Origin of the sequence: Enterobacter sp. NFIX59, assembly GCF_900113755.1 — a bacterium.
Taxonomy (GTDB): domain Bacteria; phylum Pseudomonadota; class Gammaproteobacteria; order Enterobacterales; family Enterobacteriaceae; genus Enterobacter; species Enterobacter pseudoroggenkampii.
Genome location: NZ_FOQN01000001.1, coordinates 1,621,408 through 1,678,334 on the forward strand (window position 1 = coordinate 1,621,408; position 56,927 = coordinate 1,678,334).

General features: G+C 55.4%; 57 protein-coding genes and 1 other RNA gene (2 of these 58 only partly in view). 22 read left to right on the top strand and 36 right to left on the bottom strand.

Features of this window, described 5'->3' with window-relative positions:
* The 3 genes from BM007_RS07905 to BM007_RS07915 all read right to left on the bottom strand — a co-directional run.
* A protein-coding gene (locus tag BM007_RS07905) for a beta-galactosidase (RefSeq protein ID WP_090418010.1) crosses the window boundary here: on the bottom strand, positions 1-1,053 show its start. 2,037 nt of this gene lie to the left of the window's left edge; 1,053 of the gene's 3,090 nt are visible here — the first part of the coding sequence; the start codon lies at positions 1,051-1,053; its stop codon lies beyond the left edge, outside the window.
* A 102-nt stretch (positions 1,054-1,155) separates the two neighbouring features.
* Complete coding sequence (locus tag BM007_RS07910) at positions 1,156-2,226, bottom strand: LacI family DNA-binding transcriptional regulator (protein WP_090418013.1); 1,071 nt, start codon at positions 2,224-2,226, stop codon at positions 1,156-1,158.
* A 78-nt stretch (positions 2,227-2,304) separates the two neighbouring features.
* Positions 2,305-2,916 carry a membrane protein YczE gene (locus BM007_RS07915; RefSeq protein ID WP_024906836.1) on the bottom strand — a complete coding sequence of 204 codons (612 nt, stop codon included), beginning with the start codon at positions 2,914-2,916 and terminating at the stop codon, positions 2,305-2,307.
* An 86-nt stretch (positions 2,917-3,002) separates the two neighbouring features.
* Between BM007_RS07915 and BM007_RS07920 the strand changes: the two genes are divergently transcribed.
* Complete coding sequence (locus BM007_RS07920; RefSeq protein WP_090418016.1) at positions 3,003-4,424, top strand: MocR-like transcription factor YczR; 1,422 nt, start codon at positions 3,003-3,005, stop codon at positions 4,422-4,424.
* Between the two features lie 83 nt (positions 4,425-4,507).
* Here the strand turns inward: BM007_RS07920 and BM007_RS07925 are convergent, their stop codons facing one another.
* The 3 genes from BM007_RS07925 to ffs form a co-directional block, all read right to left on the bottom strand.
* Complete coding sequence (locus tag BM007_RS07925; protein WP_008503298.1) at positions 4,508-4,723, bottom strand: hypothetical protein; 216 nt, start codon at positions 4,721-4,723, stop codon at positions 4,508-4,510.
* Positions 4,720-4,971 (bottom strand): hypothetical protein, encoded by a 252-nt coding sequence (locus tag BM007_RS07930; RefSeq protein ID WP_023310587.1) that lies wholly within the window; start codon positions 4,969-4,971, stop codon positions 4,720-4,722. The genes BM007_RS07925 and BM007_RS07930 overlap by 4 nt, the downstream gene beginning before the upstream one ends.
* Positions 4,972-5,231: 260 nt before the next feature.
* An RNA gene (gene ffs, locus BM007_RS07935) (signal recognition particle sRNA small type) lies at positions 5,232-5,328 on the bottom strand.
* 170 nt (positions 5,329-5,498) lie between these two features.
* On the opposite strand from ffs, the gene BM007_RS07940 reads away from it, so the two are divergent.
* Entirely contained in the window at positions 5,499-5,810 is a 312-nt protein-coding gene (locus BM007_RS07940) for an MGMT family protein (protein ID WP_024906834.1), read from the top strand.
* Between the two features lie 30 nt (positions 5,811-5,840).
* Here BM007_RS07940 and BM007_RS07945 read toward each other — a convergent pair whose 3' ends face one another.
* On the bottom strand, positions 5,841-6,368 hold the full coding sequence (locus tag BM007_RS07945) for a YbaY family lipoprotein (protein ID WP_024906833.1): 528 nt from the start codon (positions 6,366-6,368) through the stop codon (positions 5,841-5,843).
* 200 nt (positions 6,369-6,568) lie between these two features.
* On the opposite strand from BM007_RS07945, the gene tesB reads away from it, so the two are divergent.
* Positions 6,569-7,429 (top strand): acyl-CoA thioesterase II, encoded by an 861-nt coding sequence (gene tesB / locus BM007_RS07950; RefSeq protein ID WP_023293157.1) that lies wholly within the window; start codon positions 6,569-6,571, stop codon positions 7,427-7,429.
* Positions 7,430-7,620: 191 nt separating this feature from the next.
* On the opposite strand, the gene amtB is transcribed toward tesB, so the two are convergent.
* The 5 genes from amtB to BM007_RS07975 all read right to left on the bottom strand — a co-directional run bounded on the left by amtB (position 7,621) and on the right by BM007_RS07975 (position 13,540).
* Entirely contained in the window at positions 7,621-8,910 is a 1,290-nt protein-coding gene (gene amtB / locus BM007_RS07955; protein WP_024906831.1) for an ammonium transporter AmtB, read from the bottom strand.
* Positions 8,911-8,945: 35 nt separating this feature from the next.
* Positions 8,946-9,284, bottom strand: a complete 339-nt coding sequence (glnK, locus tag BM007_RS07960; RefSeq protein WP_008503304.1) for a P-II family nitrogen regulator — start codon at positions 9,282-9,284, stop codon at positions 8,946-8,948.
* Positions 9,285-9,504: 220 nt separating this feature from the next.
* Positions 9,505-11,286 carry a SmdB family multidrug efflux ABC transporter permease/ATP-binding protein gene (locus tag BM007_RS07965; protein ID WP_090418019.1) on the bottom strand — a complete coding sequence of 594 codons (1,782 nt, stop codon included), beginning with the start codon at positions 11,284-11,286 and terminating at the stop codon, positions 9,505-9,507.
* Positions 11,279-13,051 (bottom strand): SmdA family multidrug ABC transporter permease/ATP-binding protein, encoded by a 1,773-nt coding sequence (locus BM007_RS07970; protein WP_090418022.1) that lies wholly within the window; start codon positions 13,049-13,051, stop codon positions 11,279-11,281. The genes BM007_RS07965 and BM007_RS07970 overlap by 8 nt, the downstream gene beginning before the upstream one ends.
* A 30-nt stretch (positions 13,052-13,081) precedes the next feature.
* Entirely contained in the window at positions 13,082-13,540 is a 459-nt protein-coding gene (locus BM007_RS07975; protein WP_023310581.1) for an Lrp/AsnC family transcriptional regulator, read from the bottom strand.
* Between the two features lie 115 nt (positions 13,541-13,655).
* On the opposite strand from BM007_RS07975, the gene BM007_RS07980 reads away from it, so the two are divergent.
* Positions 13,656-14,702 carry a PLP-dependent cysteine synthase family protein gene (locus tag BM007_RS07980; RefSeq protein ID WP_048989744.1) on the top strand — a complete coding sequence of 349 codons (1,047 nt, stop codon included), beginning with the start codon at positions 13,656-13,658 and terminating at the stop codon, positions 14,700-14,702.
* Positions 14,703-14,743: 41 nt separating this feature from the next.
* Here BM007_RS07980 and cof read toward each other — a convergent pair whose 3' ends face one another.
* Entirely contained in the window at positions 14,744-15,562 is an 819-nt protein-coding gene (gene cof, locus BM007_RS07985) for an HMP-PP phosphatase (protein WP_032661517.1), read from the bottom strand.
* A gap of 101 nt (positions 15,563-15,663) precedes the next feature.
* Between cof and BM007_RS07990 the strand changes: the two genes are divergently transcribed.
* Positions 15,664-17,364: an SgrR family transcriptional regulator gene (locus BM007_RS07990; RefSeq protein ID WP_090418025.1), complete on the top strand. Its 1,701-nt coding sequence runs from the start codon at positions 15,664-15,666 to the stop codon at positions 17,362-17,364.
* A gap of 66 nt (positions 17,365-17,430) precedes the next feature.
* Positions 17,431-18,126, top strand: a complete 696-nt coding sequence (queC, locus tag BM007_RS07995) for a 7-cyano-7-deazaguanine synthase QueC (protein WP_032646166.1) — start codon at positions 17,431-17,433, stop codon at positions 18,124-18,126.
* Between the two features lie 61 nt (positions 18,127-18,187).
* Here the strand turns inward: queC and BM007_RS08000 are convergent, their stop codons facing one another.
* The 9 genes from BM007_RS08000 to bolA form a co-directional block, all read right to left on the bottom strand.
* Complete coding sequence (locus tag BM007_RS08000) at positions 18,188-18,586, bottom strand: YbgC/FadM family acyl-CoA thioesterase (protein ID WP_090418028.1); 399 nt, start codon at positions 18,584-18,586, stop codon at positions 18,188-18,190.
* 99 nt (positions 18,587-18,685) lie between these two features.
* A complete protein-coding gene (locus tag BM007_RS08005) occupies positions 18,686-19,066 on the bottom strand; it encodes a helix-hairpin-helix domain-containing protein (protein ID WP_061715872.1) in 381 nt (126 codons plus the stop codon).
* 148 nt (positions 19,067-19,214) lie between these two features.
* The gene (ppiD, locus tag BM007_RS08010) at positions 19,215-21,086 is read right to left on the bottom strand and encodes a peptidylprolyl isomerase (RefSeq protein WP_090418031.1); all 1,872 of its coding nucleotides are present in this window, start codon (positions 21,084-21,086) and stop codon (positions 19,215-19,217) included.
* Positions 21,087-21,298: 212 nt separating this feature from the next.
* A complete protein-coding gene (gene hupB, locus BM007_RS08015) occupies positions 21,299-21,571 on the bottom strand; it encodes a nucleoid-associated protein HU-beta (protein ID WP_002444653.1) in 273 nt (90 codons plus the stop codon).
* 210 nt (positions 21,572-21,781) lie between these two features.
* Positions 21,782-24,136 (bottom strand): endopeptidase La, encoded by a 2,355-nt coding sequence (gene lon / locus BM007_RS08020; protein WP_023334706.1) that lies wholly within the window; start codon positions 24,134-24,136, stop codon positions 21,782-21,784.
* A gap of 182 nt (positions 24,137-24,318) precedes the next feature.
* Positions 24,319-25,593, bottom strand: coding sequence for an ATP-dependent protease ATP-binding subunit ClpX (gene clpX, locus BM007_RS08025; RefSeq protein ID WP_024906819.1), 1,275 nt, complete (start codon positions 25,591-25,593; stop codon positions 24,319-24,321).
* A 126-nt stretch (positions 25,594-25,719) separates the two neighbouring features.
* Positions 25,720-26,343, bottom strand: a complete 624-nt coding sequence (gene clpP / locus BM007_RS08030; protein ID WP_010428105.1) for an ATP-dependent Clp endopeptidase proteolytic subunit ClpP — start codon at positions 26,341-26,343, stop codon at positions 25,720-25,722.
* A gap of 259 nt (positions 26,344-26,602) precedes the next feature.
* The gene (tig, locus tag BM007_RS08035; RefSeq protein ID WP_024906818.1) at positions 26,603-27,901 is read right to left on the bottom strand and encodes a trigger factor; all 1,299 of its coding nucleotides are present in this window, start codon (positions 27,899-27,901) and stop codon (positions 26,603-26,605) included.
* 330 nt (positions 27,902-28,231) lie between these two features.
* Positions 28,232-28,549 (bottom strand): transcriptional regulator BolA, encoded by a 318-nt coding sequence (gene bolA, locus BM007_RS08045; RefSeq protein WP_021241655.1) that lies wholly within the window; start codon positions 28,547-28,549, stop codon positions 28,232-28,234.
* 305 nt (positions 28,550-28,854) lie between these two features.
* Here bolA and BM007_RS08050 point away from each other — a divergent pair, with 305 nt between their 5' ends.
* The 8 genes from BM007_RS08050 (at position 28,855) to BM007_RS08085 (ending at position 37,728) form a co-directional block, all read left to right on the top strand.
* Complete coding sequence (locus BM007_RS08050; RefSeq protein ID WP_023310568.1) at positions 28,855-29,433, top strand: lipoprotein; 579 nt, start codon at positions 28,855-28,857, stop codon at positions 29,431-29,433.
* Between the two features lie 46 nt (positions 29,434-29,479).
* Positions 29,480-30,955: a muropeptide MFS transporter AmpG gene (gene ampG / locus BM007_RS08055; protein ID WP_032646163.1), complete on the top strand. Its 1,476-nt coding sequence runs from the start codon at positions 29,480-29,482 to the stop codon at positions 30,953-30,955.
* Positions 30,956-31,432: 477 nt separating this feature from the next.
* Positions 31,433-32,380 (top strand): cytochrome o ubiquinol oxidase subunit II, encoded by a 948-nt coding sequence (gene cyoA, locus BM007_RS08060; RefSeq protein WP_014882770.1) that lies wholly within the window; start codon positions 31,433-31,435, stop codon positions 32,378-32,380.
* A 16-nt stretch (positions 32,381-32,396) separates the two neighbouring features.
* Positions 32,397-34,388 (top strand): cytochrome o ubiquinol oxidase subunit I, encoded by a 1,992-nt coding sequence (cyoB, locus tag BM007_RS08065; protein WP_014168864.1) that lies wholly within the window; start codon positions 32,397-32,399, stop codon positions 34,386-34,388.
* Positions 34,378-34,992 carry a cytochrome o ubiquinol oxidase subunit III gene (locus tag BM007_RS08070; RefSeq protein WP_023334703.1) on the top strand — a complete coding sequence of 205 codons (615 nt, stop codon included), beginning with the start codon at positions 34,378-34,380 and terminating at the stop codon, positions 34,990-34,992. The genes cyoB and BM007_RS08070 overlap by 11 nt, the downstream gene beginning before the upstream one ends.
* Complete coding sequence (locus BM007_RS08075; protein WP_006176899.1) at positions 34,992-35,318, top strand: cytochrome o ubiquinol oxidase subunit IV; 327 nt, start codon at positions 34,992-34,994, stop codon at positions 35,316-35,318. Before BM007_RS08070 ends, BM007_RS08075 begins: the two co-directional genes overlap by 1 nt.
* A gap of 11 nt (positions 35,319-35,329) precedes the next feature.
* Positions 35,330-36,217 carry a heme o synthase gene (cyoE, locus tag BM007_RS08080; protein ID WP_013095848.1) on the top strand — a complete coding sequence of 296 codons (888 nt, stop codon included), beginning with the start codon at positions 35,330-35,332 and terminating at the stop codon, positions 36,215-36,217.
* A gap of 149 nt (positions 36,218-36,366) precedes the next feature.
* Complete coding sequence (locus BM007_RS08085) at positions 36,367-37,728, top strand: MFS transporter (protein ID WP_090418034.1); 1,362 nt, start codon at positions 36,367-36,369, stop codon at positions 37,726-37,728.
* Positions 37,729-37,759: 31 nt separating this feature from the next.
* On the opposite strand, the gene BM007_RS08090 is transcribed toward BM007_RS08085, so the two are convergent.
* Entirely contained in the window at positions 37,760-38,251 is a 492-nt protein-coding gene (locus BM007_RS08090) for a YajQ family cyclic di-GMP-binding protein (RefSeq protein ID WP_023334701.1), read from the bottom strand.
* Between the two features lie 121 nt (positions 38,252-38,372).
* Here BM007_RS08090 and panE point away from each other — a divergent pair, with 121 nt between their 5' ends.
* A complete protein-coding gene (gene panE / locus BM007_RS08095; RefSeq protein WP_090418037.1) occupies positions 38,373-39,284 on the top strand; it encodes a 2-dehydropantoate 2-reductase in 912 nt (303 codons plus the stop codon).
* Complete coding sequence (yajL, locus tag BM007_RS08100) at positions 39,247-39,837, top strand: protein deglycase YajL (protein ID WP_090418039.1); 591 nt, start codon at positions 39,247-39,249, stop codon at positions 39,835-39,837. The genes panE and yajL overlap by 38 nt, the downstream gene beginning before the upstream one ends.
* A gap of 69 nt (positions 39,838-39,906) precedes the next feature.
* Here the strand turns inward: yajL and thiI are convergent, their stop codons facing one another.
* Positions 39,907-41,355, bottom strand: coding sequence for a tRNA uracil 4-sulfurtransferase ThiI (thiI, locus tag BM007_RS08105; RefSeq protein ID WP_024906813.1), 1,449 nt, complete (start codon positions 41,353-41,355; stop codon positions 39,907-39,909).
* A gap of 191 nt (positions 41,356-41,546) precedes the next feature.
* On the opposite strand from thiI, the gene xseB reads away from it, so the two are divergent.
* The 4 genes from xseB (at position 41,547) to BM007_RS08125 (ending at position 45,615) form a co-directional block, all read left to right on the top strand.
* Positions 41,547-41,789: an exodeoxyribonuclease VII small subunit gene (gene xseB / locus BM007_RS08110; RefSeq protein ID WP_008503331.1), complete on the top strand. Its 243-nt coding sequence runs from the start codon at positions 41,547-41,549 to the stop codon at positions 41,787-41,789.
* The gene (ispA, locus tag BM007_RS08115; protein ID WP_008503332.1) at positions 41,790-42,689 is read left to right on the top strand and encodes a (2E,6E)-farnesyl diphosphate synthase; all 900 of its coding nucleotides are present in this window, start codon (positions 41,790-41,792) and stop codon (positions 42,687-42,689) included.
* Positions 42,690-42,713: 24 nt separating this feature from the next.
* Positions 42,714-44,576 (top strand): 1-deoxy-D-xylulose-5-phosphate synthase, encoded by a 1,863-nt coding sequence (dxs, locus tag BM007_RS08120; RefSeq protein ID WP_024906812.1) that lies wholly within the window; start codon positions 42,714-42,716, stop codon positions 44,574-44,576.
* 64 nt (positions 44,577-44,640) lie between these two features.
* Positions 44,641-45,615 carry an aldo/keto reductase gene (locus BM007_RS08125; RefSeq protein WP_048992550.1) on the top strand — a complete coding sequence of 325 codons (975 nt, stop codon included), beginning with the start codon at positions 44,641-44,643 and terminating at the stop codon, positions 45,613-45,615.
* A 54-nt stretch (positions 45,616-45,669) separates the two neighbouring features.
* On the opposite strand, the gene thiL is transcribed toward BM007_RS08125, so the two are convergent.
* From thiL to nrdR, 5 genes are all read right to left on the bottom strand, one after another.
* Positions 45,670-46,641 carry a thiamine-phosphate kinase gene (thiL, locus tag BM007_RS08130; protein WP_024906810.1) on the bottom strand — a complete coding sequence of 324 codons (972 nt, stop codon included), beginning with the start codon at positions 46,639-46,641 and terminating at the stop codon, positions 45,670-45,672.
* Positions 46,642-46,718: 77 nt separating this feature from the next.
* A complete protein-coding gene (gene nusB, locus BM007_RS08135; RefSeq protein ID WP_024906809.1) occupies positions 46,719-47,138 on the bottom strand; it encodes a transcription antitermination factor NusB in 420 nt (139 codons plus the stop codon).
* 21 nt (positions 47,139-47,159) lie between these two features.
* Positions 47,160-47,630: a 6,7-dimethyl-8-ribityllumazine synthase gene (ribE, locus tag BM007_RS08140; protein WP_006176874.1), complete on the bottom strand. Its 471-nt coding sequence runs from the start codon at positions 47,628-47,630 to the stop codon at positions 47,160-47,162.
* Positions 47,631-47,717: 87 nt separating this feature from the next.
* Positions 47,718-48,821, bottom strand: coding sequence for a bifunctional diaminohydroxyphosphoribosylaminopyrimidine deaminase/5-amino-6-(5-phosphoribosylamino)uracil reductase RibD (gene ribD / locus BM007_RS08145; RefSeq protein WP_090418042.1), 1,104 nt, complete (start codon positions 48,819-48,821; stop codon positions 47,718-47,720).
* Between the two features lie 4 nt (positions 48,822-48,825).
* Positions 48,826-49,275: a transcriptional regulator NrdR gene (gene nrdR / locus BM007_RS08150; RefSeq protein ID WP_008503337.1), complete on the bottom strand. Its 450-nt coding sequence runs from the start codon at positions 49,273-49,275 to the stop codon at positions 48,826-48,828.
* Between the two features lie 152 nt (positions 49,276-49,427).
* Between nrdR and BM007_RS08155 the strand changes: the two genes are divergently transcribed.
* Entirely contained in the window at positions 49,428-49,967 is a 540-nt protein-coding gene (locus BM007_RS08155) for a SadB/YajI family lipoprotein (RefSeq protein ID WP_024906807.1), read from the top strand.
* A gap of 267 nt (positions 49,968-50,234) precedes the next feature.
* Positions 50,235-51,098 (top strand): nucleoside-specific channel-forming protein Tsx, encoded by an 864-nt coding sequence (locus BM007_RS08160; RefSeq protein WP_024906806.1) that lies wholly within the window; start codon positions 50,235-50,237, stop codon positions 51,096-51,098.
* 88 nt (positions 51,099-51,186) lie between these two features.
* On the opposite strand, the gene BM007_RS08165 is transcribed toward BM007_RS08160, so the two are convergent.
* The 7 genes from BM007_RS08165 to queA form a co-directional block, all read right to left on the bottom strand.
* Positions 51,187-51,867, bottom strand: a complete 681-nt coding sequence (locus BM007_RS08165; RefSeq protein WP_048992545.1) for a helix-turn-helix transcriptional regulator — start codon at positions 51,865-51,867, stop codon at positions 51,187-51,189.
* 14 nt (positions 51,868-51,881) lie between these two features.
* A complete protein-coding gene (locus BM007_RS08170) occupies positions 51,882-52,247 on the bottom strand; it encodes a VOC family protein (RefSeq protein ID WP_032646150.1) in 366 nt (121 codons plus the stop codon).
* A 142-nt stretch (positions 52,248-52,389) separates the two neighbouring features.
* Positions 52,390-53,361 (bottom strand): protein translocase subunit SecF, encoded by a 972-nt coding sequence (gene secF, locus BM007_RS08175; RefSeq protein ID WP_024906803.1) that lies wholly within the window; start codon positions 53,359-53,361, stop codon positions 52,390-52,392.
* A 10-nt stretch (positions 53,362-53,371) separates the two neighbouring features.
* Positions 53,372-55,219: a protein translocase subunit SecD gene (secD, locus tag BM007_RS08180; RefSeq protein WP_090418045.1), complete on the bottom strand. Its 1,848-nt coding sequence runs from the start codon at positions 55,217-55,219 to the stop codon at positions 53,372-53,374.
* Between the two features lie 27 nt (positions 55,220-55,246).
* Positions 55,247-55,579 (bottom strand): preprotein translocase subunit YajC, encoded by a 333-nt coding sequence (yajC, locus tag BM007_RS08185; protein ID WP_003859109.1) that lies wholly within the window; start codon positions 55,577-55,579, stop codon positions 55,247-55,249.
* Between the two features lie 22 nt (positions 55,580-55,601).
* Complete coding sequence (gene tgt / locus BM007_RS08190; protein WP_003859110.1) at positions 55,602-56,729, bottom strand: tRNA guanosine(34) transglycosylase Tgt; 1,128 nt, start codon at positions 56,727-56,729, stop codon at positions 55,602-55,604.
* Positions 56,730-56,782: 53 nt separating this feature from the next.
* Positions 56,783-56,927, bottom strand: the 3' end of a protein-coding gene (gene queA / locus BM007_RS08195) for a tRNA preQ1(34) S-adenosylmethionine ribosyltransferase-isomerase QueA (protein WP_032646148.1). The gene runs 926 nt beyond the window's last position; the window shows 145 of its 1,071 coding nt (coding positions 927-1,071); its start codon lies off the right edge, out of view; it ends in the stop codon at positions 56,783-56,785.

Sequence of the window (56,927 nt, forward strand, 5' to 3'; positions counted from 1 at the left end):
CAGCGGTTTTCCGTTGAGCTTCAGCAGGCCGTTGCTGATTTCAACGCGGCGGAAGCCGACATCGCAGGCTTCCGTCTCCAGCACGTTGCCCTGCGCATCCAAAAGTGCGATCGTCAGGCGATAAAGCTCCGGGGTCTCCCCACTCCATAACGCGGGGGCTGTAACCGGGATCGCCGCCGTTAACCGCTCGGCCCAGTTGCCGCGTTCATCCACAATGGCAGAGCCTGACCGTTGGGTGGTGCCGCCACAGCGTTCACCGTTGCGCCATAGCGTTATCGCCACGTCGCACTCCGCGTAGTCAGCGTCTGTTAGCGCGACCTCGACTTTCAGCGTCGCGCGGTCCAGCTCCGCATTCAGATCGGTGACCACATGATAATCCGCAATGTGCGTCTCCGGCTTATGCAGCAGGGAGACATCGCGGAAAATGCCGCTCATGCGCCACATGTCCTGATCTTCCAGATAGCTGCCGTCGCACCAGCGCAAGACCATGACCGCCAGGCGGTTCTGCCCGAGGCGTAATGCCGCCGAGAGGTCAAATTCGGCGGGCAATCGACTGTCCTGGGAATAGCCTATCCACTGCCCGTTGCACCACAGATGGAACGCCGAGTTCACGCCATCAAAAATAATTCGGGTTTGCCCGCTCTGCAGCCAGGCATCATCCACATCGAATGTGAGCGAGTAACAACCGGTCGGGTTTTCCTGCGGCACAAAAGGCGGGTTGACGGGGATCGGGTAGGTGACATTGGTATAGATGGGCGTGTCGAACCCCTGCATCTGCCAGTTAGACGGCACGGGCATCGCAATGGCATCCGCGCAATCTTCTGTTACCCATGCCTGAGGAACCTGCTCCGGCGCTGAAAAATAGCTAAACCGCCAGATCCCGTTGAGGGAGCGCCTGCTGAGGGAACCAGCGTCATCTCTGGCGGAAGATTCATTACGCCAGCTGTGCAACGGTGCGTGTGCGGCCAGACGGTTCCACTGGGTAACGCCGGGGTTTTCCCAGTCCCGACGGGCCAGGATGTCGCTGAGGGTCAGCGAAGGTGTATGAGACATATCAACCTCTTTGCGAAGCGCTCACAATTTTGGTTAACATGCCCTGGCACTCTACGACGGTAAAGCGCCCAATCGCAGGGTAGCGAGTCCGATCACAAAGTTTTATTTGCGGGCAAGCTGCTCGGCCAGGAGTGCCAGACTTCTGAGCTGCTGCGCCAGATCCTCGCGTTCGGCCTGCTGCGTCGCGCGGCGCGCGGTGGAATGACGGGTAACCAGCGTTACCGGCAGTTGAACCTGCCAGCACGTCTCGCCTTCGGTGGGGGCCAGCAGCCACTCCACGCTGCGCTCGCCCGCCTCGCGAAACGCCTGGCGAATGGTCGTCAGCGGCGGAGAAAACCAGGCGCTGTCAGCCGTATCGTCGAACCCAACCACCGATATCTGGCCCGGATCCGCTACCCCTTTTTCCGCGCAGGCGCGCATCACCCCGAGCGCCATTTGATCGTTCGCCACCAGAATGGCATCCGGCAATGCGCTACCTGACAGCAGCACATGCCCTTTCTCATAACAGCTGGCCGCGCTCCAGTCACCGCAGGCCACCGCAGCGGCTTCAAGCCCCGCCCGGGCCAGAGCCGCTTTCCATCCTGCCAGACGCGCCCGAGCAGAGACCGAGCTCTCCGGCCCGCTCAGCAGCGCAATGCGCTGATGCCCCAGAGAAAGCAGATGCTCAACGCCCAGATGCGCGCCCTGCCCGGCGTTAAACACGAGGCTGTTTACCTGTGCTGAAGGCGAGACATCAAGGAACAGCACCGGAACAGGCGACGCCAGCGCCCTGAGCGCTTCGGCGTCAGGATCGTCAAGCGGCACATTTACCAGCAGCGCCTCCACCCGCTGTGCCAGCAGCGCCTGAAGCGCGGCCTGACACTGCTGCGGCTGCTCCACCATGGAAATAAGGACACTCGCCCCCTGTTCCGCCGCCCGGGATTTTACCGCCGACACGATTTGCGAGGGCGCATGCAGGGCCAGATCGGTGGTGATGAGTCCCAGCGTGCGGGTGCGTTTACCCGCCAGCTGCTGTGCCCGCAGGTTAGGTACGTAGTGCAGCTCCGCCATCGCCTGCTGCACCTTTTCCCGCGTGCGGGCAGAGACATGCTCCGCGTCGTTAATGACGCGAGAGACGGTCTGATAAGAAACCCCCGCAAGGAGGGCGACATCATAGAGAGTGATCGCTTTCATGCATTGTGGCATCGCGTGAGTCGTGGCCCATTATTGTGGCACAGCGACGCCGTTAAAACATGTGAGCGCTTCGCAAAATTAGACAACCCGCTCCGGCTGGGGTATTTCCTCAATGCGCGGCTTCTGGCGGAACCAGGGCAGACAGAGTTGAATAAGCGGGCCAATGGTCAGGGCATACAGTACGGTTCCCACCCCAAACGTGCCGCCAAGCACGCACCCAATCAGCAGGACGGACACTTCAATTGAGGTGCGCACGCTGCGAATGGACCACCCCAGACGGGCATGAATGCCGGTCATCAGACCGTCGCGTGGGCCAGGGCCAAAACCTGCGCCAATGTACATGCTGGTCGCAATCGCGTTCATTACGATACCCGACACCAGGAAAGCGATGCGAACAGGTAACGAATCCAGTTCCGGAATAAGTGCCATGCTGGCGTCCGCCGCCAGACCGATACAAATCACGTTGCTGATGGTGCCCAGGCCCGGCATCTGGCGCAGGGGGATCCATAGCAGCAGCACCGCAGCGCCGGTCACAATGATCACCGTCCCGATCGTCATCCCCAGCTGCATCCCCACCCCAAGGTGAAAAACATCCCAGGGATCGACACCCAAATCGGAACGAATAAACATTGCGGTGGAAAGGCCATACAGTCCTAAACCGACATAGAGTTGTAGCAGACGACGTACCATTTTTATCTTCTCCAGTGAACCAGGCTTTCATCCTGACCTAAAATGGCACTATGATTAATGTCCAGTTTTCAAATAGTGGACTGCATATGTCATCACGTCGCTTCGGAAACCAGTCTCTGGTACGCCTTTTAGGCCACTGGCAGCAAGCCTCATCCCGTACCCCGCTCTGGCGACAGCTGGCCGACGCGCTGCGTCTGTTAATCCTTGATGGACGTCTGGCGCTGAATACACGGCTACCGGGCGAGCGTGAGCTGGCCTCCGCGCTGGACGTGAGCCGGACCACCATCAGCAGCGCCCTCGCCCACCTGCGAGAAGAGGGTTATCTTGAAAGCCGCCACGGCAGCGGGTCACGCGTGCTCCTCCCGGATACGCGCGCCGTTCCCACCCTTTCAGCGGCAAGTGCCGCACTGGATCTTTCCACTGCTGCCCTCAATGCCGGGCCGGAGATCCATCAGGCTTATGCCCATGCGCTCACGGCCATTACGCAGCACCTCTCGCTGACGGGCTACGATCAGCTTGGGCTGCCGACGCTGCGGGAGGCCATCGCTGCGCGCTATACCGCGCGGGGTCTTCCTACCCGGGCAGACGAAGTGATGGTTGTCAATGGCGCCGTCAGCGGCTTCGCGCTGGTGTTGCGGATGATGACCGGGCCGGGGGATCGCGTCGTGGTCGATCACCCCACCTATCCGCTGGCGATTGCCGCCATTCAGGGTGCGCAGTGTCGGCCCGTGGGGGTGTCGCTACCGGAAACCGGCTGGGATACGGATGGCTTCGCGGCAACGCTTGCCCAGACGGCGCCTCGCCTGGCGTATCTGATGCCAGATTTTCATAACCCCACCGGGCGCTGTATGGATATCGCGACCCGTCGGGCCATCACGGATATTGCTGCCCAAACCCGCACGGCGCTGGTGGTGGATGAAACAATGGTGGATCTCTGGTTTGACGCGCCTCCCCCGCCACCGCTGGCCGCTTTTAATCCACAGGCCACCGTCATCACCTTAGGTTCTGCCGGAAAAAGTTTCTGGGGAGGGCTGCGTCTTGGCTGGATCCGCGCCTCCTCGCGCACGATCGCCACGCTTGCCCAGACGCGGGATACTCTGGATTTAGGCTCGCCGCTGCTGGAACAGCTGGCGATGCTGTGGCTCATTAACAACAGCGAGACCTTTCTGCCCGCGCGCCGGAAGATGCTGGCGGAACGACGCGATCGATGCGGTGAACTGTTGCGCGAACATTTCCCGGACTGGAAATTCCATGAAGCGGAAGGCGGGCTCTCTTACTGGATTGAGCTGCCGGGCATGCTGGCGACACAGCTTGCCGCGCGGGCTGAAATTCTGGGGATCAATCTGGGAACCGGTACTCGGTTTGGTTTATCTGGCGCATTTGACCGCTATTTACGGATGCCCTTCTCGCTCGAATCGACAGAGCTTGAACAGGCGTTGCTGAGGATCAAACCGCTATGGCTCGCCCTGAATAAAAACGTGCCATCGTTAAAACGCAGCGTGATCTAATATTAAAATTTTTGAAGCAGATCATAAAAAATAAAAACTGCTGACTGTCACGGATACAGTCAGCAGTTTTCACCAGTCAGGAGTTAATGCTGAGCAGGAATAGGAAAACCTTTCAGTGAAATAACGAAGTTTTCACCGTCTTTCTTTATTTTTGCGCCGGTATCACACCAGTCAGACGCAATACGAAAGAACTCATCACTTCCGACATTCCAGCCAAGACGTACATGCTTCACGTAGCCTGAACGCAACAGATCGCAGGCCTCTTTGTAGTCACTGGCAGTTGACAGTTGTTGTTTCATTTTCTCTTCTTCAGAAGTTTGCGTAGAGCTTTGATTTCTTTAGGAGTAAAAGGAGAAACACTCTCTTCTTCCGTGTGCTGATTATCAATATCCTCTTCCGATACTCCCGCCTCTTCTACTGCTTCGAACGCTAGCAGCAGCAGTTTCTCTGTCGTCACGCTTAAATTCTCGTTATTCACTTCCGCATAGTGGCGAAGCCTTTCTTTCAGCGCATCATCAATCTTAACGTTTAATACCGCTGTAGCCATGTTTGTCACTTCCCTTCGGAATAAGTACTTTATTTAATACACGAAGTTAACAATGTTATCCAGATATATATTTTTTGAGTTATGGAAGAAAATAACCGTCCAATTATAAAATGACAGTCTATTATTACAGGTTTATGACAATAATATTTCAGTGGGATGAAATATATATTACACGATATAGGCATAATATTATTGCGGGATAGCGGTTTAAAGGGAGAGGTGAAGCAGGAAGATCTTATGAGGGCAGAAATGGGTGGGGGCCCTGCCAGCTACATCCCGGCACACACGTCGTCTGCCCTGGCTGCTTCCTTCCGGACCTGACCTGGTGAACAGAGTAGCGTTGCGGGAGAACCAACAGAGCCCCCATTGAGAGCGTTGATAACCAACGCGCTGGCGCATTATCCCCGTGCGAGGGCCCAATTGCAAGCCGCCAGGAACCGGATGCTGGTTTCTTGCGCAAACAGACGCAGCAATCATGAAGATCCTGGTTTACCATAGCTTTCCAGAAACTCCCCACAGGTGAAGGTATGGACGAACACGACTCCTTTCCACAGCGCGTATGGCAAATCGTTGCCTCAATTCCGGAAGGCTATGTCACCACCTATGGTGATGTCGCACGCCTGGCCGGTTCACCGCGCGCGGCGCGACAGGTTGGAGGCGTCCTGAAACGGCTGCCGGAAGGCAGTACGTTGCCCTGGCATCGGGTAGTGAATCGTCATGGCGTCATATCACTCACCGGGCCGGATCTCCAGCGTCAGCGTCAGGCGTTACTTTCAGAGGGGGTGCAGGTGTCAGGGTCGGGTCAGATCGATTTGCAGAAATTTCGCTGGGAATATTGACCCCTCTCCCGAAGGAGAGGGGGATACACATTACATCTGAGTCGGTGGGGTTGGCAGGGACGGCTGATTGGTCTGCGGCGCGACCGGCACTTCGGTCTGCTGCACAGGCACCAGGTTCAGGTCGATTTTGGTCCCACCGTTGTTAATCGCTTCCTGGACCGTATCGGTAATGAAGACCAGCTTACCGTTAATGGTTACCGCTGCGCTCAGCAGGATACGGGCATTAGGCTGCACGTCCGACGGGTTATACGGCAACACGAAGCTAAACGGCGCCTGCTTGCCTTCAGTACGAACGGCACGCTGAGCCACGACTTTCGACGGTGCGTCGGCCAGGGAAGCATCAGACAGCGTCACGGTTAATACCGCATCCGGCGGCAGCGCAACTCTCTGTTTAATCCAGATGGTACCGGAAACGTTAGGCTGCTGAATGGATTGCTGCGAAAGGGTATTAATCCCGTTCGGGTCTGCTGCTGGCACTGGCACCTGGGCGCTCTTACCGGCACAGGCGGACAACGCCACCGCAATAGCTACACCACTTAGCATGGGCACGAGTTTCATTGAAGTCTCCTTATCAATGCACCAGCGGGATCGATCCCATCCGATGTCGTTTCAATCACATAACGTATTTAAGTGTGGCACAACTCACTGATTAATGCCTGAAATCATCCTGATATTCAGATTATTCTACCCATCGGACCACTTTCATTTCTGCGTTATACTCAGCCTATCTTTCGCTACGGCGTTTATTGAGGACAACTATGAGTCAGGCACTGAACAATCTGCTGACATTACTGAATCTGGAAAAAATTGAGGAAGGACTCTTTCGCGGACAGAGCGAAGATTTAGGTTTACGCCAGGTCTTCGGGGGGCAAGTCGTTGGACAAGCGCTGTACGCTGCAAAGGAGACTGTCCCGGCAGACCGTCTGGTGCATTCATTCCACAGCTACTTCTTACGCCCTGGCGATAGCGCGAAACCCATCGTGTATGACGTTGAAGTTCTACGAGACGGTAACAGCTTCAGCGCGCGCCGCGTCGCGGCCATTCAGAACGGTAAGCCAATCTTTTACATGACCGCCTCCTTCCAGGCGCCAGAGCCGGGTTATGAGCATCAGAAAGTCATGCCCCCTGCCCCCTCACCGGACGATCTCAAATCGGAGACGGATATCGCTCGCGCATTGGCGCATCTGCTGCCGCCGCAGGTCAAAGAGAAGTTTCTCTGCGATAAGCCGCTTGAGATCCGCCCCGTCGAATTCCACAACCCAATGAAGGGCCACACCGCCGAGCCAAAGCGTCAGGTGTGGATCCGTGCCAACGGCACCGTGCCGGAAGATTTCCGCGTCCATCAGTATCTGCTGGGCTATGCGTCTGACTTCAACTTCCTGCCGGTGGCGCTGCAGCCGCACGGCGTCGGCTTCCTCGAAAAAGGGATGCAGGTCGCGACGATCGATCACTCGATGTGGTTCCACCGTCCCTTCAACATGAATGAGTGGCTGCTCTACAGCGTGGAGAGTACGTCGGCATCCAGCGCCCGCGGGTTTGTGCGTGGGGAGTTTTATACCCAGGACGGCGTGCTGGTCGCTTCAACGGTGCAGGAAGGGGTAATGCGTAATCGCGGGTGATTATGTGCGGCCTGATGCCCTCACCCTGACCCTCTCCCACGGGGAGAGGGAATACACACTAAAAACGGCAACCTGAGGTTGCCGTTTTGCTTTTACCTTGTGCGGCCTGATGCCCTCACCCTGGCCCTCTCCCACGGGGAGAGGGAACAAACACTAAAAACGGCAACCTCAGGTTGCCGTTTTGCTGTTTATTACGCGTTATACGCATTCTCGCCGTGGCTGTTGACGTCCAGACCTTCGCGTTCCTGCTCTTCAGGGACACGCAGACCGACGGTCATGTCCGCCAGTTTGTAGCCAATGAAAGCGACAACGGCAGACCACACCACGGTGATAGCAATACTTTCCAGCTGCACCAGCACCTGATGAACCATGGTGACGCCTTCTGCATAGCCCACACCACCGAGCGATTTCGCCGCGAAGATACCGGTCATGATACAGCCGACAATCCCGCACACGCCGTGAACGCCAAATACATCGCAAGGGTCATCCACGCGCAGCAGACGTTTCAGTGCGGTCACGCCCCACAGACCCGCCAGACCGGACACCAGGCCGACCAGTAGCGCACCGCCCACACCGACATAACCACATGCTGGGGTGATGCCAACCAGACCGGCGATGGCACCCGAACAGGCGCCCAGCAGAGAAGGTTTACCGCGTACCGCCCACTCGCCAAATACCCAGGAGAGGATTGCACCCGCCGTGGCCACAACGGTGTTCACGAAGGCCAGCGCGGCGATTTCGTTGGCGGCACTGGCTGAGCCGGCGTTGAAGCCAAACCAGCCAAAGTAGAGGATAGCCGTACCGGTAAAGACCATCGGCAGGTTGTGCGGTTTAAACGCTTCTTTACCGAAGCCCACGCGTTTGCCAATCAGGTAGGCACCCACCAGACCCGCTACCGCGGCGTTGATGTGAACAACGGTACCGCCCGCGAAGTCCAGCGCACCGTGCGTTGCCAGCAGACCGCCACCCCAGACCATGTGCGCAATCGGCACATAGGAGAGCGTCAGCCAGACCACCACGAAGATCAGAACGGCAGAGAAACGAATACGCTCGGCGAGCGCGCCCACAATCAGTCCGACGGTAATACAGGCGAAGGAGCCCTGGAACGCCACGTGAATATACTGATAGAAGCTGCCCATCAGCGCGGTCAGCTCAATATTTTTCAGCATCACCCAGTCGAAGTTACCAAAGAACGCGTTGCCCGTGCCGAACGCCAGCGAGTAACCGTAAACCACCCACAGCACGCAGACCAGTGCGAACGTCACGGCAACCTGCGTCAGCATGGAGAGAACGTTTTTGCCACGGATCAGGCCGCCGTAGAACAGCGCAATGCCCGGAATAGACATGAACAGCACCAGCGCGGTGCTGATCATCATAAAGGCGTTATCGGCTTTGTCGACCACCGCAGGGGTAGCAGCCAGCGCCAGGCCCGGCAGCAGTGCCAGCGAACCCAGACCCGTTTTAAGTGTTGCTATCTTCATTTTCTCGATCCCTATCACTGTGTGCCAGGCGTTAATTACAGAGCCGCTTCGTCAGATTCGCCGGTACGAATGCGAATGACGCGCTGCAGTTCGGCAACGAAAATTTTGCCGTCGCCAATTTTGCCGGTATAGGCCGCTTTGCTAATGACATCAATGACTTCGTCAAGCTGATCGTCAGCAATCGCGACATCAATTTTTACTTTTGGCAGAAAGTTAACGCTGTATTCCGCCCCGCGATAAAGCTCGGCATGACCCTTCTGACGACCAAAGCCTTTCACTTCGGTGACAGTCAGTCCCTGAATACCCATTGAAGACAATGCTTCGCGCACGTCTTCGAGTTTGAATGGTTTGATTACAACCGTAACCAGCTTCATAGATCCCCTCCAGTCAGAATTCGGTAATGGCCGCAGCTTACGCAGAAGGTATTGCAAGGGGTGTGCCAGAAATGAAAACGAAGGGGAACAACGGTGTGATGAGCGTTACACGGTTCTGTTAAACGCCCGGGTGAAAAAAAACGCACCATGCCGGTGCAGGGTGCGTTTCAGTTTTGCACCAACAGGAATGACTGTTAGCGCGCCGCCTCATTTTAGTGCATCAGGCGCTAAGCGACTCTTCATCACGCACGCTGGCGGCCAGCTCTTCGCCCGCCAGCTGCAGCTGGTACATCTGCCAGTAGCGCCCTTTTGCTTCCAGCAGCTCGCGGTGCGTACCGCGCTCAACGGCCTGTCCGCGATGCAGCACCATAATGGTATCCGCATCGACGACGGTGGAAAGGCGGTGGGCAATCACCACCAGCGTCGTATGATCGCTTACCGCGGCCAGCGCCTGCTGGATAGCCTGCTCGGTGCCGGAGTCAATACTGGCCGTCGCTTCATCCAGAATCAGTATCTGCGGCGTTTCAATCAGCACCCGCGCCAGTGCCAGAAGCTGCTTTTGCCCGACAGAGAGATTGTTCCCCTGCTCGCCCAGCTTCGTGTTGATCCCGTCGCTGAACCCGCGCGCCAGCTCTGCCAGCTGCACTTTTTCCAGCACGTCCCAGACCTGCTCCTGGGTGTAGTCTCGCCCCAGGGTCACGTTGGCGTAGAAGGTATCGGCCAGAACGACCGGATCCTGCTGCACCATCGCAACGCCTTTGCGTAACACGGTGTGGCTGAGAGACGCAAGCGGGCGTCCGTCGAGGCGGATTTCACCTTGCGTGACCGGGTAATAGCCCATCAACAGACTGGCAAGCGTGCTCTTACCACTGCCGGTATGCCCCACCAGCGCCACAAAACCGCGCGACGGAACGTCAAGCGTGATGTCCTGCAACACCAGGCGGTCTTCGCGATAGGCAAACGAGACGTTATCAAAGGTGATAGCCCCGCTTTGCAGAGGTCGCTCATCATTGCCGTAGGCCTGACGCGGCCTGTCCATCAGCTCAAAGACGCGCTCACCGGCGACGACCGCCTGTTGCAGCATCGATTGCTGCGTAGTGAGCTCGATCAGCGGCTCGTTGAGGCGTCCCAGATAGCTAATAAAAGCGTACAGCACACCCACTTCAATCGTACCGTTTGAGCTCAGGCCAAAGAGCATCAGCAACCCACACAGCACCAGCGCCGAGAAAAGGCTCAGCAGCGGTCGCAGCAGGAAACCGTCCAGGCGCAGCGTCTGCATACGCGCCATATAGTGCGAACGGCTGGCTTCGCCCATGCGTTCGCCAAAGCGCGCCTGCTGGCGGAACTGCTGGATGACGCTCATGCCGTTGATCACTTCGTTGAAGCCATCATTGATGTCGGCCAGGTAAGCGCGCACCCGACGCACAATCGGCGTGCTGTAGCGCTGGTAAATCACCATAACAATCAGCACCGCCGGGAAGATGGTGATCGCCACCAGCGCCATGCGCCAGTCGAGGCTGAACATCGCCACCAGCATCGCGCCAATCAGCGCCGCGCTGCGTAATACCGTCGCAACCACGGTGACGTACAGATCGCGGATCACCTCGGTATCGTTGGTCACGCGCGATATCACCTGCCCGACTGGCTGGATATCAAACTCGCTGAGCGGCTGGCGAAGCGCCGCGTCCATCACGTCCGTACGCAGCTGCTGTACAACGCCCACGGCTGCACGGTTAAACAGCAGCGACTGAGCATAGTGCAACCCTGCCGCCGTCAGCTGTAAGCCGACGTAGGCCACGCCTAAACCCGCCACCAGACCCAGCGGTAGATAGCTTTTGGCGACCATGTTGTCGATAAAATAGCTGATGAGCAGCGGACCACTCACCTCGGCAATTGCTGCAATCCAGAGCAAAAGCACGGCCACCGAGAGCGGTTTACGCCACGGTGAGCCGTAGGCCAGCAGACGTTTAAGCGTCGGCCACATCGTTCCGAGCTTACGCATTGGCGGCCTCCTCATCCTGCTCCGGCGCATCGTCCAGCGCCGCTTCAAGCTGTTGATAGCGGTACATATCGCGATACCAGCCCGGCTGCTCGGCCAGCGTTTCATGTTGCCCGCGCTGGGCAATGTGCCCGTGTTGTAAGACCAGAATTTCGCTGGCTTCGGTGAGCGCTGACAAACGGTGGGCGCTGATAATCACCGTGCGTCCGTCGCCCCACTGGCGCAGGTTATGCAGGATCTCGTGCTCGGTACGGCCATCCACGGCAGAAAGCGCATCATCCAGGATCAGGATTTCCGCATTCAGCAGCAGCGCCCGGGCAATGGAGATACGCTGTTTTTGCCCGCCGGACAGCATGACGCCGCGTTCCCCGACTTCGGTGTCGTAGCCCTGCGGCAGACGCAAAATATCCTCATGTACACTGGCCAAACGTGCCACATGCTCGATCTCTTCCTGCGTTGCTGCCGGGCACCCAAGCGCGATGTTGTTCGCCACGGTGTCAGAAAAAAGAAACGGCGTCTGGCTGACAACCGCCAGACGGCCACGCCATTCATCAAGCAATAGCCTGGTCAGGGGAATATCGTGGAAGCGGATATCACCCTCGGTGACGTCAAAGTGGCGCTGGAGCAGCGACAGCACGGTACTTTTGCCGGATCCCGTCGGGCCGCAGATGCCCAGCATCTGGCCCGGCTGTAGGGTAAAGCTGACGTTCTCCAGTACCGGATTCTCCGTATGCGGATAGATAAACTGCCGGACGTCGACGGTCATGACGCCGCGCCCTTCCGGTACCGCGTCGCTGCCGTCAACGACCACAGGCGCTTCGGCCAGCATGGCACGAATGCGGCTATAGGCGGCGCTGCCGCGCTCCACGATGTTAAACATCCAGGCCAGCGCCAGCATCGGCCAGATCATGAGCCCCAGATACATCGCAAAGCTGGTTAATTGCCCCAGGGTCAACGTGCCCTGCACCACCATCCAGCTGCCGCCGCCAATCGCCAAAAGGTTCGCCATGCCAATCGCGATATAGATCGTCGGGTCGAAGCGGGCGTCAATACGCGCAACGCGCATGTTTTTCGCTCCCGTGTCCGCCGCATCGGCCGCAAACAGCGCAGATTGCCGGTCTTCCAGGCCAAACGCTTTGATCATGCGAATGCTGGTCATGCTCTCCTGGGTGCGATCGTTCAGAGACGAAAACGCCGCCTGCGCCAGCTTAAAGCGCTCGTGCAGCTGTTCACCATAGCGATTGATCGCCAGCGCCATGATCGGCATCGGCAGAAGAGCGAGCAGGGTCAACTGCCAGCTGATCTGCGTGGACATCACGATCAGCACCGCACAGCCCATCACCAGCGAGTCCACCAGCGTCAATACCCCTTCCCCGGCAGCAAAGACCACGCGATCGACGTCGTTAGTGGCGCGGGCGATGAGATCCCCGGTACGGTGGCGCAGATAAAATTCAGGATGCTGTCGGCTCAGCTGGCGGTAAAAATCTTCACGCAGCTCAACGGCCAGCTGATAGGACGCACCAAACAGCAGCACGCGCCAGACGTAGCGTAGCAGATAAACGATGACCGCCGTCAGCACCAGCGTGCCGACCCACATCAACACCCGTGCGGTGGTGTAATGCTGTTCGGTGACGCCATCCACGACGTACCCCACCACTTTCGGCGGGATCAGCTGCAGGATAGCAATGATAATAAGCAGGGCTACTGCACCGAGGTAGCGTTGCCACTCCCGACGAAAGTACCAGCTTAATTGGGCAAATAATCGCACGCGGTTTGTTCCTGAAGGTATTTTACGAAGTTATTCAATAGGTAATGCTGTGGTGTATTTAATCTGTTCCATGGCGAAACTTGAGGTGACGTCCGACAAACCGGGTACGCTGTTCACCAGCCGCTTGTAGAAATCATCATAGCGCTTCATGTCGGCCACCTGGACGCGCATCAGGTAATCGTACTCGCCGGCCATGCGCCAGAAACCGAGCACCTCGGGCATCTCAGACACCTGAGTAACGAAGCGGCAATACCACTCGCTGCTGTGATGCTGGGTTTTAATCAACACAAATGCCGTCAGCCCAAGCCCCAGCTTTTCGGGATCTAATAACGCGACGCGCCCCAGAAGAATGCCGTCATCTTCCAGCTTCTTAAGACGCTTCCAGCACGGGGTGGTGGTCAGATTAACGGCATCTGCCAGCGCCTGCAAAGAGAGGGTACAGTCATTTTGCAGCAATGAAAGGAGCTTGCGGTCAATTTTATCTAGCATACCCACCTCACAGAGAAAATTTTTCTCCCTTCATTCTATTTTAAAGGCCAGATAGCAACAATTTTTTCTGTGCTTTTCGCTATGCTAGGCACAAAATGACAAACGGATAACGACGATGAATAGCACCTGGGTTAAACATGCGATCAGCGAAATCAATGCCGACTATCAGCGCTCGGCGGATACGCACCTGATTCGCCTTTCCCTGCCGGGATTTGACGGCATTCAGCTCTATCTGAAAGACGAAAGCACCCATCCTACCGGTAGCCTGAAGCATCGCCTGGCGCGCTCGCTGTTTTTATACGGTTTGTGTAACGGCTGGATCAAAGAAGGCACCACCATTATTGAATCCTCTTCAGGTTCAACGGCGGTATCCGAAGCCTATTTTGCCCGCCTGCTGGGCCTGCCGTTTATCGCGGTGATGCCGTCATGCACCGCAAAACGCAAAATCGAGCAGATCGAATTTTACGGCGGTCGCTGCCACTTTGTGGAAAGCGCCTGCGAAATCTACGCCGCCTCCGAAATGCTGGCCCGCGAGCTGAACGGCCACTATATGGACCAGTTCACCTTCGCCGAGCGCGCAACGGACTGGCGCGGCAATAACAACATTGCCGACAGTATCTTCCGCCAGATGACCCACGAACCGCATCCGGTTCCGTCGTATATTGTCATGAGCGCCGGTACCGGCGGCACCTCAGCCACGATCGGACGCTACATCCGCTGTCAGGGCTACGATACCCAGCTGATGGTGGTTGACCCGCAGAACTCCGTGTTCCTCGACTACTGGCAAAATCGCGATGCCGGTCTGCGCAGCCCGGTGGGCAGTAAAATTGAAGGGATTGGCCGCCCGCGCGTGGAGCCCTCTTTCATCCCCGACGTGGTGGACGAGATGATGCGCGTGCCGGATGCCGCCAGCGTGGCAACGGCGCACTGGCTGGAAACGCAGCTGGGCCGCAAGGTGGGTGCCTCCACGGGCACAAATATGTGGGGCGCGCTGCAGCTTGCCGCACGTATGCGCGAAGAGGGTCGCACCGGTTCCATCGTCACGCTGCTGTGTGACAGCGGCGAGCGTTATCTTGAGACCTACTACAACGCGGAGTGGGTGCAGGCCAACATTGGCGACATCACGCCGTGGAAAGCGCAGATTGCGCAGCTTGTGAAATAAAAAAAAGCCAGACCGAAGTCTGGCTTGCTGGAAGGGTCTCACTATTCGGGGGAATATGGGAGGTTGTTGTTGTCCAGCCAATGCGTCAAAAAATGGGACACCGCTTCATTACGGCAGTGGCCGATAACCGGCAGATGAGGAAGTTCTGCTTTCAGCTGCGCCATCGCATTCCCCATGATCAGACCGCGACCTACGCTGCCCAGCATTTCGCGGTCGTTCATGGCGTCACCGAACGCCATACACTCCTGCAGCGTTAAGCCCAGGTGGTCGCTCAGAACCGCCAGAGCGGAACCTTTGTTACAGCCCACCGGCAGCACTTCCAGGCAATCCACCGCTGAGAAGGTCAGGTGCGCCCGGTCGCCCAGCGCCTCATTCAGTTGAATCCGTAAGCGGCACAGATCGTCGTGATCGCCGCAGAAGCAGATCTTAGTTACCGCATGGGCGGGGATCCGACGCAGATCGATAAGCTGGTATTTAAAGCCGCTGTAAACATGCGCGTGCAATAATTCAGGGATTTCACTTCCGGTAAACCAGCCCCGATCGTTAAAGACGTGGATGCTGGCCTGCGTGTCCCAGGTGCTGTGCAGCACGATGTCCGCCACTTCCGGGTTGAGATCCTGTCGGTGCAGCACGTCGCCTTCTACGGAGTGAATTCGCGTCCCGTTGCCGGTGATCAGAAAGGCGTCGAGGGAAAACGCCCCCAGCAGGTGGCGCATTTCCAGCACATGACGCCCGGTGGCAAACGTCAGGGTGACATTACGCTCGTGCAGGCGCTTCAGCGTGTTCAGGGTTTTTTCCCCTAAACGGTGATCCGGCATTAACAACGTACCGTCCATATCAAATGCAGCGAGCCGAGCCATGATTACTCCCGAAATGTGATGCGGTTAACTTGTGCATCAGTATCGTGTGAGATATACGGAAGTAATAGTGAATAGATGATAATTATTGTTCCGGGTTTCTTATGCGCCAGCTCAATCGACTCAACCAGTATCACCGCCTGTGGCAGCCTTCCCAGGGTGCAACGCAACAGGTCACCATCAGCGAGCTGGCCGCCCGCTGTTTTTGTAGCGAACGGCATGTCCGAACGCTGCTGCGTCAGGCCCAGGAGGCGGGCTGGCTGAGCTGGCGAGCGCAGTCTGGCCGCGGTAAGCGGGGTGAGCTTACGTTCCATGTCACGCCGGAGTCACTGCGCAATGCGATGATGGAGGAGGCGCTGAAGAGCGGGCAGCAGCATAACGCGCTGGAACTGGCCCAACTTGCCCCCGCAGAATTACGATCGTTGCTGCATCCGTTTTTAGGCGGGCAGTGGCAAAACGACACGCCGACGCTGCGCATCCCCTATTACCGCTCACTGGATCCGCTTCAGCCGGGTTTTTTACCCGGTCGGGCGGAGCAGCATCTTGCGGGACAGGTATTCTCCGGACTGGCGCGATTTCACGGCGACAGCAGTGAACCCACGGGCGATCTCGCTCATCACTGGGAGGTGTCGACGGACGGTTTGCGCTGGCATTTTTATATACGTTCCACCTTACACTGGCATAACGGCGATAAGGTCGAAACCGGACAGCTTCAGCAAAGCCTGAATGCACTTTTTGCCTTACCCGCCCTGCGTAAACTGTTCCAGAGCGTCCTGCGCATTGACGTCACCCATCCCCAGTGTCTGACATTCACACTGCACCAGCCGGATTACTGGCTGGCACACCGCCTCGCCACCTACTGTAGCCGGCTTGCACATCCCGAACAGCCCCTGACGGGCTGCGGCCCCTTCAGACTCAGCGTGTATGAGCCGGATCTGGTTCGTCTGGAAAGCCACGACCAGTACCATCTCAGCCACCCGCTGCTTAAGGCTATCGAATACTGGATCACACCGTCGCTGTTTGACTATGGGCTGGGTACCAGCTGTCGCCATCCGGTGCAGATCGCCATTGGCGAGCCGGATGAGCTGGAAAGCCTGCGCCTGGTGACGAACAGCACCAGTCTGGGCTTTTGTTATCTCACCCTGAAGCAAAGCCCGCGTCTGAGTGAAATGCAGGCACGACGGCTCATTAACATCATTCATCTCTCATCGCTTCTGCACACGCTTCCGCTCAACGAAGGGCTGATTACCCCAACAGAGGAGTTACTGCCAGGATGGGCAATCCCTCAGTGGTCGGATTTAACTCATGTCTCTCTGCCGACTAAGTTAACCCTGATTTACCATTTACCGGTTGAGTTGCACACGATGGCGCGTCAGCTAAAACAGTATCTTGCGCAGCAGGGCTGCGAGCTAACGGTTATCTTTCACGACGCAAAAACCTGGGACGGATGCCAGCAACTGGCGGACGCGGACCTCATGATGGGTGACAGGCTGATTGGTGAAGCGCCGGAATATACGCTTGAACAGTGGCTGCGCTGTGATGCCCTATGGCCACATGTGCTTAGCGCACCGCAATATGCTCATCTGCAGGCCACCCTGGATGCGGTACAGACCCAGGCCGACGAGCAGGCCAGACATGCCGGGCTCAGGGCCATTTTCTCCCGGCTCATGGAAAAGGCGGTGATCACCCCACTGTTCAATTATCAATACCAGATCAGCGCCCCGCCGGGAGTTAACGGCATACGCCTCAATACCCGCGGCTGGTTTGATTTTACCGAAGCCTGGCTGCCCGCCCCTAAATCGTGAAGAAGCTGGTCGCCGTCGTGGTCTGACGGTAACATAACGTTTTTACCGTAACAGTCGAGATGATTTATGAAACGTGCCGTCGTCGTGTTCAGCGGAGGACAAGACTCTACTACCTGCCTGGTTCAGGCTCTTCATCAGTACGATGAAGTTCACTGTGTGACTTTCGATTATGGTCAGCGTCATCGCGCTGAAATCGACGTTGCCCGTGAACTTGCCCTGAAACTGGGCGCACGCGCGCACAAGGTGCTGGACGTTACGCTGTTAAATGAACTGGCCGTAAGCAGCCTCACCCGGGACAGTATTCCCGTCCCGGACTACGAACCCGATGCCAGCGGCATTCCGAATACCTTCGTTCCGGGTCGTAATATCCTCTTCCTGACCCTGACGGCGATCTACGCCTACCAGGTAAAAGCCGAAGCGGTGATCACGGGCGTGTGCGAGACCGACTTCTCCGGCTACCCGGACTGTCGTGATGAGTTCGTGAAAGCGTTAAACCACGCCGTCAATCTGGGGATGGCGAAAGAGACGCGCTTTGAAACCCCACTCATGTGGCTGGATAAAGCAGAAACCTGGGCGCTGGCGGACTACTGGGGCAAGCTGGACCTTGTTCGCAGCGAAACGCTTACCTGCTATAACGGTATCAAAGGCGACGGTTGCGGCCAGTGCGCGGCCTGTAATCTTCGCGCTAACGGGCTGAACCACTATCTTGCCGATAAAGTCGGTGTGATGGCCGCGATGCAGAAAAAGACCGGGCTAAAATAGGGCTATTTGACCGTGCTGTCGCAAAACGGGTGTCGACAGCACGAGTATGCCTTAATATGTCTTATACGATCATCAACTCCAGCTTTTCCCGCAGTTCCCCTTCAATCGGCAGCGCCTTCTGGGTTTTCAGATCGATACAGACAAAAGTAATCAGCGCATCAGCCACCACCTGCCCTTCAGGATCGAGCGTCACCACCTGGCTTAGCACCCCGCTTTTGCCGTTGATCTGCTGCACCTGGCTGGTCACCGTGAGCACATCGCCCAGCACGGCCGGACGCCGGTAGTTGATATTGATATTGACGACCACAAACGCGATGTTGTGCGCGGTCAGCCACTGAAAACTTTCGCTATTTTCCAGCCCGTCCCAGCGCGCTTCTTCAAGAAACTCAAGATAGCGAGCGTTGTTCACATGCTGGTAAACGTCGAGATGAAAACCGCGTACTTTGATTTTTGTCTGCATAGCGCAATTGCCTTTACTGTTATTGTAGGATGAGAGGTCATAACTGGTATGACCTCTTTATCCTGGCAAAATTTTGCCGCAGTGCAAGAAATTGCGTAATTACAGCGTCAGGTGTGAGAGGTTGCGCTCAACCAGTGCGCCCCCCATGCCCGGAACCTGTTTGAGATCGTCGACCGTTTTGAAAGGACCATACTCTTCGCGGTAGCTGACGATGGCCTGCGCTTTTTTCAATCCGACGCCATTCATCACGCGGGCCAGATCTTCCGCCGAGGCCGAATTGATACTCACCCGCGTACCGTCATCATCCGCATTTTTACCGGCGTCAGTCGCTTTGGTTTGTCCTTGCACCGGCGCGGCTGCGTCGGACTTGCTCTGCGTAGCCTGTGGTTTGGCGGCGGGCGTCGCCGCCAGCGCGCCCGCGCTCATCCCGGTGGTGGCAATAGCCAGCGTAATTAACAGTGCTTTGATTCCACATTTCATGCTGTTATCTCCTTGTTTGTTGACAGCCACGTCACGATAGCCGCCAGATAAACCCGTCACAAACAGCAGATTGCAGAAATGGAAAAGGCCGCGAAAGCGGCCTTTAGTTATTGCAGAGCGTTACGAAAATCTGCGAGCAGACACGTAATTACTGCTGCTGAGTCATCACATCACCCAGCTTGATTTTGGCTTCTTTACGCAGGTTGCTCATCATGGCTTCGAAGGCAATCTGAGCATTGTTCTGGGTAATCCCCTGAACCATCGCTTTCTTCTGCGCGTCTGGCAGGGTGCCGGCTTTCACTTCATCCAGCGCCAGCAGAACGACGTTACCCTGCGCATCGGTGGTGGTACCGAAGCTTGGCTTGTCCTTCGCAGGCAGAGTCAGAGCAAACGCGGCCTGGCTGATTGGGTCCTGGCCGGTACGGCTCAGCGTTTTCGCTTCACCGAAGCTCAGGCCAGCCGCTTTCAGCGCGTCTTCTTTACCCGCTTTCAAATCAGACAGAATCTTTTCAGCATCCAGTTTCGCCTGCTGTTCCGCTTTGTTGTGCTTAACCTGGGCAACGACCTGATCCTTCACGTCCGCCAGCGGTTTGACCGCTTCTGGCTTATGCTCGCTGACGCGCAACACAAACGCACGATCGCCGTCGACGGTAATGATGTCAGAGTTACTGCCCGGCGTGCCGTTCTCGCCCACCAGACCACCATTGAAGATGGCATCGGAAACCGGTTTAAAGTTCAGCTCTTCCGGCAGGTTGTCACGCCCAAACCAGCCCGTCTCAACCGCCTTCACACCCGCCGCCTGCTCAGCACCCGCCAGAGATTCGTTGTCGTTGCTGGCAGCATCGCTCACCTTCTGCTGCAGCGCGTAGTAGGCATCCAGCGCTTTTTCCTGTTTCACTTTCGCCGCGATATCGTCGCGAACCTCAGCCAGAGGCTTGGTTTTCGCCGCGGTGATGTCGTCCAGACGCACGACCAGGAAACCAACGGAAGACTTAATGACGCCAGAAAGTTGACCTTTCTCTTTCAGACCGGCATTTTTCAGCTCATCCGGTGTGGTCGCGTCTTCCAGCCATCCCATATCACCGCCGGTTTTCGCAGAGATAATGTCGGTGGATTTCGCTTTCGCAACGGTCGCGAAATCAGCGCCTTTATTCAGCTCTTCCAGTACCGCTTTGGCATCAGCCTCGGTCTTCGTCTGAATCACGCTGTAGCGGTTACGCTGCGGCTGAGTGAACTGATCCTGATGCTGGTCGTAGTAAGACTGGATTTCCGCATCAGACGCGGTTTCCTGCAGCGCGGCAGCATCCAGCTTGATGTAGCTCACACGGAACTGCTCTGGAGAAACAAAGGAATTCTTGTTCTGCTCGTAGTAAGCGTTAACGTCAGCGTCGCTCACCTGCTGTTTCGCCGCCAGGGCGTTCACATCAATAGTCGCTTCGCGTACAACGCGCTGCTGCGCCACCAGCGCGGCCAGTTCGTCCGTTTCACCTTTGAGCATGAAATCGGTGCCCACAACGGCATTGATGAGCTGCTGGGTGGTCAGCTGATTACGCAGAGCCTGCGCGTACTGATCTGCCGTCATGCCCATCTGGTTGACGATGCTGTTATAACGCGCGTTGTCGAATTTACCGTTAGACTGGAAAGCCTGGGTGGAGAAGATGGCTTTTTTCACCTGCTCATCGCTGATGCCAAGGCCCAGTTTTTTAGCATACTGATCCAGAAGCGCTTCGTCGATAAGACGGTTCAGTGTCTGCTGGCGCAGGGTCTTCATGTACCCTTCGTTCGCCGCCAGTTCAGAGAATTGGTCGCCCAGCTGTTGCTGCATACGGTTACGTTCACCGGCAAAAGCATTCTCGAACTGACCACGGCTGATCTCCTGGCCATTCACTTTTGCGGCATAGTTTGCGCCACCGCCAATAAGGTAACTGCTCACGCCGGTCAATATGAACGACACGATAATGATACCGAAAATAATCTTGAGCACGAGACTGTTAGCAGCCGTGCGTAAGCTGTCCATCATGGTGTAACAACACTCCGCTGTAGGTGACTGGTTACCTGACGCTGACGGAAAATCCTGCCCGTCGCGCGTGAAGGTGTATTGTGACAAGAAAACGGGGCGATTGTCAGCCCACAACTCGCATAAACTCGCACAAATCAGGTCTGGACAAACAAAAAAGGCACATCAAATGATGCGCCCTTGTACTTTCCGGCTTCCCTGAAACGGGAAAGCAATCAGTTTACTGCGTCTTTCAGCGCTTTACCTGCACGGAAACCCGGCACTTTAGCAGCAGCAATGGTGATCTCTTTACCGGTCTGAGGGTTGCGGCCAGTACGGGCAGCACGCTCTTTAACAGCAAAAGTACCGAAGCCTACCAGTGCAACGTCGTCCCCAGCCTGCAGAGATTCAGTAACAGAAGCAATTAATGCATCTAAGGCACGTCCAGCTGCAGCTTTAGAAATATCAGCACCAGCAGCAATTTTGTCAATCAGTTGAGATTTATTCACTGTTCTCTTCCTCTCTTTATAATTTATATCGCGCCTGAATCCTTCACAACGCGACCGCGCAGCAGTTATATCAGGCCTGCCATGACCTTACAACACCCGTTGTTGATGGCTGACCTAATCAGCAATCTAAATTAGCTATACAAAAAAAGGCTGGCAAGTGCGAAATGACTTACCAGCCTTGTTTTTATTGACGCTCTTTGCGCGAGGTCACTATTTTGCGGTTACAACCTGCATTCCGGAGGGTTCATTCTGCAGTGCGAGACTGAGAACTTCCTCAATTCGCTTAACAGGATGAATCTGCAGATCGGCAATCACGTTGTCCGGAATCTCTTCCAGATCGCGTTTATTTTCGTAAGGGATCAATACGGTTTTGATCCCACCGCGGTGCGCCGCCAGCAGTTTTTCTTTTAAACCACCAATCGGCAGAACCTGACCACGCAGCGTGATTTCACCGGTCATTGCCACATCAGCACGCACCGGGTTCCCTGTCAGACAGGAAACCAGAGCGGTACACATGGCAATACCCGCGCTTGGACCATCTTTCGGCGTCGCCCCTTCAGGTACGTGCACGTGGATGTCGCGTTTTTCGTAGAAATCAGGGTTGATACCCAGTTTCTCCGCACGTGCGCGCACCACGGTCAGCGCCGCCTGGATGGACTCCTGCATCACTTCACCCAGCGAGCCGGTGTAGGTCAGTTTGCCTTTACCTGGCACACAGGCGGTTTCGATGGTCAGCAGATCGCCACCCACTTCCGTCCATGCCAGGCCAGTCACCTGACCAACGCGGTTTTCGTTGTCCGCGCGACCGTAGTCGAAGCGCTGGACGCCCAGGTACGCATGCAGATTATCGCCGTTAATCACAATGTGTTTCAGGCTCTTATCCAGCAGCAGCTGTTTCACCGCCTTACGGCACAGTTTAGAGATTTCACGCTCAAGGCTACGCACGCCCGCTTCACGGGTGTAGTAGCGAATGATGCCGATAATCGCGCTGTCCTCGACGGTCAGCTCGTTGGCTTTCAGCGCGTTACGCTCGATCTGTTTCGGCAGCAGGTGCTGCTTAGCAATGTTCAGCTTCTCATCTTCGGTATAACCGGAGAGACGGATCACTTCCATACGGTCCAGCAGCGGGGCCGGAATGTTCATGGAGTTGGAGGTCGCCACGAACATCACATCGCTCAGGTCGTAGTCCACTTCCAGGTAGTGATCGCTGAACGCCACGTTCTGTTCTGGATCAAGCACTTCCAGCAGTGCAGACGCAGGGTCGCCACGCATGTCCGACGACATCTTATCGATCTCATCGAGCAGGAACAGCGGGTTTTTAACCCCCACTTTCGCCATCTTCTGGATCAGTTTACCCGGCATAGAACCGATGTAGGTACGGCGGTGACCGCGGATTTCCGCCTCATCGCGTACGCCACCCAGCGCCATACGGATATACTTACGTCCGGTCGCTTTGGCGATGGACTGACCCAGAGAGGTTTTGCCCACCCCCGGCGGCCCGACCAGGCACAGAATTGGGCCTTTGATTTTGTTTACACGGCTCTGTACCGCGAGGTACTCAAGAATGCGGTCTTTCACGCGTTCCAAGCCGTAGTGGTCAGTATCCAGGATTTCCTGCGCCTGACGCAGGTCTTTTTTGACCTTGCTGCGGGCGTTCCACGGAACCTGCACCATCCACTCAATATAGCCGCGTACAACGGTCGCTTCAGCCGACATTGGAGACATCATTTTCAGCTTCTGCAGTTCTGCTTCGGCTTTCTCTTTCGCCTCTTTCGGCATCTTCGCCGCGTCGATCTTACGCTTCAGCGCTTCGTTTTCGTCCGGCGCGTCGTCCATCTCGCCCAGCTCTTTCTGAATGGCCTTCATTTGCTCATTCAGATAGTACTCACGCTGGGATTTCTCCATCTGCTTTTTCACGCGGTTGCGAATGCGCTTCTCAACCTGCAGCAGATCGATTTCGGACTCCATCATCGCCATCAGGTATTCCAGACGTTCGTTAACGTCGGACATTTCCAGCACGGACTGTTTGTCAGCCAGCTTCAGCGGCATATGGGCAGCGATGGTGTCCGCCAGACGTGCAGGATCGTCGATGCTGTTCAGCGACGTCAGCACTTCTGGTGGGATTTTCTTGTTCAGCTTGATATAGCCTTCAAACTGGCTAATCGCGGTGCGCACCAGCACTTCCTGCTCGCGCTCATCAAGCTCAGGCGAATCAAGGTACTCTGCCTTCGCAGAGAAGTGCTCGCCGTCGTCTGACAGAGTGGTAATACGCGCACGCTGCAGCCCTTCTACCAGCACCTTCACGGTGCCGTCAGGCAGCTTCAGCATCTGCAAAATGGAGGCCACGGTCCCGACGGTGAAAAGATCGTTTACACCCGGCTCATCCGTTGATGCTTCTTTCTGCGCCACCAGCATGATTTTTTTATCATGATCCATAGCGGCTTCGAGGCAACGGATAGATTTTTCCCGCCCTACAAATAAGGGTATGACCATGTGCGGATAAACCACCACATCGCGCAACGGCAATACGGGGATTTCAATGCGTTCAGAACGCTCAGGATTCATAGAGCTCTCTCTTAGTTAGTGTCCGCCAGGTAAGCTGGTCATGTCACTGTGCTTCACATAACCATTAACATGTATCCAGTATATGGGGATGTTTGCCACACATTCAACGCTATGAATACGGAAAAAGTAAAGGGGAGATAAAATCCCCCCTTTTTGATTAACTGCTTGTATGATTTGGTGAATTATTCGCCAGATGCCTGCTGTGCTTCCGGTTTGCCGTAAATCAGCAGCGGCTTGGTTTGACCGCTGATGACGGACTCGTCAATCACCACTTTCTCCACGTCTTCCATCGATGGCAGATCGTACATGGTGTCGAGCAGTGCCGCTTCAACGATAGAACGCAGGCCACGGGCACCGGTTTTACGGATCATCGCTTTCTTGGCAATGGCATCCAGCGCTTCGTCGCGGAATTCCAGGTCAACGCCTTCCAGATTGAACAGCGCCTGATACTGCTTGGTCAGCGCATTTTTTGGCTCTTTCAGGATCTGGATCAGCGCGTCTTCACTCAGCTCATTCAGCGTTGCCACAACCGGCAGACGGCCGATGAATTCAGGGATCAGACCGAATTTGATCAGATCTTCTGGTTCAACCTGAGACAGCAGTTCACCTTCGTTTGGTTTTTCGGACGTCGATTTCACCGTTGCGCCAAAACCAATGCCGGAGCCGGTTTCAACACGGTGGGAGATGACTTTATCCAGACCAGCAAACGCACCGCCACAGATGAACAGGATCTTGGAGGTATCAACCTGCAGGAACTCCTGCTGAGGATGTTTACGACCCCCCTGTGGCGGAACAGCGGCAACCGTACCTTCGATCAGCTTCAGCAGTGCCTGCTGTACGCCTTCACCCGATACGTCACGGGTAATGGACGGGTTGTCGGATTTACGGGAGATCTTGTCGATCTCATCGATGTAAACAATCCCGCGCTGGGCTTTCTGTACGTCGTAATCGCATTTCTGCAGCAGTTTCTGGATGATGTTTTCAACATCCTCACCCACATAACCGGCCTCGGTCAGGGTGGTGGCATCCGCCATGGTGAACGGAACATCAAGCAGACGCGCCAGGGTTTCAGCCAGCAGCGTTTTACCGGAACCGGTTGGGCCGATCAGCAGAATGTTACTTTTACCCAGTTCTACGCCATTGCTGGTGTCGCCGTTACGCAGACGTTTGTAGTGGTTATAGACCGCTACCGCCAGCACTTTCTTGGCCTGCTCCTGCCCGATGACGTAGTCGTCAAGGTGATGACGAATTTCATGCGGCGTTGGCAGCGCGCTGCGCTCACGGTGCGGTGCGACTTCTTTAATCTCTTCGCGAATGATGTCGTTACATAAATCGACACATTCGTCGCAGATATACACGGACGGCCCGGCAATCAGTTTACGCACTTCATGCTGGCTTTTGCCGCAAAAAGAGCAGTACAGCAGTTTGCCCGAACCATCTTTGCGTTTATCTGTCATGAGTCCAAACCTCTTTTTAAGTTCTTTGTGCCGCACATGACGACGCAAATGCCAATCTAAGACGCAAGCTGCAATAAGCAGCGTGCCGCCCTACCTTAGTATAGCGGCACACTCGCGTCGCGGGCATCAATTACGATGGGTCAACACGGAGTCGACTAAGCCGTACTCAACTGCCTCTGGTGCAGAGAGGAAGCGATCGCGCTCGGTATCGCGCTCGATCTGCTCGAGTGGTTGACCCGTATGCTGCGCCATAAGTTCATTCATGCGCGCTTTTACTTTCAGAATTTCGCGGGCGTGGATTTCGATATCCGTCGCCTGCCCCTGGTAACCGCCCAGCGGCTGGTGAATCATCACGCGGGAATTTGGCAAGCAGAAACGCTTACCTTTCGCCCCTGCTGTTAACAGGAACGCGCCCATAGATGCAGCCTGACCCATACAGATAGTGCTGACATCTGGCTTGATGAATTGCATGGTGTCATAAATGGACATCCCCGCTGTAATCACGCCCCCCGGGGAGTTGATGTACAGGTAAATGTCTTTTTCCGGGTTTTCCGCTTCCAGAAACAGCATCTGCGCCACGATCAGGTTAGCCATGTGGTCTTCCACCTGGCCGGTCAGAAAGATAACGCGTTCCTTGAGCAGACGGGAATAGATATCAAAAGATCGCTCACCACGTGAGGTCTGTTCAATAACCATTGGCACCAGAGCCATATGGGGTGCAAAGTTATCTCGTTCGCCACTGTATGACATTTCCGTCTCCTGGATCTAAATTGAAAACACCTGCTGTACTGATTGTAACCTTATGGACGGATTATCAGCCAGTCTCATTCATCGTGATTACGTACTTATGGGGTTCACAGTGCCCTATTTCAAGCATAACAACCTTTTGTTGTTACGCTAACACTGAAAGGGCGTTTTAGCACTCTTCCTGGGCTATTGGTGTGATAAAAAAAACCCGTCACCAAAAGGCAACGGGTTTTTGTTCAAACTTTAAACCGTTGGGGCGAAATTACGCCTGCTGGTTCATCAGTTCGTTGAAAGAGGTCGCTTTTTCGGACACTTTCGCTTTCGCCAGTACCGCTTCAACAGCCTGCTCTTCCAGGGCGACGTTGCGCATGTTGTCCATCAGCTCTTTGTTCTTACCGTAGAACTCGATCACTTCTGATGGATCTTCGTATGCAGAAGCCATCTCTTCGATCAGGCCTTTCACACGCTCTTCGTCAGCTTTCAGCTCGTGGGTACGAATCACTTCACCCAGCAGCAGGCCAACAACTACGCGGCGTTTCGCTTGCTCTTCGAACAGCTCGCGTGGCAGTTCCATCGCTTGCTGCTGGTTGCCACCGAAACGCTGTGCAGCCTGACGGCGCAGAACGTCGATTTCGCTGTCGATCAGGGCAGCTGGAACGTCGATGTCGTTGGCTTTCACCAGACCTTCGATCGCCTGAGATTTCACACGGTTACGCACCGCGCCGTTCAGTTCGCGTTCCATGTTCTTACGCACTTCGGTACGCAGACCCGCTACGGAACCATCTTCCACGCCGAAACGCTTGATGAATTCTTCAGTCAGTTCTGGCAGTTCGCGCTCTTCAACTTTCTTCAGGTTGATAGCGAACTTCGCTGCTTTCCCTTTCAGGTTTTCAGCGTGGTATTCTTCCGGGAAGGTCACGTCGATGGTGAACTCTTCGCCAGCCTTGTGGCCTTTGATACCGTCTTCGAAGCCTGGGATCATACGACCCTGGCCCATTGCCAGTACGAAGTCAGACGCTTTACCGCCTTCGAACTCTTCGCCGTCTACAGAACCGGTGAAGTCGATGGTGACACGGTCTTCAGCATCAACAGCGCCTTCTTTCTCTTTCCAGTTCGCCTGCTGCTTGCGCAGGGTATCCAGCATGCCGTCAACGTCTTCGTCAGTCACGGAAACAACTGGTTTTTCAACTTCGATAGATTCCAGACCTTTCAGCTCAACTTCCGGGTACACTTCGAACTCTACGGAGTAGGTGAAGTCTTCGCCCAGTTTGTATTCGCCTGGAACGTAGTTCGGCGCGCCGGCCGGATTGATTTTTTCTTTGATGATCGCATCAATAAAGTTACGGCTCATCAGTTCACCCAGCACATCCTGACGCACGGAAGCGCCATAACGCTGAGCAACAACATTCATTGGTACTTTGCCCTTGCGGAAGCCGTCAATACGTACTTTTTTTGCTACGTTGACCAGCTCGCTTTTCACAGCAGTTTCGATGCTGTCAGCAGCGATAGTAATCGTTACACGGCGGCCAAGGCCTTGAGTGGTTTCAACTGAAACTTGCATCTTGTTACCTCAAAAAAATCACAGTGCTCGGTCAACTCTGAATCTGTCTGTTATACCGGGATGCTCTCTTAGTGCAGATTCACATTCCCTGTCGCCAGAATCATCCCGAAGACATTCAATAAGACGCGGCATTATAGCGGCATCACTTAGGTGAGTCGAGAACGGTTGGGGCATGTTGCTGCGGCTTTTTTCACACTTTAAGGCTATTTTTAGCCTTAAAATCGCACCATCCGCTCAAAACTCAGACAAAACAAAACGGCCCGGAGGCCGTTTTGAGGAAATCTGTAAGCAACATACTGGAAAAGCTCCAGCCGTTGCAAATCCGATTTATCAGGCGATTGTGCCTGCTCCGCGACAGGGCGGTGATGCAAAAACCGTATCCTGCAAGCCTTCCCATTCCTTAATGGTGTAGGTATGCAGTGCCAGCGCATGTACGGTCGTGGAGAGTTCTTCCGTCAAGGTGCTGTAGATCAAGCGATGCCGATTCAGGAAACGTTCTCCCGTGAAGCGATCGCTAACCAGAACCACTTTGAAGTGGCTTTCAGAACCTGCCGGCACGTTATGACGATAGCTTTCGTCGACGACTTCGAGGAACACAGGGTTGAACGCCGCCCTTAATTTATCTTCTATATGCTCACGTATCATCATGAAATTACTCCTCCGACAACGCCAGGATGTCACCCATCCCTTTAAATGTTAGCCGCTTTTACCGTTTCCATTACACCTTGACAACAAATATTTAGCTTTCGTCTGATTTTCTCATTCAAACGAATGAAGTTCACTGTGAGACTCATACGTTTTGTCATACACGGATTGGGAAAAACGGTGAACTGGTCAGTTTTCGGACAAGGCGATGAATTTACATGCGTTGACCACTTCCCCTCGCCGTTGGCGATGTTATGATGGCGGCAATTTTTCTCTTTATATGCTTACGATTCGTTGAGAACCCGAAAATGTTAAAAAAACTCTTCTTTCCGTTGGTAGCCCTTTTTATGCTGGCAGGCTGCGCTACCCCGCCTACCACTATTGATGTCTCACCAAAAATCACCCTGCCTCAGCAGGACCCAAGCCTGATGGGCGTCACCGTGAGCATTAACGGTGCCGATCAGCGTCAGGATCAGGCGCTGGCAAAAGTGACCCGCGATAACCAGCAGGTTACCCTCACCGCGTCCCGCGACCTGCGCTTCCTGCTCCAGGAAGTGCTGGAGAAACAGATGACCGCTCGCGGCTACATGATTGGCCCAAGCGGCGCGGTTGATCTGCAGATCATCGTGAACAACCTGTATGCTGACGTGTCTCAGGGCAACGTGCGCTACAACATCGCGACCAAAGCGGATATCGCCATCATTGCCACCGCGAAGAATGGCAACAAGATGACCAAAAACTACCGCGCCAGCTACTCTGTTGAAGGTGCGTTCCAGGCCTCCAACCAGAACATTGCTAACGCCGTTAATAGCGTGCTGACCGATACCATCGCCGATATGGCGCAGGACACCAGCATTCACGACTTCATCAAGCAGAACGCGCGTTAATCCCGCTCGCTGACCCGGTGTATCACCGGGTCAGTTTTATAAGAACATGTCCAGCCATTACTTACGCATTTTCCAGCAACCGAAATCAGCGATTCTGCTGATCCTCGGCTTTGCCTCGGGTTTACCCCTCGCACTCACTTCCGGCACGCTTCAGGCGTGGATGACGGTCGAGAACATCGATCTGAAAACCATTGGTTTCTTCTCGCTTGTGGGCCAGGCCTACGTCTTTAAGTTCCTGTGGTCTCCGGTCATGGATCGCTACACGCCGCCTTTCCTCGGGCGTCGTCGCGGCTGGCTGGTGATGACGCAAATCCTACTGCTGCTGGCCATTGCGGCGATGGGTTTTCTTGAACCTACCACGCAGCTTCGCTGGATGGCGGCGCTTGCGGTGGTGATTGCCTTCTGTTCCGCCTCTCAGGATATCGTGTTCGATGCCTGGAAGACGGACGTGTTACCTGCGGAAGAGCGTGGCGCCGGTGCGGCAATCAGCGTGCTGGGCTATCGCCTCGGGATGCTGGTCTCCGGTGGGCTGGCGCTGTGGCTTGCCGACCGTTACCTCGGCTGGCAGGGCATGTACTGGCTGATGGCCGCCCTGCTGATCCCCTGCATTATCGCGACCTTATTGGCGCCCGAACCGAGTGACGTTATCCCGGTTCCCCGCTCGCTGGAGCAGGCCGTCGCCGAACCGCTTCGTGACTTCTTTGGCCGCAACAACGCCTGGCTGATCCTGTTGCTCATCGTCCTTTATAAGCTGGGCGATGCCTTTGCCATGAGCCTGACCACCACCTTCCTGATCCGCGGTGTCGGTTTTGACGCCGGCGAAGTGGGTGTGGTGAATAAAACGCTGGGGCTGTTTGCGACCATTGTCGGGGCATTATACGGTGGCGTGCTGATGCAGCGCCTGACGCTGTTCCGCGCGCTGCTGATTTTCGGCATCCTTCAGGGCGCCTCTAACGCAGGCTACTGGCTGCTGTCGATTACCGATAAACATACGATCAGCATGGCCGCGGCGGTGTTCTTCGAAAACCTCTGCGGCGGTATGGGCACAGCGGCGTTTGTCGCCCTGCTGATGACCCTGTGCAACAAGTCATTTTCCGCCACGCAGTTCGCTCTGCTCTCGGCGCTCTCTGCCGTAGGCCGCGTGTACGTTGGCCCGATTGCCGGCTGGTTCGTGGAAGCCCACGGTTGGCCAACATTTTATCTCTTTTCTGTCGTGGCCGCCGTGCCGGGGATTTTATTGTTGCTGGTGTGTCGCCAGACGCTGGAATATACCCAGCGGACAGAACACTTTATGCCGCGCACCGAATATCACCGCGCCTACCGTTTTGCGTTACGTCTGTTAATGGTGGGCTGCCTTGCTCTGGCACTGTGGCTGGTGGTGCTCATTATTAATGCCAGCACGTCACTGGCACTCCCCTTCGAAGCCCTTCTGCTGGACGCAGGCGCCCTGCTGGCTATCGCCGGGATCCTGACCGGGGGCCTGCTCGATTTCATGGCCTTGCGTAAAACGCAGATGACCTGAAGAAAAATGCGAAAGGTTATTTTCCGTTGTAATCACTAACCGAAATTATAACGGCGAAATAGCCATCAACCGCAAAAAAAATATTTGTTGTTTTGTGCGGGATAGGATTTGGAAATTATTGGCTCCCATTCCAAAACGCTATTTTTCATTAAACGATTCAGCATGCGAGAGTTTGATTTTTCGTTTTTTAGATGTCTTTTTATTGATAATTAATTGTTAATTTTTTGTTTATTTTCAACAATGGTTATACCAATTGCCCCTTTTAGGGTATGCTTGGGGGTCCTTTCGTTATAAAGCCCATGCCATGCGGCTTCGGTCATAAAAACCGACATAATTTGCAACACTTGTGACACGTGCGGCAGAACCCGGTAACACCTTCCTGACACAGGCCTAATGATGTTTACAGTAATGTAACCTTCCCGTAAAATGCCCGCACACTTTAAACGCCACCAGACTCCGTGGAATTGAGGTCGTTAAATGAGACTCGGGAAATACAATAAAAGTTTGGGATGGTTGTCATTATTCGCGGGCACTGTATTACTCAGTGGCTGCGATTCTGCACTACTAGACCCCAAAGGACAGATTGGACTGGAACAACGTTCACTGATATTGACGGCTTTTGGCCTGATGTTGATTGTGGTTATTCCTGCCATTTTGATGGCTGTTGGTTTCGCCTGGAAGTATCGTGCGAGCAATAAAGATGCGAAGTATAGCCCTAACTGGTCACACTCCAATAAAGTGGAAGCTGTGGTCTGGACGGTACCTATTCTGATCATCCTGTTCCTTGCCGTACTGACCTGGAAAACCACTCACGCACTTGAGCCAAGCAAACCGCTGGTTCACGATGAGAAACCTATTACCATTGAAGTGGTCTCCATGGACTGGAAATGGTTCTTCATCTATCCAGAGCAGGGTATTGCTACCGTGAATGAAATCGCCTTCCCGGCGAACACTCCGGTTCAGTTCAAAGTGACCTCCAACTCCGTAATGAACTCCTTCTTCATCCCACGTCTGGGTAGCCAGATTTACGCGATGGCCGGTATGCAGACCAATCTGCACCTGATCGCGAATGAAGCAGGCACCTATGATGGTATCTCCGCCAGCTATAGCGGCCCGGGCTTCTCAGGTATGAAGTTCAAAGCTATTGCGACGCCGGACCGTGCCGCTTTCGACCAGTGGGTTGAAAAAGCGAAGCAGTCTCCAAACACCATGTCTGACATGGCGGCGTTCGAAAAAGTGGCTGCACCTAGCGAATACAACAAGGTGGAGTACTTCTCTAATGTGAAACCAGATTTGTTCAAAGACGTTATTGGCAAATTTATGGATCACGGCAAGAGCATGGACATGACCCAGCCTGAAGGCGAGCACAGCGCGCATGAAGGTATGGAAGGCATGGACATGAGCCACGCGGAAACCGCTCACTAAGGGGCCGAGGAAGAAAATGTTCGGAAAATTGACACTGGATGCAGTGCCCTACCATGAACCGATTATCGTGGTTACGGTGGCTGCAATTATCATTGGTGGCGCGGCCTTACTGGCCCTGATCACTTACTTCGGTAAGTGGAGCTACCTGTGGAACGAGTGGCTGACTTCGGTTGACCACAAAAAACTCGGTATCATGTACTGCATCGTCGGTATCGTCATGTTAATTCGTGGCTTTGCGGATGCGATCATGATGCGTAGCCAGCAGGCACTCGCTTCAGCGGGTGAAGCCGGCTTCCTGCCGCCGCACCACTACGATCAGATCTTTACCGCTCACGGCGTTATCATGATCTTCTTCGTGGCGATGCCGCTGGTTATCGGTCTGATGAACGTTGTCGTTCCGCTGCAAATCGGCGCGCGCGACGTGGCGTTCCCGTTCCTGAACAACCTGAGCTTCTGGTTCACGGTTGTCGGCGTTATTCTGGTTAACCTGTCACTGGGTGTGGGCGAATTCGCGCAGACCGGCTGGCTGGCTTACCCGCCGCTGTCAGGAATTGAGTACAGTCCGGGCGTTGGCGTCGACTACTGGATTTGGGCGCTTCAGCTCTCCGGTGTCGGTACTACCCTGACCGGTATCAACTTCTTCGTGACCATTATCAAGATGCGTGCCCCTGGCATGACCATGTTCAAGATGCCGGTATTTACCTGGGCATCTCTGTGCGCCAACATCCTGATTATTGCCTCCTTCCCAATTCTGACCGTCACCATCGCGCTGCTGACCCTGGACCGCTACCTGGGCACCCATTTCTTCACGAATGATATGGGTGGCAACATGATGATGTACATCAACCTGATTTGGGCCTGGGGTCACCCGGAAGTGTACATTCTGGTTCTGCCTGTGTTCGGTGTGTTCTCCGAAATCGCGGCAACCTTCTCGCGTAAACGTCTGTTTGGTTACACCTCTCTGGTGTGGGCAACCGTGTGTATTACCGTTCTGTCGTTCATCGTTTGGCTGCACCACTTCTTCACCATGGGTGCGGGCGCGAACGTAAACGCCTTCTTCGGTATCACCACTATGATTATCGCCATCCCTACCGGGGTGAAGATCTTCAACTGGCTGTTCACCATGTACCAGGGTCGTATCGTGTTCCACTCAGCGATGCTGTGGACCATCGGCTTCATCGTGACCTTCTCCGTAGGTGGGATGACCGGCGTACTGCTGGCGGTACCAGGTGCTGACTTCGTTCTGCACAACAGTCTGTTCCTGATTGCGCACTTCCATAACGTTATCATCGGTGGCGTGGTCTTCGGCTGCTTCGCTGGCGTAACCTACTGGTGGCCAAAAGCGTTCGGCTTCACGCTGAACGAGAAATGGGGTAAACGCGCGTTCTGGTTCTGGATCATCGGCTTCTTCGTAGCATTTATGCCGCTGTACGTGCTGGGCTTCATGGGTATGACCCGTCGTCTGAGCCAGCAGATCGATCCGCAGTTCCACCCAATGCTGATGGTTGCAGCGGGCGGTGCCGTGCTGATTGCCTGTGGTATCGCGTCTCAGCTGATTCAGTTCTACGTGTCTATTCGCGACCGCGACCAGAACCGTGACCTGACCGGTGACCCATGGGGTGGCCGTACGCTGGAGTGGGCAACCTCTTCTCCACCGCCTTTCTATAACTTTGCCATCGTGCCGCAGGTTCATGAACGCGACGCATTCTGGGAAATGAAAGAAAAAGGTGAAGCGTACAAGCAACCTGCTCATTACGAAGAGATCCACATGCCGAAAAACAGCGGTGCGGGCATCGTGATTGCCGCCTTCGCAACGGTATTTGGTTTCGCAATGATCTGGCACATCTGGTGGATGGCGATTGTTGGCTTCGCCGGCATCGTAATCAGCTGGATTGTGAAGAGCTTTGACGAGGACGTGGACTACTACGTACCAGTCCGTGAAGTTGAGAAGCTGGAAAATCAGCATTTCGACGAGATTTCTAAAGCGGGGCTGAAAAATGGCAACTGATACTCTGGCGCACTCAACTGCCCACGCGCATGAACATGCGCACCACGATACAGGACCGACCAAAGTCTTCGGTTTCTGGATCTACCTGATGAGCGACTGCATTCTGTTCTGCTGTCTGTTCGCGACCTATGCCGTTCTGGTGAACGGCACGGCGGGCGGCCCGGCTGGCAAGGATATCTTTGAACTGCCGTTCGTTCTGGTTGAAACCGCACTGCTGTTATTCAGCTCCATCACCTACGGCATGGCGGCTATCGCCATGTACAAAAACAACAAGAGCCAGGTTGTTTCCTGGCTGGCGTTGACCTGGTTGTTTGGTGCTGGATTTATCGGGATGGAAATCTATGAATTCCATCACCTGATTCTGGAAGGTTTCGGTCCGGATCGCAGTGGTTTCCTGTCCGCGTTCTTCGCGCTGGTAGGTACCCACGGTCTGCACGTCACCTCTGGTCTGATCTGGATGGCGGTACTGATGTTCCAGGTATCCCGTCGCGGCCTGACCAGCACTAACCGTACCCGTATTATGTGCCTGAGCCTGTTCTGGCACTTCCTGGACGTGGTGTGGATCTGTGTGTTCTCTGTTGTATATCTGATGGGGGCGATGTAATGAGTCATTCAAACGATCATGGCGCTTCCCACGGTAGCGTAAAAACCTACATGACAGGTTTCATCCTGTCGATCATCCTGACGGTGATCCCGTTCTGGATGGTGATGAGCGGTTCTGCGTCTAAGCCGGTTATTCTGGGTGCAATCCTGGTGACCGCGGTGATTCAGATTCTGGTGCATCTGGTTTGCTTCCTGCACATGAACACCAAGTCCGATGAAGGCTGGAATATGACCGCCTTTATCTTTACCGTGATTATCATCGCTATCCTGGTAGTCGGTTCCATCTGGATTATGTGGAACCTCAACTACAACATGATGGTTCACTAAGAGCGGCGAGTATGTTTAAGCAATACCTGCAAGTAACGAAACCAGGCATCATCTTTGGCAACCTGATCTCCGTGATCGGAGGGTTCCTGCTGGCCTCTAAGGGCAGCATTGATTACACCCTCTTTATCTACACGCTGGTCGGTGTGTCACTGGTTGTTGCGTCCGGTTGTGTATTTAACAACTACATCGACATGGATATCGACAAGAAGATGGAAAGGACCAAAAATCGGGTGCTGGTGAAAGGCCTGATCGCCCCTTCCGTCTCGCTGGTGTACGCCACCTTGCTGGGTATTGCTGGCTTTATGCTGCTGTGGTTTGGTGCTAACCCGCTGGCCTGCTGGCTGGGGGTGATGGGGTTCGTGGTGTATGTGGGCGTCTACAGCCTGTATATGAAACGCCACTCCGTCTACGGCACGCTGATTGGTTCTCTCTCCGGCGCTGCGCCGCCGGTGATTGGCTACTGCGCGGTCACGAACGAGTTCGACAGCGGTGCGCTGATCCTGCTGGCTATCTTTAGCCTGTGGCAGATGCCGCACTCTTATGCCATCGCGATTTTCCGCTTTAAGGATTATCAGGCAGCGAACATCCCGGTTCTGCCGGTCGTGAAAGGCATTTCGGTTGCCAAGAACCATATCACGCTGTACATCATCGCCTTTGCCGTGGCAACGCTGATGCTCTCTCTGGGTGGTTACGCTGGATATAAATATCTGGCGGTAGCGGCTGCGGTGAGCGTCTGGTGGCTCGGTATGGCGCTGCGCGGTTACAAAGTGGAAGATGACAAAGTCTGGGCGCGCAAACTGTTTGTGTTCTCGATTGTGGCCATCACCTCGCTGTCCGTGATGATGTCTGTCGATTTCATGGTGCCAGATTCACATAACCTGCTGACTTACGTCTGGTAAGCCACAACAGGTGAATAAAGGGGTGCTTCGGCACCCTTTTTTATTCACGGAATTTATTAATAACGCATGTAATATTTGTTAAATAACCCTTTATTTACCCCGCCCCTTCCCCGCACTACACTATGGCCTGCTTTTGAACTGAGGTGGTAATGAACGATTATAAAATGACGCCAGGCGAGCTTCGCGCGACCTGGGGCTTAGGGACTGTCTTCTCGCTACGGATGCTTGGCATGTTTATGGTCCTGCCTGTTCTGACCACGTACGGTATGGCGCTGCAGGGGGCCAGCGAGGCGCTAATTGGCCTCGCCATTGGCATTTATGGTCTGGCGCAGGCGGTGTTCCAGATCCCGTTTGGCCTGCTCTCTGACCGGGTGGGCCGAAAGCCGCTGATCGTCGGTGGGCTGCTGGTCTTTGTGCTCGGGAGCGTCATTGCCGCCCTCTCCCACTCCATCTGGGGTATTATTCTCGGCCGCGCCCTGCAGGGTTCCGGCGCGATTGCCGCTGCGGTGATGGCGCTGCTGTCAGACTTAACCCGCGAGCAGAACCGCACTAAAGCGATGGCGTTCATCGGCGTGAGCTTTGGCGTGACGTTTGCGATTGCGATGGTGCTGGGCCCCATTATTACGCACACATTGGGTCTGCACGCGCTGTTCTGGATGATTGCCGTGCTGGCGACCATCGGTATTGCCTTAACCCTGTGGGTGGTTCCGGACAGCAAAAACCACGTCCTCAACCGTGAATCGGGGATGGTAAAAGGCTGCTTCAGCAAAGTGATTGTCGAGCCGCGCCTGCTGAAGCTGAATTTTGGCATTATGTGTTTGCACATCCTGCTGATGTCGACCTTTGTTGCCCTGCCCGGCCAGCTTGCCGCAGCGGGTTTTCCGGCTGCTGAGCACTGGAAAATCTATCTGGTTACGATGCTGATTTCGTTTGTCTCCGTCGTGCCGTTCATCATCTACGCCGAAGTGAAGCGCAAAATGAAGCGCGTCTTCGTGGGCTGCGTAGCGGTCCTGCTGATTGCCGAGATCGTGCTCTGGGGTGCCGGCCCGCACTTCTGGGAGCTGATTGCCGGCGTGCAGCTGTTCTTCCTGGCCTTTAACCTGATGGAAGCGTTGCTCCCGTCGCTTATCAGCAAAGAGTCCCCCGCCGGTTACAAAGGCACGGCAATGGGCATTTATTCCACCAGCCAGTTTCTCGGCGTGGCAATCGGCGGCTCGCTTGGCGGCTGGGTGGACGGCCTGTTTGATTCACAAACCGTGTTTCTCGCCGGTGCGCTGTTGGCGACAGTCTGGCTGCTGGTCGCCAGCACCATGAAAGAGCCGCGCTACGTGAGCAGCCTGCGCGTGGAAATCCCGAATGACGTTGAGATTGGCGATGCGCTGAAACAGCGTCTGGAAGCAAAAGAAGGCGTGACAGAAGTGCTGATTGTCCCCGAAGAGCGCAGCGCTTACGTCAAAATAGACAGTAAAATGACCAACCGCTTCGAAGTTGAGCAGGCGCTCAAAGCGTGAAAAAAAGCCCGGTTAAACCGGGCTTTTTATATTAATCGCGGAAGTTTTTAAACTGGAACGGCTGCCCCAGATCGCCGCCGCGCACCAGCGCCATCACGGACTGGAGGTCGTCGCGGGATTTCCCGGTGACGCGAATCTCTTCGCCCTGAATCTGCGCCTGCACCTTCAGCTTGCTGTCTTTGATGAGCTTCACAATCTTCTTCTGCACCGCGCTCTCGATGCCCTGCTTCAGCTTAGCTTCAACAAACCAGTTCTTACCGCTGTGCACAAACTCTTCCGGCACATCCAGAGACGTCCCTTCGATGCCGCGCTTTAACAGCTTGGCGCGCAGAATGTCGAGCAGCTGATTTACCTGGAAATCAGACTCGCTCAACACCTTGATGGTCTTATTTGCGTCGTTCAGCTCAAACGACGCCTCAACGCCACGAAAATCGAAACGTGACTCAACTTCGCGGGTTGCGTTCTCAACGCCGTTGCGAACTTCCTGGATATCAACTTCGGAAACAATATCGAAAGATGGCATCTTTTCTTCTCCCTTCACTTTTGTTGCGTTGCATAATACCCGCTACGAGGCATAACTCAACAGAAGCTTAGCTGTATAATTAAGCTGTAACACCTGGCGCAGTTGCAGGTGAGGAGGAACAATGAAAATTACAGTGCTCGGATGTGGAGCCCTTGGTCAGCTGTGGCTGACCGCGCTGTGCAAGCACGGACATGAGGTTCAGGGCTGGCTGCGCGTGCCCCAGCCCTATTGCAGTGTAAACCTGATTGGTGAAGACGGAAGCATCTTTAACGAATCCCTCACCGCGAACGATCCGGATTTCCTGGCGCAAAGTGACCTTTTACTGGTGACGCTCAAAGCGTGGCAGGTCTCAGACGCGGTAAAGACGCTGTCCGCCCAGCTCCCCCCCACTTCGCCCATACTGCTGCTGCATAACGGCATGGGGACCCTTGACGAGCTGAAAAGCGTTCCGCAGCCCCTGCTGATGGCGACGACCACGCACGCTGCCCGTCGCGACGGCAACATCATCGTGCATGTCGCCAGCGGGGTGACGCACATTGGACCCGCCAGAACGCAGGATGGCGACTATAGCTATCTGGCCGATGTGCTGCAGAAGGTGCTGCCGGACGTGGCCTGGCATAACCATATTCGTCCTCAACTCTGGCGCAAGCTGGCCGTAAACTGCGTGATCAATCCGCTGACGGCGCTGTGGAACTGTCCGAACGGAGAGCTGAAAAATCATCCACAGGACGTTGCGGTGCTGTGTGCAGAAATCGCGGCGGTCGTTGAGCGGGAAGGCCTGCACACGTCGGCGGACGATTTGCGCTGTTATGTCGATCAGGTCATTGAAAGCACGGCAGAAAACATCTCCTCGATGCTGCAGGACGTTCGGGCATTACGCCACACGGAGATCGACTATATCACCGGTTATCTGCTAAAACGCGCCCGCGCGCACGGCATCGCGGTGCCGGAAAACGCCCGTCTGTATGACCTGGTTAAACGTAAGGAGAGTGAATATGAGCGCGTCAGCCCTGATCTGCCTCGCCCCTGGTAGCGAAGAGATGGAAGCGGTCACCACCATTGATTTGATGATGCGCGGTGGCATTAAGGTGACAACCGCCAGCGTCGCCAGCGACGGCAGCCTGGCGATTACCTGCTCGCGCGGCGTGAAGCTGCTCGCGGATGCCCCGCTCGTGCAGGTAGCCGACGGGGATTACGACATCATCGTTTTGCCCGGTGGCCTGAAAGGCGCGGAATGTTTTCGCGACAGCCCGCTGCTGGTCGAGACCGTGCGTCAGTTTCATTTATCCGGCCGTATCGTCGCCGCTATCTGTGCCGCCGCCGGCACGGTGCTGATTCCGCACGATATCTTCCCTATCGGCAACATGACCGGCTTCCCGGGGCTTAAGGATACGATCCCGGAAGAGCATTGGGTGGATAAACGCGTCGTCTGGGACCCGCGCGTCAACCTGCTGACCAGCCAGGGACCCGGCACCGCAATTGATTTTGGCTTAAAGATTATTGACCTGCTGGTCGGGCGCGAGAAGGCGTACGAAGTGGCGTCATCGCTGGTGATACCGGCGGGGATTTATAATTATTACGAATAGGTGTTTTCTCCCTCTCCCTGTGGGAGAGGGCCGGGGTGAGGGCATCAGGCCGCACTCCCCGGCGAGAAACTACGGGCGATACACCTTCACATTCGCAAAGCCCTGCTCGCGCAGATACAGCGCCTGCAGGCGGCTCATCACCCCGCGCTCACACCACAGCAGGTACGTTTTGCTCTGGTCGAGATCGCCAAACTTCGTGCTCAGCTTGTAGAACGGCAGAGAAACCACGTCGACGCCTTCAACCTGCAGCGGCTTGTCATCCTGCTCATCAATAGAGCGGATATCCAGAATCGCATCGTTAGCGCCGAAACCGCTCACGGTTTCCACTTCTACCACTTCCTGCTCGGTCTGCTGAGCAATCTCGCGGATATCAATGTTGGACGCTTCCGCCACCACTTTTTCCAGAATGCTGAAATCGAAGTGCTCTTCTTCCGCTTCGATCTTCGCCTTCACCGCTTTCACCGTTGGGCTTTTTGAGATCACGCCGCAGTATTCCGGCATGGTGCGGGCAAAATCTTCGGTGCCGATTTCGCGCGCCAGATCGATGATGTGTTCTTTATCGTGAGAGATCAGCGGACGCAGGATCAGCGTATCAGACACGTTGTCGATCAGACGCAGGTTGGTCAGCGTCTGGCTGGAAACCTGGCCCAGCGCTTCGCCGGTGACCAGCGCCTGCACGCCGTAGCGTTCAGCCACTTTGGACGCCGCGCGCACCATCATGCGCTTCAGGATGACGCCCATCTGGCCGTCGTCCACTTTCTCCAGAATCTCGCCGACCACCGGTTCGAAATTAATTGCCACGAAACGCACGCGGTGGGAGCTGCCGAAGCGGTTCCACAGGTAATGCGCGACCTGACGAACGCCGATCTCGTGCGCCGCGCCGCCCAGGTTGAAGAAGCAGTAGTGTACGCGGCAGCCGCGGCGCATCAGCATATAGCTGGAGACGCCGGAGTCGAAGCCGCCGGAGATCAGGGACAGGACGTCTTCCTGGGTGCCGATCGGGAAGCCGCCGATGCCTTCATAGCGCCCTTTCACCAGCAGCAGGCGATCGTTTTCGATCTCCAGATTGACGGTCACATCCGGGTTGGTCAGGCGCACGCGCGCAGACTCGACGTGCTGGTTCAGACCGCCACCGACGTAACGCTCCACTTCAATGGAGCTGAACTCGTGCTTGCCGCGACGCTTTACGCGCACGCAGAAGGTTTTGCCTTCGATCTGGTCGCGGTACTGGACCAGCGCTTTCTCGAAGATGTCGTGCATATCGCTGAACGGGACATCTTCCACTTCCAGGATATGGTGGATACCCGGAATACGGGTCAGGGCGTCGCGAATATCCTGACGTTTGTTTTCGTCTTTGGCACGGACCTCAACATGGTCCCAGTGGCGCACCACGGCGAGGGTTTCGTCGTAGTGCTTTAATACGTTACGAATGTTCCCGGTGAGAATTTTAATAAAGCGCAAACGCACAGATTGGCTTTTGATGGTGATTTCAGGGAACAATTTAATGATAAACTTCATGGCGGCAATGTTTCTTAGGCAAGCGTATTAAGGCTTGTAATGGAAAAGAGTACAGCAGCCCACACCCGTGGCTGCATCCAGGCGCGCAAGTATACCACCATCGCGCCGCTCCTGTGCACATTGCGCGTTATTTGATAATTGCCCTGAGTCCGTTACCATGTCGGGGCTGAGAATATAAGAGTCAATTCACTATGCCGAAGAAGAACGACGCACCGGCCAGTTTCGAAACTGCGCTGAGTGAACTGGAGCAAATTGTTACCCGCCTTGAGAGCGGCGATCTCCCGCTGGAAGAGGCGCTCAACGAATTCGAGCGTGGCGTGCAGCTGGCGCGCCAGGGGCAGGTCAAGCTGCAGCAGGCCGAGCAGCGCGTGCAGATCCTGCTTTCCGACAGCGAAGACGCGAAAACCACGCCTTTCACACCGGACGCCGAGTAAATGGATTTTGCCAATGAGCTTCAGGCGCGTGTCGTACGCGCCAACGACGCCCTGCGCCGTTTTATCGCGCCACAGCCTTTTCAGAACACTCCACTGGTTGAAGCCATGCACTATGGCGCACTCTTGGGTGGAAAGCGCCTGCGCCCGTTCCTGGTGTACGCCACAGGCAATATGTTTGGCATCAGCGATAACACGCTGGACGCCCCGGCAGCCGCCGTTGAGTGCATCCATGCCTACTCGCTGATCCACGACGATCTCCCGGCCATGGACGACGACGATTTACGTCGGGGTCAACCTACCTGCCATATCAAGTTTGGCGAGGCGAATGCCATTCTGGCGGGTGATGCCCTGCAAACGCTGGCGTTCTCGATTTTGAGCGACGCGCCGATGGCGGAAGTGGCTGACCGCGACCGCCTGGCGATGATCTCCGAGCTGGCAATGGCCAGCGGCGTGGCCGGCATGTGTGGCGGACAAGCGCTGGATCTTGAAGCGGAAGGACGTCAGGTTAATCTGGAACAGCTGGAGCGTATTCATCGCCATAAAACAGGGGCGTTGATCCGTTCCGCCGTTCGCCTGGGCGCGCTGAGCGCGGGTGAACAAGGGCGCAAAGCCCTGCCGATTCTGGACAGATACGCAGAAAGTATCGGTCTGGCATTCCAGGTTCAGGATGACATTCTGGATGTGGTGGGCGATACTGCAACATTGGGTAAACGTCAGGGTGCGGACCAGCAGCTTGGCAAAAGTACCTACCCCGCCCTGCTGGGCCTTGAGCAAGCCCAACGTAAAGCCCGGGATCTGATTGACGATGCCCGCCAGTCGCTAAATGAACTGGCCGCGCAATCGCTGGATACCTCGGCACTGGAAGCGCTAGCGGACTATATAATCCAGCGTGATAAATAAACTATATATCTCGATGAGCCTTTGATGAGTTTTGATATTGCCAAATACCCGACACTGGCGTTAGTTGACTCCACCCAGGAGTTACGTCTGCTGCCGAAAGAGAGCCTGCCGAAGCTGTGCGACGAACTGCGTCGCTACCTGCTCGACAGCGTTAGCCGCTCCAGCGGCCATTTCGCCTCCGGGCTTGGCACGGTAGAGCTGACCGTGGCGCTGCACTATGTCTATAACACGCCGTTCGATCAGCTCATCTGGGACGTGGGCCACCAGGCTTATCCGCACAAAATTCTGACCGGACGTCGCGATAAAATTGGCACCATTCGTCAGAAAGGCGGCCTGCACCCGTTCCCGTGGCGCGGTGAGAGCGAGTACGATGTGCTGAGCGTCGGCCACTCCTCTACCTCCATTTCGGCGGGCATCGGGATTGCCGTTGCCGCCGAAAAAGAGAACAAGCAGCGCCGCACCGTCTGCGTGATTGGCGACGGTGCCATCACCGCCGGTATGGCCTTTGAGGCCATGAACCATGCGGGCGACATCAAGCCGGACATGCTGGTTATCCTTAACGATAACGAAATGTCGATTTCCGAGAACGTCGGCGCGCTGAACAACCATCTGGCGCAGCTGCTCTCCGGCAAGCTTTACTCCTCGCTGCGTGAAGGCGGCAAGAAAGTCTTCTCCGGCGTGCCGCCAATCAAAGAGCTGCTCAAGCGTACCGAAGAGCACATTAAAGGCATGGTCGTGCCGGGCACCCTGTTTGAAGAGCTGGGCTTTAACTATATCGGCCCGGTTGACGGCCATGACGTGCTCGGTCTGGTGACCACGCTCAAGAACATGCGCGACCTGAAAGGCCCGCAGTTCCTGCACATCATGACCAAAAAAGGGCGTGGCTACGAACCGGCGGAAAAAGATCCGATCACCTTCCACGCGGTACCGAAATTTGACCCGTCCAGCGGCTGTCTGCCAAAAAGCAGCGGCGGCATGCCGAGCTATTCAAAAATATTCGGCGACTGGCTGTGCGAAACCGCCGCGAAAGACAACAAGCTGATGGCGATCACCCCGGCCATGCGTGAAGGCTCCGGCATGGTGGAGTTCTCCAGAAAATACCCTGACCAGTATTTTGACGTTGCCATTGCCGAGCAGCATGCGGTGACGTTTGCGGCGGGCCTGGCCATTGGCGGCTACAAGCCGGTTGTCGCGATCTATTCCACCTTCCTGCAGCGCGCCTACGATCAGGTGATCCACGACGTGGCGATTCAGAAGCTGCCGGTGCTGTTTGCTATCGATCGTGCAGGCATCGTCGGTGCCGACGGCCAGACGCACCAGGGCGCGTTTGACCTGTCGTTCCTGCGCTGTATTCCGGACATGGTCGTCATGACGCCAAGCGACGAGAACGAATGTCGTCAGATGCTGTTTACCGGCTACCACTATCAGGATGGCCCAAGCGCCGTTCGCTACCCGCGCGGCAATGCAGTGGGCGTTGAGCTCCAGCCGCTGGAAAAACTGCCGATCGGTAAAGGTCTGGTGAAGCGTCGCGGTGAAAAAGTGGCGATCCTGAACTTCGGCACGCTGATGCCAGAGGCGGCGAAAGCGGCTGAAGCGCTGAATGCCACCCTGGTGGACATGCGCTTTGTGAAACCGCTCGACGAATCGCTGATCCTGAGTATGGCGGAGACGCATGACGTGCTGGTCACGCTGGAAGAAAACGCCATTATGGGCGGCGCGGGCAGCGGCGTGAACGAGGTGCTGATGGCAAATCGTAAAGCCGTGCCGGTGCTAAACCTCGGCCTGCCGGATCATTTCATTCCGCAGGGTACCCAGGACGAAGCCCGTGCGGCGATTGGCCTGGACGCTGCCGGTATCGAAGCAAAAATCCGCCGCTGGCTGGACTGACCCCTTCCCCCTTTTCCGCTCCTGCTATGCTTAAACCTGGTGTTTAAACAGCAGGAGCGGAACCGTGCAATACACAACATTAGGAAAAACGGACCTTAAGGTTTCCCGACTTTGTCTGGGATGCATGACCTTTGGCGAACCCGATCGGGGAAACCACGCCTGGACGCTGCCGGAAGAGAGCAGCCGTCCGATTATCAAACGCGCCATCGAGGGCGGCATTAACTTCTTTGACACCGCCAACAGCTACTCCGACGGCAGCAGCGAGGAGATTGTTGGCCGCGCCCTGCGCGATTTTGCCCGTCGTGATGACATCGTCGTCGCCACCAAGGTCTACTATCCGGTAGGCGACCTGGCTGAGGGACTTTCTCGCGCACAGATCCTGCGATCCATTGATGACAGCCTCAGACGCCTGAACATGGATTACGTCGACCTGCTGCAAATTCACCGCTGGGATTACAACACGCCAGTCGAGGAGACGCTTGAAGCGCTGAACGACGTGGTCAAAGCCGGTAAAGCACGCTACATCGGCGCGTCGTCTATGCACGCGTCGCAGTTTGCTCAGGCGCTGGATCTCCAGGCGCAGCACGGCTGGGCGCGCTTCGTCACCATGCAGGATCACTACAACTTGATCTATCGTGAAGAAGAGCGCGAGATGTTGCCGCTGTGCCATCAGGAAGGTGTGGCGGTGATCCCGTGGAGCCCGCTGGCGCGCGGTCGTCTGACCCGTCCGTGGGGAGAAACCACAGCCCGTCTGGTATCGGATGAAGTGGGAAAAAATCTGTATGGCGGAACGGAAGCCAGCGATGCGCTGATTGCCGAACGTTTAGCCGGGATCGCCGACGATACCGGTGCAACCCGCGCCCAGGTGGCGCTGGCCTGGCTGCTGGGCAAGCGCGGCGTCGCGGCGCCGATTATCGGCACATCCCGGGAAGAGCAGCTTGACGAACTGCTGAATGCGGTGGATATCACGCTGACGCCGGAGCAGGTTGCCGAGCTGGAGACGCCGTATCAGCAGCATCCGGTGGTAGGATTTAAGTAAGCACGTAGGCCGGGTAAGGCGAAGCCGCCACCCGGCAATACAGAGCGCACAACATCACGCGAAGTGATCGTACCCTTTCCAATCCAGCGTAACCGGCTCACCGTCTTTCACAAACTTCAGCCCTTCACTCTCCGGCATGATCTGACCGATGCAGGTAAATTTCGCGCCGAGATGCGCTAACGCCACATCCAGCGTTCCGCGATTGAGCTCAGGCACCGTGAAGCACAGTTCGTAGTCTTCACCACCGGACAGCGCCCAGCGCAGGGCCAGCTCAGGCTCTACATGGCGAAGCAGTTGCTCAGACAGCGGGAACAGATCCAGGTCAACGCGCGCGCCGACGCCGCTGGCCTTCAGAATATGGCCGAGGTCCGAGATCAGCCCGTCAGAGAGATCGATAGCCGAGCTTGCCCGCTCGCGCAGCGCCTGGCCGTGCAAGATACGCGGTGTTGGCCGCAGATGGCGTTTTACCAGATATGCCGCATCATCAGCATCTTCAACCGTTAAACGGTTCTGAAGGATCGCCAGCCCTGCCGCGCTGTCGCCCGGCGTACCGGTCACGTAGATCCAGTCGCCTGGTTTTGCGCCTGAGCGCTTCAGCGCGCGGCCAAGCGGCACGTAGCCGTGGATCGCCAGCGTCATCGACAGCGGACCTGCAGTGGTATCACCGCCAATCAGCTGCATATCGTAGTAGCTAAGCTGTTCAAACAGCGCATCGCTAAAGGCTTCCAGCCAGGCTTCATCCACCTCTGGAAGGGTCAAAGCCAGCGTCAGCCACGCAGGATCGGCACCCATCGCCGCCAGATCGCTGACGTTCACCGCCAGCGCTTTATACGCCAGATCGGCAGGATCGATATCCGGTAAGAAATGACGGCCGCACACTAAGGTGTCGGTGCTGATTGCCAGCGTCTGTTTTTCGGGAATATTGAGAAGTGCACAGTCATCGCCAATGCCGGTTTCAACATCAAGACGAGAGGTTCTGACACGGTCGAAATAACGGGCAATCAGGGAGAATTCGCCGCATGCCATACGTTATGCCTCAGCAAATAAAAGAAAAAACCGGAGCCGCACTGCCCGTCAGGCAATGCAGAACTCCGGTTTGCGGATCACTTTTTGTGGGGACGGATCGCAGGTGCTGCTTTATCAAGTACGCCGTTTACAAACTTGTGGCTGTCTTCAGCGCCGAAGGTTTTCGCCAGTTCGATCGCTTCGTTGATGGCCACTTTATACGGCACATCATCACGTTTAGACAGCTCAAACAGCGCAATACGCAACACTGCTTTTTCTACCTGGCCCAGCTCTTCGAGCAGACGGGACAGGTAAGGCTTCATCAGACCATCGAGATACGCGCTATTAGTCGCCACTCCCGACAGCAGTTCACGGAAGTACAGAACGTCAACGTCTTTCACGTCCTGTTCTGACAGGAACTGGTATTCAACATCAGAGATGTCGTTCTGGGACAACTGCCAGGAGTAAAGTGCCTGGACGGCACATTCACGGGCGCGGCGACGAGCAGCAGGTTTCACGGAATTCCCCTTACAAAAAAATCAGGCCTTGATGGCTTTCAATACATTGATCATTTCAAGCGCGGTCAGTGCAGCTTCTGCACCTTTGTTACCGGCTTTGGTGCCAGCACGTTCGATGGCTTGTTCAATACTTTCGGTGGTCAGCACGCCGAACGCGACAGGAATTTCAGCATCCTGCGCAACGTGTGCCAGACCGTTGCTTGCACCGCCCGCAACGTATTCGAAGTGCGCAGTGCCGCCACGAATAACGGTACCCAGTGCAATCACCGCGTCATATTTACCGGTTTTCGCCAGCGCGCCCGCCGCCAGTGGCAGTTCGTAAGCGCCTGGAACCCAAACAACGGTAATATTGTCATCTTTAACCTGGCCGATACGTTTCAGGGCGTCAATAGCACCTTCCAGCAGGCTGTCGTTGATGAAGTTGTTGAAACGCGCAATGGTGATGGCGACGCGAGCGTCCGGGGTAGCTACAGCAGCTTCAATAATGTTCATACTCTTCCTTTACGGGTTCATTTGGCCCCGCAGGGGGGCGGATTTTATCATAATACTTTGCGCACTGCTTCCCTATTTCAGGAGCAATTACGCTGTCGTTAAGTGGAGGCAGACATCCGGACCTACCGGACGAATCTCGCTAAATTTGAGTTGCGGTGCGTCGGCCAGTTTTTCAAGGCCAGGCAGCACAAACAGGCCGCGCGCATCGTGACCTAACAGTTTAGGCGCAACGTAAACAATCAGTTCATCCACCAGTCCGGCCTGTAAGAGCGCACCGGCGAGCGTTGGCCCGGCTTCGACCCAGATGCTGTTCACCTGCTGCTTGCCGAGCAGCATCATCAGCACCACCAGATCCAGATGACCGTTATGCTCCGGCACCATAATGCTGCGCACGCCTTCCGGCCATTCGCGCGTATCTTCTTTAGTGCGGGCAATCCAGGTTTCACCCGGCTGCTGGACGATGCGGTGCTTCGGCGTCACCCGGTTCTGGCTATCAATGACAATACGCAGCGGCTGACGCAGGTTCTCCTGCGGGTAAAGCGCCTGGGTATCGGCATTCAGTTCGTCCCAGCGCACGGTCATAGCCGGATCGTCAGCCAGAACGGTTTCACTGCTGGTGAGAATAGCATGGCTTTGCGCGCGCAGACGTTGCACATCGCGCCTTGCCTGTGGCGACGTGATCCACTGGCTTTCGCCGTTTGCCATCGCCGTACGACCGTCCAGCGAGGCGCCCAGCTTGAGCTGAATATACGGGAACCCCGTGCGCATGCGCTTCAGAAAGCCTTTGTTGAGCGCTTCCGCGTCCTGCATCATCAGGCCATGGCTGACGTCAATGCCTTCCTGCTGCAGGCGATACAGACCGCGTCCGGCTACCTGCGGATTCGGATCCTGCATCGATGCGACCACGCGCGAAACACCTGCCGCGATCAGCGCTTCGCAGCACGGCGGCGTACGCCCGTGATGGCTGCAGGGCTCCAGCGTGACGTAGGCCGTAGCACCGCGCGCCTTCTCGCCGGCCATGCGCAGCGCATGAACCTCAGCATGCGGTTCGCCGGCACGATAGTGAAACCCCTCCCCCACGATCTCGCCATCTTTGACGATAACGCACCCGACGTTCGGGTTAGGATGGGTAGTAAAACGACCGCGCTGCGCCAGCTTCATGGCTCTCGCCATGTAAATCTCATCCTGCATGAGCTTAATCCTGTAAGCGGGCGATCTCTTCGCCAAACTCTTTGATATCTTCGAAACTGCGGTAGACCGAAGCGAAGCGGATATAGGCGACCTTATCGAGCTTTTTCAGCTGCTCCATCACCAGGTTGCCGATCATTTTGCTCGGCACTTCACGCTCACCCAAACCACGAAGGTAAGATTTTATGTGGTTTAACGCCATTTCAACGTCGTCCGCGCTGACGGGACGTTTTTCCAGGGCCTTCAGCATCCCACTGCGCAGTTTCTCTTCGTTAAACGGCTCGCGCACGTCGTTGCTTTTTACCACGCGCGGCATTACCAGCTCAGCAACCTCAAAGGTCGTGAAACGCTCGTTGCACACCAGACATTGCCGACGACGGCGTACGGATGACCCTTCGCCCACAAGACGAGAGTCGATGACTTTGGTATCCACAGCGGAGCAGAATGGGCAATGCATACGGTATCCCTGTTATCCGGTTAACTAATTTTCATTTTACCCTGATCTGGCCTGACAACAAAGGAAGAGCTTTTTGAGACAAAGGATCTATGTCTGACACGATGATGCTGACTACCATTAGGACGATCCGTTATTTCAAGGAAATAAACGCAATGACAAGACGTTACCTGAAAATTTTGCTGGTGGGGAGCCTCTTCACCCTTAGCGCCTGTGCACAGCAAACCGAAGTCCGTCAGATGAAACAGAGCGTGAATACGCTCAATACGGCGATGGACAAACTGAACAAAGAAACGGTGAAGATCACCCAGCAAAACGCGCTGAATGCTAAATCCAGCAGCGGGGTTTATCTGCTACCGGGGGCGAATACGCCCGCGCGGCTCAATAGTCAGATTGGCACGCTGAAAATGTCTCTGGTGAACGTGGCGGCGAATGCAAATGGTACTCGCGCAACATTACGCATCCAGGGAGAATCCAACGATCCGTTGCCAGCCTTCAGCGGCACCGTCGAATGGGGACAGATCCAGGGCACCACGGAGAGCTACCAGGAGGTGAATGTTAATCGTCAGCTGTTCACCGCACCGGCCAGCGTGCTGGCTCCGAGCGATGTTGACATTCCACTGCAGCTTAACGGACTGACTCCGGATCAGTTAGGTTTCATCCGTATTCACGATATCCAGCCCGCCGCTCAGTAACCCCTCTTTTAGCGGAGTGAAATGTCACTCCGCTAACATTTACATTTCGTATGGATTGGCAACATAAATGATTGCCGCTACAATCCCGGCCGTTTAAAGTACGCAAACGTGAACGCAATCGATTACGCGTGTGAGAGATATGTGAAACAACACATATTTTTGTGAGCAGGGATTCCTATAATAGGCACCGCAGAAACACGAAATATTTAGAAACGCAATTCGCGCATTTTTCACTCCCGGAAGGGAATTTCAATCAGTGGCATGATTATGAAAAAAACATTACTCGCAGCTGGCGCCGTGCTGGCACTTTCTTCCTCTTTCACTGTTAACGCAGCGGAAAACGATAAACCACAATACCTCTCCGACTGGTGGCACCAGAGCGTTAACGTGGTCGGCAGCTACCACACGCGCTTTTCTCCGAAGCTGAACAACGACGTTTATCTGGAATACGAAGCGTTTGCTAAAAAAGACTGGTTTGATTTCTATGGCTATATCGATATTCCTAAGACCTTTGACTGGGGTAACGGTAACGACAAAGGTATCTGGTCCGACGGTTCCCCGCTGTTCATGGAAATCGAACCGCGTTTCTCTATTGATAAACTGACGGGTACCGACCTGAGCTTTGGTCCGTTCAAAGAATGGTATTTCGCCAACAACTATATCTACGATATGGGCGATAACAAAGGCAGCCGTCAGAGCACCTGGTACATGGGTCTGGGTACAGATATCGATACCGGTCTGCCAATGGGCCTGTCTCTGAACGTGTATGCTAAATACCAGTGGCAGAACTATGGCGCTTCAAACGAAAACGAGTGGGATGGCTACCGTTTCAAAGTAAAATACTTTGTGCCAATCACTCAGGTTTGGGGTGGCCAGCTGACCTACATCGGCTTCACCAACTTCGACTGGGGCTCAGATCTGGGTGATGACAAGAACCGTACCAGTAACTCTATCGCGTCCAGCCACGTTCTGGCCCTGAACTACGATCACTGGCACTACTCTGTCGTCGCGCGTTATTTCCATAACGGCGGCCAGTGGAAAGGTGGGGATACCGTTAACTGGGGTGAGGGTGACTTCACGTCTAAATCAACCGGTTGGGGTGGCTACCTGGTTGTAGGTTACAACTTCTAATCAGTGTGGGTTTCGCCCGGTGGCGCTACGCTTACCGGGCCAACGATCCGAATGCAGGCCGGGTAAGGCGTAGCCGCCACCCGGCTTTTTACTGCTTAACCTTCCGCAAAAAATCTGCCAGAGACCTGTCCGCACTTTCGCTAAACCTCCTTTCCGTAGTCACAATATTGAGGCACCGGTCGAGCCGGAAACAGCGATAGTCATCGCGCCGTTCACACCACGCCGCCAGCAGCCAGCGCTCTCCCCAGAAGAACAGCCCCAGCGGCTGAACCTCACGATTAGACAGCTGTCCTGCTTCATCACGGTAATGCAGCGCCAGCACCTGTTGGGCGGAAATCGCCTGATGAATCCTGTCAAAGTCGCTGCGGGAGTGGCTTTGCATGCAAAAATCCGGGGCGTAGATCCGCGTCTGCTCCGCCTTTCGACGACTCTCCTCGGGCAGGATAGCCAGCACCTTTTCCTGAGCCGACTCCAGCTCGCGCGACAGCGATTCGCCTCCCCAGGTTTTGAGCAGGCGAATCGCGACGATCAGCGCCTCAGATTCCTTATTTGTCAGCATCAGTGGCGGCAGGTCAAAACCCGACATCAGCCGATATCCGCTCCCTGCCTCACCTTCCACCGGCACACCGGAAAGCGACAGGTCGCGGATATCGCGGTAGACCGTGCGCTCGGACACGCCAAGCCGGTCCGCCAGATGCGCTGCCGTTGTCAGACGCCTGCCCCGCAGGATCTGCACAATCTGAAACAAACGGTCAGCGCGTCGGGTCATATATTATTCCGTTCTCAGGCAGGTTGATGGAGGCCGACGCGGTTACCCTCGCTGTCGGTAAACAATGCGATAGTGCCAATGCCATGCGGCAGTTCCAGCGGGCCAAACACGCACTCGCCGCCCGCAGAGGCGATGCGATCGAGCGTGGCCGCCAGATTGTCAGTATGCAGGTAAATAATAGCGCCCTGCAAAGACGGTGTAACGCCGTCAAATTTTGCCAGAGCCCCGCCGGTACCCGGATCCTCATGTGGGAAAACGGCCAGCTCAGCGCAGTCCATTTTCTCGCGACGCAGCGCGAGCTGCATCACTGGCTCATAAAATTTGATAGCGCGATCCATATCCGTGACCGGAATTTCAAACCAGTTAATTACGCTTTTCATACATCCTCCTGACTCTTGTTTGGGTTCGAAAAGAGTCTACGACAGGGCTCCTGACAGCATACTGTCAGGAGTGTTTGTCAGGAGCAGATAAAAAAAATCCCGGTCAACAGACCGGGATTTCGATAACGCGCTAAACGTCGCTTTACGGCAGAATGGACGGCTGATCCGCCCCTTCTTTCTCAACTTTCTGCTGGAGCAGGTGCTCGCGCTTCATGCCGAGTTTCAGAGCCAGTGCAGATGCAACGTAGATAGACGATGCAGTACCGATGGTGACACCAATCAGCATGGTCAGCGAGAAGCCTTCCAGTACCGGACCACCGAAGAGGAACAGCATCAGGATCACCATCAATGTGGTACCGGAGGTGATCAAGGTACGGTGCAGCGTCTGGGTCAACGACACGTTAAAGATTTCGTACGGCGTACCGCGACGGATCTTACGGAAGTTTTCACGGATACGGTCAGAAACCACGATACTGTCGTTCAGTGAGTAACCGATAACGGACATCAGGGATGCCACAATCGTCAGGTCAATCTCAATGTGGAACAGCGACAGTATGCCCATGGTGATCACCACGTCGTGCGCCAGGGCGATAACCACACCGGCCGCCAGTCGCCACTCAAAGCGGAAACCGACGTATACCAGGATGGAGATCAGCGCCACCAGCAGCGCCATCGCGCCGGTCTGGGCCAGGTCAGCACCCACGCTTGGGCCGACGAACTCAATACGCTTAACCGCCGCGTTCTGGCTGGTTGTTTCGTTAATCACGCTAACAACCTTACTGCCCAGCTCCTGGCTGCCGTTAGCATCGTGCACCGGCGGCATACGCACCATGATGTCGCGGCTGCTGCCGAAGTTCTGCAGCAGCGGCTCTTCAAAGCCCGCTTTCTGCAGAGACAGGCGCATCTGGTCCATATCGACCGGTTTTTCCAGGGAGATCTCGATAACCGTACCACCGGTGAAATCGAGACCCCAGTTAAAGCCTTTCACGCCCATAATGACGATGGACAGAATCAGCAGGAAACCTGAAATGCCGAAGGCCCAGTAGTCCCAGCGCATAAAGTCCCAGACTTTACGGCCGTGGTTCAATTGTTCAACAGTATATTCCTGTGCCACAACGCACTCCTCAGATAGACAGCTTTTTGACGCGCTTGCCGCCGTACAGCAGGTTCACGATGGCACGGGTGCCGACAATAGCGGTAAACATTGACGTTGCGACACCAATACCGGTTGTAATCGCAAAGCCTTTGATCGCGCCAGTACCCACTGCATACAGGATAAGAACCTTAATCAGTGTTGTTACGTTCGCATCGAAGATGGAGCTGAACGCCCCTTTATAGCCTTCATCAATCGCCTGCTGAATAGAGCGACCGTTGCTCAACTCTTCTTTGATACGTTCGTTAATCAGTACGTTGGCGTCGACCGCCACCGCAAGGGTCAGGACGATACCCGCAATACCCGGCATGGTCAGCGTGGCCCCCGGCAGCAGGGACATAATGCCGATGATCAGCACCAGGTTGGCGATCAGCGCGGAGGTCGCAATCAGACCAAACTTCTTATAGAAGAAGATCATGAAGAGGATAGAGACAACCAGACCGGCCAGACACGCTTCCAGACCCTGCTGGATGTTTTGCATACCCAGTGTTGGACCAATGGTACGTTCTTCAACAATCTGAATTGGCGCAATCAGCGCACCGGCACGCAGCAGCAGGGAGAGCTGACGCGCTTCGTTCGGGTTGCTAATACCGGTAATGCGGAAGCTGTTACCCAGACGAGACTGGATGTTGGCGATGTTAATCACCTCTTCCTCTTTCACCAGCACCGCACGACCGTTTGCATCTTTCTTACCGCTGTCTTTGTACTCCACGAACAGGGTCGCCATCGGCTTGCCGATGTTGTCCTTGGTGAAGTTAGACATGATGTTACCACCCGCGCTATCCAGCGAGATGTTAACCTGCGGCTGGTTGTATTCGTCCTGGCTCGACGTGGAGTCGGTGATGTGATCACCGGTCAGAATCACGCGTTTGTACAGCACAACTGGCTGACCTTCGCGAGTCTGTTTCACTTCGGAGTCACCCGGAATACGCCCTGCGGCTGCAGCGGACTGATCGACGTTGGAGTTCACCAGACGGAATTCCAGGGTTGCAGTCGCACCCAGAATCTCTTTCGCACGCGCAGTGTCCTGGATACCCGGCAGTTCAACCACGATACGGTCAGCACCCTGACGCTGTACCAGCGGCTCAGCCACGCCCAGTTGGTTTACACGGTTACGCAGAATGTTGATGTTCTGCTGAACGGCATATTCACGCGCTTCTTTCAGACGCGCATCGGTCATCACCGCGCGCAGCTGGTTACTGCCCTGAGAGGTGATTACCAGGTCACGGTGACGTTGGGTCAGGTAATCTACAGCCTGATCGCGCGCCGCACTGTCGCGGAACGTGATGCTCATGCCGTAGTTATCTTCTTTACGCACGGTGGTGTAAGCGATGCCTTTTTCACGCAGATCGCTGCGCAGGCTGTCGATATTCTGTTCCTGCAGCTTGCCAAGCGCGGTATCCATATCCACTTCCATCAGGAAGTGAACGCCGCCACGCAGGTCAAGACCGAGTTTCATTGGCTCTGCTTTCATCGCAGCCAGCCAACGCGGGGTTGCAGGGGCAAGGTTAAGCGCCACGACGTATTTGTCACCCAGCACGCCCATCAGCGCTTCGCGAGCGCGGAGCTGCGTGTCGGTGGTGTCGAAGCGAGCAAGAATTGCACCCTCTTCCAGAGCCACAGACTTAGCGGTAATTTTTTCTTCTTGTAACGTTTTCTGGACCTGGATCAGCGTTTGCTCACTGGCGGCGACACCGCGCGCGCCAGTGATTTGAACAGCCGGATCCTCACCATACAGGTTGGGAAGCGCGTACAGCAGGCCGACGAGAATCACGACGACCAGCATGATGTACTTCCACAAAGGATAACGGTTTAACACGGCAGTTCCCTTTGGGAAAAGTTGGGATTACAGCGCCTTCATGGTGCCTTTCGGCAGAACGGCAGCTACGAAGTCACGTTTGATGACCACTTCAGTGGTGTCGTTCAGGGCGATAGCAATGTAGCCGTTTTCAGCCACTTTGGTTACGCGACCGACCAGACCACCGTTAGTCAGTACTTCATCGCCTTTCGCAATGGAGTTCATCAGGTTTTTGTGCTCTTTGGTGCGCTTCTGCTGTGGACGCAGGATCATGAAGTAGAAGATCAGACCGAACACAACCAGCATCAGAATCAGAGACATCGGGCTGCCCTGCGCTGGAGCACCTGTTGCCGCTACCGCATCAGAAATAAAAAAGCTCATTCAAATTCCCTCATTATTAAAATTAATCAACGTTCAACGGTGGAACATCCCGCCCCTGACGTTGGTAGAAATCGGTCACGAAGCTCTCTAATTTACCCTCTTCGATAGCCTTACGTAAACCAGCCATTAAGCGCTGATAATAACGAAGATTATGAATGGTATTGAGACGCGCGCCCAAAATCTCGTTACAACGATCGAGATGATGCAGATACGCGCGAGAATAATTGCGACAGGTATAGCAATCGCACTCGGAATCGAGCGGGCTGGTGTCACTCTTATGCTTCGCGTTACGGATTTTCACCACGCCATCGGTAACGAACAAGTGGCCGTTACGCGCGTTGCGGGTTGGCATGACGCAGTCAAACATATCAATGCCGCGGCGTACGCCTTCAACCAGATCTTCTGGTTTACCCACGCCCATCAGGTATCGTGGTTTATCCGCCGGGATTTGCGGGCAGACATGTTCCAGAATACGGTGCATGTCTTCCTTCGGCTCACCCACAGCCAAACCGCCGACAGCGTAGCCATCAAAACCTATCTCTACCAGACCTTTAACAGAGATATCGCGTAAATCTTCGTAAACGCTGCCCTGGATAATGCCGAACAGCGCATTTTTGTTCTGCAGAGAGTCAAAACGGTCACGGCTACGCTTCGCCCAGCGCAGGGACATCTCCATAGAGCGTTTTGCGTAGTCCCAGTCCGCCGGGTACGGCGTACATTCGTCGAAGATCATCACAATGTCAGAGCCGAGATCGTACTGAATCTCCATCGACTTTTCGGGATCGAGGAAAATCGGATCGCCGTTGATCGGGTTACGGAAGTGTACGCCCTGCTCGGTGATCTTGCGGATATCGCCCAGGCTGAAGACCTGGAAGCCACCGGAATCGGTCAGGATGGGGCCTTTCCACTGCATGAAATCGTGCAGATCGCCGTGGAGTTTCATGATCTCCTGACCCGGACGCAGCCACAGGTGGAAGGTGTTGCCGAGGATAATCTGTGCGCCAGTGGCTTCTACTTCTTCCGGCGTCATCCCTTTTACGGTGCCGTACGTGCCCACAGGCATAAACGCGGGGGTTTCCACCACGCCGCGATCAAACACCAGGCGACCGCGACGCGCGCGACCGTCGGTGGTATCGAGTTCAAATTTCATTTTTTCTCCGACGTCAGAAAAACAGTCCAACGTTGTAAAACGGTGCCGCGGACTTATTCCCCGACACGCTCATTCAAAGCCAGCGGATTGTACGTGATAAACATCGCGTCCCCGTAGCTAAAAAAGCGATATTTTTGTTCTACCGCAGACTTGTAGGCATTCATCGTATGCTGATAGCCCGCGAACGCGGAAACCAGC

What these genes read in the sequence shown, in the direction of transcription:
- BM007_RS07910 (WP_090418013.1), bottom strand. Translation starts at nt 2,226, where the DNA reads ATGAAAGCGATCACTCTCTATGATGTCGCCCTCCTTGCGGGGGTTTCT.
- BM007_RS07915 (WP_024906836.1), bottom strand. Translation starts at nt 2,916, where the DNA reads ATGGTACGTCGTCTGCTACAACTCTATGTCGGTTTAGGACTGTATGGC.
- BM007_RS07920 (WP_090418016.1), top strand. Translation starts at nt 3,003, where the DNA reads ATGTCATCACGTCGCTTCGGAAACCAGTCTCTGGTACGCCTTTTAGGC.
- BM007_RS07925 (WP_008503298.1), bottom strand. Translation starts at nt 4,723, where the DNA reads ATGAAACAACAACTGTCAACTGCCAGTGACTACAAAGAGGCCTGCGAT.
- BM007_RS07930 (WP_023310587.1), bottom strand. Translation starts at nt 4,971, where the DNA reads ATGGCTACAGCGGTATTAAACGTTAAGATTGATGATGCGCTGAAAGAA.
- BM007_RS07940 (WP_024906834.1), top strand. Translation starts at nt 5,499, where the DNA reads ATGGACGAACACGACTCCTTTCCACAGCGCGTATGGCAAATCGTTGCC.
- BM007_RS07945 (WP_024906833.1), bottom strand. Translation starts at nt 6,368, where the DNA reads ATGAAACTCGTGCCCATGCTAAGTGGTGTAGCTATTGCGGTGGCGTTG.
- tesB (WP_023293157.1), top strand. Translation starts at nt 6,569, where the DNA reads ATGAGTCAGGCACTGAACAATCTGCTGACATTACTGAATCTGGAAAAA.
- amtB (WP_024906831.1), bottom strand. Translation starts at nt 8,910, where the DNA reads ATGAAGATAGCAACACTTAAAACGGGTCTGGGTTCGCTGGCACTGCTG.
- glnK (WP_008503304.1), bottom strand. Translation starts at nt 9,284, where the DNA reads ATGAAGCTGGTTACGGTTGTAATCAAACCATTCAAACTCGAAGACGTG.
- BM007_RS07965 (WP_090418019.1), bottom strand. Translation starts at nt 11,286, where the DNA reads ATGCGTAAGCTCGGAACGATGTGGCCGACGCTTAAACGTCTGCTGGCC.
- BM007_RS07975 (WP_023310581.1), bottom strand. Translation starts at nt 13,540, where the DNA reads ATGCTAGATAAAATTGACCGCAAGCTCCTTTCATTGCTGCAAAATGAC.
- BM007_RS07980 (WP_048989744.1), top strand. Translation starts at nt 13,656, where the DNA reads ATGAATAGCACCTGGGTTAAACATGCGATCAGCGAAATCAATGCCGAC.
- cof (WP_032661517.1), bottom strand. Translation starts at nt 15,562, where the DNA reads ATGGCTCGGCTCGCTGCATTTGATATGGACGGTACGTTGTTAATGCCG.
- BM007_RS07990 (WP_090418025.1), top strand. Translation starts at nt 15,664, where the DNA reads ATGCGCCAGCTCAATCGACTCAACCAGTATCACCGCCTGTGGCAGCCT.
- queC (WP_032646166.1), top strand. Translation starts at nt 17,431, where the DNA reads ATGAAACGTGCCGTCGTCGTGTTCAGCGGAGGACAAGACTCTACTACC.
- BM007_RS08000 (WP_090418028.1), bottom strand. Translation starts at nt 18,586, where the DNA reads ATGCAGACAAAAATCAAAGTACGCGGTTTTCATCTCGACGTTTACCAG.
- BM007_RS08005 (WP_061715872.1), bottom strand. Translation starts at nt 19,066, where the DNA reads ATGAAATGTGGAATCAAAGCACTGTTAATTACGCTGGCTATTGCCACC.
- ppiD (WP_090418031.1), bottom strand. Translation starts at nt 21,086, where the DNA reads ATGATGGACAGCTTACGCACGGCTGCTAACAGTCTCGTGCTCAAGATT.
- lon (WP_023334706.1), bottom strand. Translation starts at nt 24,136, where the DNA reads ATGAATCCTGAGCGTTCTGAACGCATTGAAATCCCCGTATTGCCGTTG.
- clpX (WP_024906819.1), bottom strand. Translation starts at nt 25,593, where the DNA reads ATGACAGATAAACGCAAAGATGGTTCGGGCAAACTGCTGTACTGCTCT.
- clpP (WP_010428105.1), bottom strand. Translation starts at nt 26,343, where the DNA reads ATGTCATACAGTGGCGAACGAGATAACTTTGCACCCCATATGGCTCTG.
- tig (WP_024906818.1), bottom strand. Translation starts at nt 27,901, where the DNA reads ATGCAAGTTTCAGTTGAAACCACTCAAGGCCTTGGCCGCCGTGTAACG.
- bolA (WP_021241655.1), bottom strand. Translation starts at nt 28,549, where the DNA reads ATGATGATACGTGAGCATATAGAAGATAAATTAAGGGCGGCGTTCAAC.
- BM007_RS08050 (WP_023310568.1), top strand. Translation starts at nt 28,855, where the DNA reads ATGTTAAAAAAACTCTTCTTTCCGTTGGTAGCCCTTTTTATGCTGGCA.
- ampG (WP_032646163.1), top strand. Translation starts at nt 29,480, where the DNA reads ATGTCCAGCCATTACTTACGCATTTTCCAGCAACCGAAATCAGCGATT.
- cyoA (WP_014882770.1), top strand. Translation starts at nt 31,433, where the DNA reads ATGAGACTCGGGAAATACAATAAAAGTTTGGGATGGTTGTCATTATTC.
- cyoB (WP_014168864.1), top strand. Translation starts at nt 32,397, where the DNA reads ATGTTCGGAAAATTGACACTGGATGCAGTGCCCTACCATGAACCGATT.
- BM007_RS08070 (WP_023334703.1), top strand. Translation starts at nt 34,378, where the DNA reads ATGGCAACTGATACTCTGGCGCACTCAACTGCCCACGCGCATGAACAT.
- BM007_RS08075 (WP_006176899.1), top strand. Translation starts at nt 34,992, where the DNA reads ATGAGTCATTCAAACGATCATGGCGCTTCCCACGGTAGCGTAAAAACC.
- cyoE (WP_013095848.1), top strand. Translation starts at nt 35,330, where the DNA reads ATGTTTAAGCAATACCTGCAAGTAACGAAACCAGGCATCATCTTTGGC.
- BM007_RS08085 (WP_090418034.1), top strand. Translation starts at nt 36,367, where the DNA reads ATGAACGATTATAAAATGACGCCAGGCGAGCTTCGCGCGACCTGGGGC.
- BM007_RS08090 (WP_023334701.1), bottom strand. Translation starts at nt 38,251, where the DNA reads ATGCCATCTTTCGATATTGTTTCCGAAGTTGATATCCAGGAAGTTCGC.
- panE (WP_090418037.1), top strand. Translation starts at nt 38,373, where the DNA reads ATGAAAATTACAGTGCTCGGATGTGGAGCCCTTGGTCAGCTGTGGCTG.
- yajL (WP_090418039.1), top strand. Translation starts at nt 39,247, where the DNA reads ATGAGCGCGTCAGCCCTGATCTGCCTCGCCCCTGGTAGCGAAGAGATG.
- thiI (WP_024906813.1), bottom strand. Translation starts at nt 41,355, where the DNA reads ATGAAGTTTATCATTAAATTGTTCCCTGAAATCACCATCAAAAGCCAA.
- xseB (WP_008503331.1), top strand. Translation starts at nt 41,547, where the DNA reads ATGCCGAAGAAGAACGACGCACCGGCCAGTTTCGAAACTGCGCTGAGT.
- ispA (WP_008503332.1), top strand. Translation starts at nt 41,790, where the DNA reads ATGGATTTTGCCAATGAGCTTCAGGCGCGTGTCGTACGCGCCAACGAC.
- dxs (WP_024906812.1), top strand. Translation starts at nt 42,714, where the DNA reads ATGAGTTTTGATATTGCCAAATACCCGACACTGGCGTTAGTTGACTCC.
- thiL (WP_024906810.1), bottom strand. Translation starts at nt 46,641, where the DNA reads ATGGCATGCGGCGAATTCTCCCTGATTGCCCGTTATTTCGACCGTGTC.
- ribE (WP_006176874.1), bottom strand. Translation starts at nt 47,630, where the DNA reads ATGAACATTATTGAAGCTGCTGTAGCTACCCCGGACGCTCGCGTCGCC.
- ribD (WP_090418042.1), bottom strand. Translation starts at nt 48,821, where the DNA reads ATGCAGGATGAGATTTACATGGCGAGAGCCATGAAGCTGGCGCAGCGC.
- nrdR (WP_008503337.1), bottom strand. Translation starts at nt 49,275, where the DNA reads ATGCATTGCCCATTCTGCTCCGCTGTGGATACCAAAGTCATCGACTCT.
- BM007_RS08155 (WP_024906807.1), top strand. Translation starts at nt 49,428, where the DNA reads ATGACAAGACGTTACCTGAAAATTTTGCTGGTGGGGAGCCTCTTCACC.
- BM007_RS08160 (WP_024906806.1), top strand. Translation starts at nt 50,235, where the DNA reads ATGAAAAAAACATTACTCGCAGCTGGCGCCGTGCTGGCACTTTCTTCC.
- BM007_RS08165 (WP_048992545.1), bottom strand. Translation starts at nt 51,867, where the DNA reads ATGACCCGACGCGCTGACCGTTTGTTTCAGATTGTGCAGATCCTGCGG.
- BM007_RS08170 (WP_032646150.1), bottom strand. Translation starts at nt 52,247, where the DNA reads ATGAAAAGCGTAATTAACTGGTTTGAAATTCCGGTCACGGATATGGAT.
- yajC (WP_003859109.1), bottom strand. Translation starts at nt 55,579, where the DNA reads ATGAGCTTTTTTATTTCTGATGCGGTAGCGGCAACAGGTGCTCCAGCG.
- tgt (WP_003859110.1), bottom strand. Translation starts at nt 56,729, where the DNA reads ATGAAATTTGAACTCGATACCACCGACGGTCGCGCGCGTCGCGGTCGC.